At 65.5% G+C, this 54,111-nt stretch carries 62 protein-coding genes, 4 tRNA genes and 2 pseudogenes (2 of these 68 only partly in view); 39 read left to right on the top strand and 29 right to left on the bottom strand.

Features of this window, described 5'->3' with window-relative positions:
- Nucleotides 1–183: the 3' portion of a rhomboid family intramembrane serine protease gene (locus tag BST47_RS15515; RefSeq protein ID WP_083126400.1), read on the top strand. 651 nt of this gene lie to the left of the window's left edge; 183 of the gene's 834 nt are visible here — the last part of the coding sequence; its start codon lies off the left edge, out of view; the stop codon is at nt 181–183.
- Between the two features lie 64 nt (nt 184–247).
- Nucleotides 248–724 carry a GtrA family protein gene (locus BST47_RS15510; protein WP_083126399.1) on the top strand — a complete coding sequence of 159 codons (477 nt, stop codon included), beginning with the start codon at nt 248–250 and terminating at the stop codon, nt 722–724.
- Between the two features lie 19 nt (nt 725–743).
- Here the strand turns inward: BST47_RS15510 and BST47_RS15505 are convergent, their stop codons facing one another.
- The 5 genes from BST47_RS15505 to BST47_RS15485 all read right to left on the bottom strand — a co-directional run bounded on the left by BST47_RS15505 (nt 744) and on the right by BST47_RS15485 (nt 5,529).
- A complete protein-coding gene (locus BST47_RS15505; protein ID WP_083126398.1) occupies nt 744–2,366 on the bottom strand; it encodes an HNH endonuclease signature motif containing protein in 1,623 nt (540 codons plus the stop codon).
- A gap of 113 nt (nt 2,367–2,479) precedes the next feature.
- Nucleotides 2,480–3,310, bottom strand: coding sequence for a galactan export ABC transporter permease subunit Wzm/RfbD (wzm, locus tag BST47_RS15500; protein ID WP_083126397.1), 831 nt, complete (start codon nt 3,308–3,310; stop codon nt 2,480–2,482).
- Entirely contained in the window at nt 3,307–4,209 is a 903-nt protein-coding gene (glfT1, locus tag BST47_RS15495) for a galactofuranosyltransferase GlfT1 (RefSeq protein WP_083126396.1), read from the bottom strand. The genes wzm and glfT1 overlap by 4 nt, the downstream gene beginning before the upstream one ends.
- Complete coding sequence (gene wzt / locus BST47_RS15490) at nt 4,202–5,017, bottom strand: galactan export ABC transporter ATP-binding subunit Wzt/RfbE (protein WP_083126395.1); 816 nt, start codon at nt 5,015–5,017, stop codon at nt 4,202–4,204. Before wzt ends, glfT1 begins: the two co-directional genes overlap by 8 nt.
- A gap of 11 nt (nt 5,018–5,028) precedes the next feature.
- Complete coding sequence (locus BST47_RS15485) at nt 5,029–5,529, bottom strand: bacterial proteasome activator family protein (protein WP_083126394.1); 501 nt, start codon at nt 5,527–5,529, stop codon at nt 5,029–5,031.
- A 318-nt stretch (nt 5,530–5,847) separates the two neighbouring features.
- Here BST47_RS15485 and BST47_RS15480 point away from each other — a divergent pair, with 318 nt between their 5' ends.
- Nucleotides 5,848–7,044 (top strand): cysteine desulfurase-like protein, encoded by a 1,197-nt coding sequence (locus BST47_RS15480; protein ID WP_083126393.1) that lies wholly within the window; start codon nt 5,848–5,850, stop codon nt 7,042–7,044.
- A 12-nt stretch (nt 7,045–7,056) separates the two neighbouring features.
- Here BST47_RS15480 and BST47_RS15475 read toward each other — a convergent pair whose 3' ends face one another.
- The gene (locus tag BST47_RS15475; protein ID WP_083126392.1) at nt 7,057–8,040 is read right to left on the bottom strand and encodes an NAD(P)H-quinone oxidoreductase; all 984 of its coding nucleotides are present in this window, start codon (nt 8,038–8,040) and stop codon (nt 7,057–7,059) included.
- Between the two features lie 79 nt (nt 8,041–8,119).
- On the opposite strand from BST47_RS15475, the gene BST47_RS15470 reads away from it, so the two are divergent.
- The 3 genes from BST47_RS15470 (at nt 8,120) to BST47_RS15460 (ending at nt 9,231) form a co-directional block, all read left to right on the top strand.
- A complete protein-coding gene (locus BST47_RS15470; RefSeq protein WP_083126391.1) occupies nt 8,120–8,632 on the top strand; it encodes a MarR family winged helix-turn-helix transcriptional regulator in 513 nt (170 codons plus the stop codon).
- A 31-nt stretch (nt 8,633–8,663) separates the two neighbouring features.
- Nucleotides 8,664–8,753, top strand: a tRNA-Ser gene (locus BST47_RS15465).
- Nucleotides 8,754–8,898: 145 nt separating this feature from the next.
- Nucleotides 8,899–9,231: a hypothetical protein gene (locus BST47_RS15460; protein WP_083126390.1), complete on the top strand. Its 333-nt coding sequence runs from the start codon at nt 8,899–8,901 to the stop codon at nt 9,229–9,231.
- Here the strand turns inward: BST47_RS15460 and pdxR are convergent.
- On the bottom strand, nt 9,228–10,610 hold the full coding sequence (pdxR, locus tag BST47_RS15455; protein WP_083126389.1) for a MocR-like pyridoxine biosynthesis transcription factor PdxR: 1,383 nt from the start codon (nt 10,608–10,610) through the stop codon (nt 9,228–9,230). The two genes, BST47_RS15460 and pdxR, sit on opposite strands and share 4 nt — an antisense overlap.
- Nucleotides 10,611–10,656: 46 nt before the next feature.
- Between pdxR and BST47_RS15450 the strand changes: the two genes are divergently transcribed.
- Together BST47_RS15450 and BST47_RS15445 are read left to right on the top strand one after the other, a co-directional pair.
- A complete protein-coding gene (locus BST47_RS15450) occupies nt 10,657–11,070 on the top strand; it encodes a hypothetical protein (RefSeq protein ID WP_083126388.1) in 414 nt (137 codons plus the stop codon).
- Entirely contained in the window at nt 11,070–11,978 is a 909-nt protein-coding gene (locus tag BST47_RS15445; RefSeq protein ID WP_083126387.1) for an NAD-dependent epimerase/dehydratase family protein, read from the top strand. The genes BST47_RS15450 and BST47_RS15445 overlap by 1 nt, the downstream gene beginning before the upstream one ends.
- On the opposite strand, the gene BST47_RS15440 is transcribed toward BST47_RS15445, so the two are convergent.
- Together BST47_RS15440 and BST47_RS15435 are read right to left on the bottom strand one after the other, a co-directional pair.
- A complete protein-coding gene (locus BST47_RS15440) occupies nt 11,965–12,789 on the bottom strand; it encodes a crotonase/enoyl-CoA hydratase family protein (RefSeq protein WP_083126386.1) in 825 nt (274 codons plus the stop codon). The genes BST47_RS15445 and BST47_RS15440 overlap by 14 nt on opposite strands.
- A 17-nt stretch (nt 12,790–12,806) precedes the next feature.
- Nucleotides 12,807–13,241: a hypothetical protein gene (locus BST47_RS15435; RefSeq protein WP_083126385.1), complete on the bottom strand. Its 435-nt coding sequence runs from the start codon at nt 13,239–13,241 to the stop codon at nt 12,807–12,809.
- Nucleotides 13,242–13,282: 41 nt separating this feature from the next.
- Here BST47_RS15435 and BST47_RS15430 point away from each other — a divergent pair, with 41 nt between their 5' ends.
- Nucleotides 13,283–13,864 (top strand): TIGR03086 family metal-binding protein, encoded by a 582-nt coding sequence (locus tag BST47_RS15430; RefSeq protein WP_083126384.1) that lies wholly within the window; start codon nt 13,283–13,285, stop codon nt 13,862–13,864.
- Here BST47_RS15430 and BST47_RS15425 read toward each other — a convergent pair.
- The gene (locus tag BST47_RS15425) at nt 13,861–14,322 is read right to left on the bottom strand and encodes a DUF4334 domain-containing protein (protein ID WP_083126383.1); all 462 of its coding nucleotides are present in this window, start codon (nt 14,320–14,322) and stop codon (nt 13,861–13,863) included. The genes BST47_RS15430 and BST47_RS15425 overlap by 4 nt on opposite strands.
- Nucleotides 14,319–15,374, bottom strand: coding sequence for a histidinol-phosphate transaminase (gene hisC, locus BST47_RS15420; protein ID WP_083126382.1), 1,056 nt, complete (start codon nt 15,372–15,374; stop codon nt 14,319–14,321). Before hisC ends, BST47_RS15425 begins: the two co-directional genes overlap by 4 nt.
- Nucleotides 15,375–15,468: 94 nt before the next feature.
- On the opposite strand from hisC, the gene BST47_RS15415 reads away from it, so the two are divergent.
- The 4 genes and pseudogenes from BST47_RS15415 (at nt 15,469) to BST47_RS31165 (ending at nt 17,403) form a co-directional block, all read left to right on the top strand.
- A tRNA-Ser gene (locus tag BST47_RS15415) sits at nt 15,469–15,560 on the top strand.
- Nucleotides 15,561–15,576: 16 nt separating this feature from the next.
- Nucleotides 15,577–15,649: transfer RNA gene (locus tag BST47_RS15410), tRNA-Arg, on the top strand.
- 112 nt (nt 15,650–15,761) lie between these two features.
- Nucleotides 15,762–16,568, top strand: a pseudogene (locus BST47_RS15405) (helix-turn-helix domain-containing protein); the annotation flags it as partial.
- A 340-nt stretch (nt 16,569–16,908) separates the two neighbouring features.
- A complete protein-coding gene (locus tag BST47_RS31165) occupies nt 16,909–17,403 on the top strand; it encodes a hypothetical protein (protein ID WP_083126380.1) in 495 nt (164 codons plus the stop codon).
- Nucleotides 17,404–17,562: 159 nt separating this feature from the next.
- Here the strand turns inward: BST47_RS31165 and BST47_RS15390 are convergent, their stop codons facing one another.
- Nucleotides 17,563–18,162, bottom strand: a complete 600-nt coding sequence (locus BST47_RS15390; protein WP_165799795.1) for a class I SAM-dependent DNA methyltransferase — start codon at nt 18,160–18,162, stop codon at nt 17,563–17,565.
- A gap of 499 nt (nt 18,163–18,661) precedes the next feature.
- On the opposite strand from BST47_RS15390, the gene BST47_RS15385 reads away from it, so the two are divergent.
- The gene (locus BST47_RS15385; protein ID WP_083126378.1) at nt 18,662–19,165 is read left to right on the top strand and encodes a metallophosphoesterase family protein; all 504 of its coding nucleotides are present in this window, start codon (nt 18,662–18,664) and stop codon (nt 19,163–19,165) included.
- Nucleotides 19,158–19,571 carry an MmcQ/YjbR family DNA-binding protein gene (locus BST47_RS15380; RefSeq protein WP_083126377.1) on the top strand — a complete coding sequence of 138 codons (414 nt, stop codon included), beginning with the start codon at nt 19,158–19,160 and terminating at the stop codon, nt 19,569–19,571. The genes BST47_RS15385 and BST47_RS15380 overlap by 8 nt, the downstream gene beginning before the upstream one ends.
- 1 nt (nt 19,572) lies before the next feature.
- On the opposite strand, the gene BST47_RS15375 is transcribed toward BST47_RS15380, so the two are convergent.
- Nucleotides 19,573–19,911, bottom strand: coding sequence for a winged helix-turn-helix transcriptional regulator (locus BST47_RS15375; protein WP_083126376.1), 339 nt, complete (start codon nt 19,909–19,911; stop codon nt 19,573–19,575).
- 89 nt (nt 19,912–20,000) lie between these two features.
- Between BST47_RS15375 and BST47_RS15370 the strand changes: the two genes are divergently transcribed.
- From BST47_RS15370 to BST47_RS15355, 4 genes are read left to right on the top strand one after another with little or no spacing between them, the layout of a single operon-like run.
- Nucleotides 20,001–20,867, top strand: coding sequence for an NAD(P)-dependent oxidoreductase (locus BST47_RS15370; RefSeq protein ID WP_083126537.1), 867 nt, complete (start codon nt 20,001–20,003; stop codon nt 20,865–20,867).
- Nucleotides 20,864–21,721 carry an NAD(P)-dependent oxidoreductase gene (locus tag BST47_RS15365; protein WP_083126375.1) on the top strand — a complete coding sequence of 286 codons (858 nt, stop codon included), beginning with the start codon at nt 20,864–20,866 and terminating at the stop codon, nt 21,719–21,721. The genes BST47_RS15370 and BST47_RS15365 overlap by 4 nt, the downstream gene beginning before the upstream one ends.
- A 37-nt stretch (nt 21,722–21,758) precedes the next feature.
- On the top strand, nt 21,759–22,604 hold the full coding sequence (locus tag BST47_RS15360; RefSeq protein WP_083126374.1) for an SDR family oxidoreductase: 846 nt from the start codon (nt 21,759–21,761) through the stop codon (nt 22,602–22,604).
- A 20-nt stretch (nt 22,605–22,624) separates the two neighbouring features.
- On the top strand, nt 22,625–24,502 hold the full coding sequence (locus BST47_RS15355; protein WP_083126373.1) for an alkyl/aryl-sulfatase: 1,878 nt from the start codon (nt 22,625–22,627) through the stop codon (nt 24,500–24,502).
- Nucleotides 24,503–24,589: 87 nt separating this feature from the next.
- Here BST47_RS15355 and BST47_RS15350 read toward each other — a convergent pair whose 3' ends face one another.
- Nucleotides 24,590–25,363: an SDR family NAD(P)-dependent oxidoreductase gene (locus BST47_RS15350; RefSeq protein ID WP_083126372.1), complete on the bottom strand. Its 774-nt coding sequence runs from the start codon at nt 25,361–25,363 to the stop codon at nt 24,590–24,592.
- Between the two features lie 17 nt (nt 25,364–25,380).
- On the opposite strand from BST47_RS15350, the gene BST47_RS15345 reads away from it, so the two are divergent.
- Complete coding sequence (locus BST47_RS15345; RefSeq protein ID WP_083126371.1) at nt 25,381–25,983, top strand: histidine phosphatase family protein; 603 nt, start codon at nt 25,381–25,383, stop codon at nt 25,981–25,983.
- Nucleotides 25,984–25,992: 9 nt separating this feature from the next.
- Entirely contained in the window at nt 25,993–27,021 is a 1,029-nt protein-coding gene (locus tag BST47_RS15340) for a phosphotransferase family protein (RefSeq protein ID WP_083126370.1), read from the top strand.
- A gap of 1 nt (nt 27,022) precedes the next feature.
- Here the strand turns inward: BST47_RS15340 and BST47_RS15335 are convergent, their stop codons facing one another.
- On the bottom strand, nt 27,023–27,400 hold the full coding sequence (locus BST47_RS15335; RefSeq protein WP_083126369.1) for a LapA family protein: 378 nt from the start codon (nt 27,398–27,400) through the stop codon (nt 27,023–27,025).
- Between the two features lie 127 nt (nt 27,401–27,527).
- On the opposite strand from BST47_RS15335, the gene BST47_RS15330 reads away from it, so the two are divergent.
- Genes BST47_RS15330 through BST47_RS15310 form a run of 5 tightly spaced genes read left to right on the top strand, consistent with a single transcriptional unit; the run spans nt 27,528 to nt 31,675 of the window.
- The gene (locus BST47_RS15330; protein ID WP_083126368.1) at nt 27,528–28,499 is read left to right on the top strand and encodes an ABC transporter substrate-binding protein; all 972 of its coding nucleotides are present in this window, start codon (nt 27,528–27,530) and stop codon (nt 28,497–28,499) included.
- 28 nt (nt 28,500–28,527) lie between these two features.
- A complete protein-coding gene (locus tag BST47_RS15325) occupies nt 28,528–29,634 on the top strand; it encodes an ABC transporter ATP-binding protein (RefSeq protein WP_083126367.1) in 1,107 nt (368 codons plus the stop codon).
- A complete protein-coding gene (locus BST47_RS15320; RefSeq protein WP_083126366.1) occupies nt 29,635–30,300 on the top strand; it encodes an ABC transporter permease in 666 nt (221 codons plus the stop codon).
- Nucleotides 30,301–30,305: 5 nt separating this feature from the next.
- Nucleotides 30,306–31,058, top strand: coding sequence for an ABC transporter permease (locus BST47_RS15315; RefSeq protein ID WP_083126365.1), 753 nt, complete (start codon nt 30,306–30,308; stop codon nt 31,056–31,058).
- Nucleotides 31,059–31,075: 17 nt separating this feature from the next.
- Nucleotides 31,076–31,675, top strand: a complete 600-nt coding sequence (locus BST47_RS15310) for a putative glycolipid-binding domain-containing protein (RefSeq protein WP_083126364.1) — start codon at nt 31,076–31,078, stop codon at nt 31,673–31,675.
- On the opposite strand, the gene BST47_RS15305 is transcribed toward BST47_RS15310, so the two are convergent.
- Nucleotides 31,638–32,597 (bottom strand): prephenate dehydrogenase, encoded by a 960-nt coding sequence (locus BST47_RS15305; RefSeq protein ID WP_083126363.1) that lies wholly within the window; start codon nt 32,595–32,597, stop codon nt 31,638–31,640. The two genes, BST47_RS15310 and BST47_RS15305, sit on opposite strands and share 38 nt — an antisense overlap.
- Before the next feature lie 93 nt (nt 32,598–32,690).
- Between BST47_RS15305 and BST47_RS15300 the strand changes: the two genes are divergently transcribed.
- Nucleotides 32,691–33,212: a tRNA adenosine deaminase-associated protein gene (locus BST47_RS15300; RefSeq protein WP_083126362.1), complete on the top strand. Its 522-nt coding sequence runs from the start codon at nt 32,691–32,693 to the stop codon at nt 33,210–33,212.
- Nucleotides 33,209–33,658 carry a nucleoside deaminase gene (locus tag BST47_RS15295; protein ID WP_083126361.1) on the top strand — a complete coding sequence of 150 codons (450 nt, stop codon included), beginning with the start codon at nt 33,209–33,211 and terminating at the stop codon, nt 33,656–33,658. The genes BST47_RS15300 and BST47_RS15295 overlap by 4 nt, the downstream gene beginning before the upstream one ends.
- Before the next feature lies 1 nt (nt 33,659).
- On the opposite strand, the gene BST47_RS15290 is transcribed toward BST47_RS15295, so the two are convergent.
- Nucleotides 33,660–33,965: a DUF732 domain-containing protein gene (locus BST47_RS15290; protein ID WP_083126536.1), complete on the bottom strand. Its 306-nt coding sequence runs from the start codon at nt 33,963–33,965 to the stop codon at nt 33,660–33,662.
- 154 nt (nt 33,966–34,119) lie between these two features.
- Here BST47_RS15290 and BST47_RS15285 point away from each other — a divergent pair.
- The 6 genes from BST47_RS15285 (at nt 34,120) to BST47_RS15260 (ending at nt 39,888) form a co-directional block, all read left to right on the top strand.
- Nucleotides 34,120–34,210, top strand: a tRNA-Ser gene (locus BST47_RS15285).
- A gap of 380 nt (nt 34,211–34,590) precedes the next feature.
- Nucleotides 34,591–34,971, top strand: coding sequence for a DUF4189 domain-containing protein (locus tag BST47_RS15280; protein ID WP_083126360.1), 381 nt, complete (start codon nt 34,591–34,593; stop codon nt 34,969–34,971).
- Between the two features lie 548 nt (nt 34,972–35,519).
- On the top strand, nt 35,520–36,596 hold the full coding sequence (locus BST47_RS15275; RefSeq protein WP_083126359.1) for an NAD(P)H-dependent amine dehydrogenase family protein: 1,077 nt from the start codon (nt 35,520–35,522) through the stop codon (nt 36,594–36,596).
- A 144-nt stretch (nt 36,597–36,740) separates the two neighbouring features.
- On the top strand, nt 36,741–37,883 hold the full coding sequence (locus tag BST47_RS15270; protein WP_083126535.1) for a PP2C family protein-serine/threonine phosphatase: 1,143 nt from the start codon (nt 36,741–36,743) through the stop codon (nt 37,881–37,883).
- The gene (locus tag BST47_RS15265; RefSeq protein ID WP_083126358.1) at nt 37,880–39,451 is read left to right on the top strand and encodes a sensor histidine kinase; all 1,572 of its coding nucleotides are present in this window, start codon (nt 37,880–37,882) and stop codon (nt 39,449–39,451) included. The genes BST47_RS15270 and BST47_RS15265 overlap by 4 nt, the downstream gene beginning before the upstream one ends.
- On the top strand, nt 39,448–39,888 hold the full coding sequence (locus tag BST47_RS15260) for a response regulator (RefSeq protein WP_083126357.1): 441 nt from the start codon (nt 39,448–39,450) through the stop codon (nt 39,886–39,888). The genes BST47_RS15265 and BST47_RS15260 overlap by 4 nt, the downstream gene beginning before the upstream one ends.
- Here BST47_RS15260 and BST47_RS15255 read toward each other — a convergent pair whose 3' ends face one another.
- Nucleotides 39,889–40,305 (bottom strand): ATP-binding protein, encoded by a 417-nt coding sequence (locus BST47_RS15255; RefSeq protein ID WP_083126356.1) that lies wholly within the window; start codon nt 40,303–40,305, stop codon nt 39,889–39,891.
- Between the two features lie 69 nt (nt 40,306–40,374).
- The gene (locus BST47_RS15250) at nt 40,375–40,746 is read right to left on the bottom strand and encodes a hypothetical protein (protein WP_107528975.1); all 372 of its coding nucleotides are present in this window, start codon (nt 40,744–40,746) and stop codon (nt 40,375–40,377) included.
- Nucleotides 40,747–40,794: 48 nt separating this feature from the next.
- On the opposite strand from BST47_RS15250, the gene BST47_RS15245 reads away from it, so the two are divergent.
- The gene (locus tag BST47_RS15245) at nt 40,795–41,157 is read left to right on the top strand and encodes a DUF732 domain-containing protein (RefSeq protein ID WP_083126355.1); all 363 of its coding nucleotides are present in this window, start codon (nt 40,795–40,797) and stop codon (nt 41,155–41,157) included.
- A 69-nt stretch (nt 41,158–41,226) separates the two neighbouring features.
- Here BST47_RS15245 and BST47_RS15240 read toward each other — a convergent pair whose 3' ends face one another.
- Nucleotides 41,227–41,691, bottom strand: a complete 465-nt coding sequence (locus BST47_RS15240) for a lipoprotein LpqH (RefSeq protein ID WP_083126354.1) — start codon at nt 41,689–41,691, stop codon at nt 41,227–41,229.
- Between the two features lie 133 nt (nt 41,692–41,824).
- Entirely contained in the window at nt 41,825–42,259 is a 435-nt protein-coding gene (locus BST47_RS15235) for a lipoprotein LpqH (RefSeq protein WP_234809724.1), read from the bottom strand.
- Nucleotides 42,260–42,276: 17 nt separating this feature from the next.
- On the opposite strand from BST47_RS15235, the gene tgt reads away from it, so the two are divergent.
- The gene (tgt, locus tag BST47_RS15230) at nt 42,277–43,533 is read left to right on the top strand and encodes a tRNA guanosine(34) transglycosylase Tgt (protein WP_083126353.1); all 1,257 of its coding nucleotides are present in this window, start codon (nt 42,277–42,279) and stop codon (nt 43,531–43,533) included.
- Nucleotides 43,534–43,589: 56 nt separating this feature from the next.
- Here the strand turns inward: tgt and BST47_RS15225 are convergent, their stop codons facing one another.
- Nucleotides 43,590–44,960: a flavin monoamine oxidase family protein gene (locus tag BST47_RS15225; protein WP_083126352.1), complete on the bottom strand. Its 1,371-nt coding sequence runs from the start codon at nt 44,958–44,960 to the stop codon at nt 43,590–43,592.
- Between the two features lie 82 nt (nt 44,961–45,042).
- On the opposite strand from BST47_RS15225, the gene BST47_RS15220 reads away from it, so the two are divergent.
- Nucleotides 45,043–46,266, top strand: coding sequence for a saccharopine dehydrogenase family protein (locus BST47_RS15220; protein ID WP_083126351.1), 1,224 nt, complete (start codon nt 45,043–45,045; stop codon nt 46,264–46,266).
- Here the strand turns inward: BST47_RS15220 and BST47_RS15215 are convergent.
- Both BST47_RS15215 and BST47_RS15210 read right to left on the bottom strand, forming a co-directional pair.
- Nucleotides 46,263–47,018: an amino acid ABC transporter ATP-binding protein gene (locus BST47_RS15215; RefSeq protein WP_083126350.1), complete on the bottom strand. Its 756-nt coding sequence runs from the start codon at nt 47,016–47,018 to the stop codon at nt 46,263–46,265. The genes BST47_RS15220 and BST47_RS15215 overlap by 4 nt on opposite strands.
- Nucleotides 47,015–48,469: an ABC transporter permease subunit gene (locus BST47_RS15210; RefSeq protein WP_083126349.1), complete on the bottom strand. Its 1,455-nt coding sequence runs from the start codon at nt 48,467–48,469 to the stop codon at nt 47,015–47,017. Before BST47_RS15210 ends, BST47_RS15215 begins: the two co-directional genes overlap by 4 nt.
- 76 nt (nt 48,470–48,545) lie before the next feature.
- Between BST47_RS15210 and BST47_RS15205 the strand changes: the two genes are divergently transcribed.
- Nucleotides 48,546–49,868: an acetyl-CoA hydrolase/transferase family protein gene (locus BST47_RS15205; protein WP_083126348.1), complete on the top strand. Its 1,323-nt coding sequence runs from the start codon at nt 48,546–48,548 to the stop codon at nt 49,866–49,868.
- A gap of 68 nt (nt 49,869–49,936) precedes the next feature.
- Here BST47_RS15205 and gluQRS read toward each other — a convergent pair whose 3' ends face one another.
- The 3 genes from gluQRS to BST47_RS15190 are packed head-to-tail and all read right to left on the bottom strand — an operon-like array spanning nt 49,937 to nt 52,355.
- Nucleotides 49,937–50,806 (bottom strand): tRNA glutamyl-Q(34) synthetase GluQRS, encoded by an 870-nt coding sequence (gene gluQRS, locus BST47_RS15200; RefSeq protein WP_083126347.1) that lies wholly within the window; start codon nt 50,804–50,806, stop codon nt 49,937–49,939.
- 13 nt (nt 50,807–50,819) lie between these two features.
- Nucleotides 50,820–51,188: a hypothetical protein gene (locus BST47_RS15195; RefSeq protein WP_083126346.1), complete on the bottom strand. Its 369-nt coding sequence runs from the start codon at nt 51,186–51,188 to the stop codon at nt 50,820–50,822.
- 3 nt (nt 51,189–51,191) lie between these two features.
- On the bottom strand, nt 51,192–52,355 hold the full coding sequence (locus tag BST47_RS15190; RefSeq protein ID WP_083126345.1) for an MFS transporter: 1,164 nt from the start codon (nt 52,353–52,355) through the stop codon (nt 51,192–51,194).
- Nucleotides 52,356–52,435: 80 nt separating this feature from the next.
- Between BST47_RS15190 and BST47_RS15185 the strand changes: the two genes are divergently transcribed.
- The gene (locus tag BST47_RS15185) at nt 52,436–53,161 is read left to right on the top strand and encodes a DUF899 family protein (protein ID WP_083126344.1); all 726 of its coding nucleotides are present in this window, start codon (nt 52,436–52,438) and stop codon (nt 53,159–53,161) included.
- Here BST47_RS15185 and BST47_RS15180 read toward each other — a convergent pair.
- Complete coding sequence (locus tag BST47_RS15180; RefSeq protein ID WP_337360517.1) at nt 53,142–53,600, bottom strand: hypothetical protein; 459 nt, start codon at nt 53,598–53,600, stop codon at nt 53,142–53,144. The two genes, BST47_RS15185 and BST47_RS15180, sit on opposite strands and share 20 nt — an antisense overlap.
- 99 nt (nt 53,601–53,699) lie before the next feature.
- Nucleotides 53,700–54,111: pseudogene (locus tag BST47_RS15175) on the bottom strand (ATP-dependent DNA ligase) (it continues 668 nt past the right edge of the window).

Below are 54,111 nucleotides of genomic sequence, written 5' to 3'. Positions count from 1 at the left end.
AGTTGGCAGGGCCATCTCGGCGGGCTCGTAACGGGTGCGGCGATCGCCGCGGCCTATGCCTATGCACCGCGGAAGCACCGCACCGCGATCCAGATCGCCGCCACCGTGGGACTGCTGCTGATGTTCATCCTGCTGATCTGGTGGCGCACAGCCAATCTCCTCGCCATGGCCGGGCTCGCCTGACACGCGTCCCGAGAATTTGCCCGCTGCTCAATTGCCGGTCACTCATGCATGTCAGCGTGGACATGTGACGGTCGAGTCGTCGACTCCTGCCAGGACGGGAGCGGTCGAACGGTTCCACCGGTTCTGTGACAGGGTGGTCGCCGTCCTGCCGTTCGGGCTGAGTTCCCTTGTTGCGCCGACGTTTCTCGGGTTCTGTCTGATCAACAGCTTCACGTTCGGCGTCGACCTGGTGCTGCTCTACCTGCTGCACGGCGTGTTGGCGCTGCCGGTGCCGATTGCGGTGACAGTGGCTTACGCGTGCGCGTTCGCGTTGAGTTACGTCCTCAACCGGATCTTCAACTTCTCCTCGCACGCTCCCGTCGGGCCGCAGTTCGCCATCTACGTCGTCGTGGTGGTGGTCAACTACCTGGCGTTCATCCTCGGAGTGTCCAGCCTGCTGACAGCGCTGGGTGTGGATTACCGCATCGCACGCCTCGGTGCGGGCGCCTGCGAGGCGGTGTACATGTACACCATGATGCGCTGGGTGGTCTTCCGGAAATAGTTGCGACGAGCGGTTGCCGTTAGAACGGTGCTGGGTCGTGGTCGCTCGGGGGTGGTGGTCGGGTGGGGAAATAGCTGTCGCCACAATCGTTTCCGGCATCCTCTTGCTGTTGATTGCGGGTGCGCTCTTCGGCTTCGGTGTGGATGAGGGTTTGGTTGTATCGGCGTTCGTCGTTGATGGCTTGGGTGCGGTTCTGTGCGCGGGTGGCGGTGCGTCGGGGCATGGCCAGCCCGCGCGCGGCCGGCTCGGTGGTCGTCGCGGGTGTCTTGCGGATGACGGTGGGGGCGGTGGGTCGGCACAGGGTGGGGAACAGCAGTCGGCTGCCGGGATAGGTGGTGTAGGTCTGGCCCTGCGGGCACGTCCAGATGACGGTGCCGTCGGGGTGCTGTTCGTCGTGCCAGCCCCAGAACGTTTTGAGTAAGTGGTGTTGTCGGCATAGACATTTGAGGTTGGATGCCTGGGTCGGGCCGTGCGGGTAGGCGATGGTGTGGTCGATATCGCAGCTGTCGGCGGGGTGGTCGCAACCCGGGAACCGGCACGTCATATCCCGACACCGCACAAACGTCGCGAGGACAGCACTGGGGAGGTAGCGCGGTTCGGGCGGCGCATCACCGGGATGGCGGATCGGGACGATCTTCGCCGAGCCGGCGACCTTGGCGGCCAACAAGGGGGCGGGCAGCATCCCACCACCGAGCAGCACCGCCGGCGGCGTGGCAGCGATCACCTCGGGTTCGGGTGGGCGGGGGGCCAGCAATTCGCGCCAGGTCATCTCCTGCCACGGTTTGCGATCCGGATCCACCGGTTCTTCGCCGTCCAACGACACCGGGGTGTCATCGGTCAGCGACTCCTCGTGGGCAATGACATGCACCACCACCGCGCTGGCTTGGACGGTGGCGGCGTCGCAGTCGGGGTTCCCGCATTGGCAGGCCAGCCGGTCGGCGCGATGAGCCAACGCCCCCAGGGCCGCGGCGCGGCGCTGATCGTGGGTGCGCGGATCGCGGTCGCACACCGTGCGCGCCATGGCGTCCAACCGCTGGTCCAGCGCTTCGCCGTCGGTGATGATCAGCCGGCCCTCGATGAACACCACACCTGATCCGTCGTCGGGGTCGCCGACATCGACATGGCAGTGGCGGGCGGAGTATTCGGTGCGCCGCACCGCCGCGGGGTCATAGCGATCGACCCAGTAGTCGATCTCGGTCTCGGTCTTGTGCGCCGACAGCGATCCCCAGTCTTCGACCCGGGCGGCGATCTCGGTGTCGACTTTGGCCATGGCGTCGGGATCGCTGATCAGCCGGGTGCGGGCCACGATCGCCGACACCAGCCGGTAGTTGATCGCGCCGGCGGCGAACACCTCACCCACCCGCGGGAGCCGTTCGCGCAACCCGATGGCGATCAGCAGTTGATGCGAGGCCACCCCCAGCGACACGTTCTGCGCGGCGGCCACCGACGCCGCGACCGCACCCCAGTTGTCCAGACACCACTGCTCACGCTCATCAGACCCATCGGCGGCCAGCATCCGCTCAAGCTCGTCAGCGGTCGCGAAAAGCCTTCGCGCACAGGCGGCGTTCTCCACCCGCGCCCACGCCCCAACCGCCGCACCACCCCGGCTGCAATGGGCCTCGGCTACCAATCGATCGAACATAAGTTCGACACTACCTGCGGCACCGGCGCGAAACCGCAGCTCAAACCAACCTGTGGATAAAACCGCCATTGGGGATAACTGCCCGAGCACGGCCGCTCGGCTCGCGCTCGAAACTAAACCCAGTACGCGACGCGCGACCGGTATTGCCGCATCGCGAACGCGGCGAGCGTCCATCCGATGACGGTCAGCACAATGACCACGACCCAGTGGTGCACCTCTTGATCCGCGCCGAGCAGAGGCGCCCGCACGATGTCCAGATAGTGCAGCAGCGGATTCAGTTCGACGATCCGCGCGTAGTCACCCGCACCCTGCTGCTGCAGCGTCGACTCGTTCCAGATGATCGGCGTCATGAAGAACAACAACTGAACCAGGCTGACCAGTAGCGGGCTGATGTCGCGGTACCGGGTCGCCAGAATGCCGAAGCACAGCGATACCCACACGCAGTTCAAGACGATGAGGAACAAGGCAGGAATGACCGCCAGGTCGGGCCAAGTCCACGGTTTCGGATAGATGAACGCGATGATCACGAAGATGATCATGTTGTGGCCGAACAGGATGATCTGCCGCCACACCAATCGGTACACGTGAACGGACAGCGGCGTCGGAAGCTGTTTGATGAGGCCCTCATTCGCGATGAAGACCTCCGCGCCCTCGAGAATCGACGCGTTGATGAGGTTCCAGACGATAAGGCCCAGCGTCACATAGGGCAGATGCTCTTCGAGCGGAAGCTTGAACAACTTGGAGTACAACAGACCCATAGCGACCGCCGTGGCGCCGGTTGCAATCGTGATCCAGAACGGCCCGAGCACCGACCTGCGGTAGCGCTGCTTGATGTCCTGCCAGCCCAGGTGAAACCACAGCTCGCGTTTGCCGAAGCCCGCCACCAGGTCGCCCCAGGCGCGGCCAAACGTCTTCGACTGTGCGGCAGCGTCGGTGAACGTCACTGTGCGGGCCTCCCGAACCTTTCCTTACGGCCCATGCGCCGCAACCGAATCCATTCCATCAGACCTGCGGGGTCGCGCCGCGACACCAGGAAGTACCAGCCGAACCGAACCCACTCCTGGAACACCAGCTTCCGAAGGCCCGGCTGCGACTGCAGGTATCCACGGTTGCGATACGTGAAGAACCGCTTGGTTTTGTCGTCGGGGTACTGCGTGTGCATCCGTCCGCCCAGGATCGGCTTGAACTCGTCGCCGCCCTGCGGGTGTAGATAGACCGCGTCCAGGCAGGTGCCGAACGGCAGCCCCGTCCGTACCAGGCGACGGTGCAGTTCTGTCTCGTCGCCGCGCACGAACAGCCGCAGATCCGGTACGCCGGTGGCCTCCAGCGTCGACGCGCGGAACAGTGCGCCGTTGAACAACGACGCGATGCCTGCAAGCAGATCGGTAGACGTCTCGGTGCGCAACTCTGAGGCCCGGCGTCGCCACACCAACCCGCGACGCAATGGAAACGCCAGGCGCCCAGGGTCATTCATATCGCACACCATTGGCGAGACGGCTGCCAGCCGATGTTTCTCCGCGCACGCGAGAAGAGTGCCGAGCACTTCGGAGTCGGCGGGCCGCCCGTCGTCGTCAGCCAGCCACACCCAGTCGCTACCGAGCGTCAGCGCGTGCAGCATCCCCAGCGCGAAACCTCCAGCGCCGCCCAGGTTCCGCCGGGAGCCAATGTAAGTAGTCGGAAGCGGTTGTCCGGCAACGAGTTCGGCGACGCGCGGATCGTTGTCGTTGTCGACGACGACCAAGTGGTCCGGCGTGCGGGTCTGGGCCGCCACCGCTTCCAGCGACTTGGCGAGTTCGTCGGGACGCCGGTGCGTGACCACGACGGCGCACACCGTGTCACTCATCGGGGACCGTAGCCGGCCAATCCGAGCGGTGTTCGTCGAGGACTTCGCGCACATGACGGGCGGCGTCCTCGCCCTCGTACGCGCGCACGACCTCCTCGATGCCGCCGGTCATCTTGATGGTGCCGTGGTCGATCCACATCGCGGTCTTGCACAGGCGGGCCAGGAATTCGTTCGAGTGGCTCGCGAACACCAGGATGCCGGACCGCTCGACAAGGCTCTGCAGCCGCGACTGCGCCTTCTTCAGAAAATCGGCGTCCACCGCTCCGATGCCCTCGTCGAGCAACAGGATCTCGGGGTCGATGCTCGTCACCACACCCATCGCCAGGCGTACCCGCATACCGGTCGAGTACGTACGCAACGGCATGGACAGGTAGTCGCCCAGCTCGGTGAAGTCCGCGATCTCGTCGACCTTGGCCAACATCTGCTTACGCGTCTGCCCGAGGAACAGTCCGCGGATGATGATGTTCTCGAACCCGGTGATCTCGGGATCCATGCCGACCCCGAGATCGAACACCGGCGCCACCCGGCCGGTCACCGTCGCGACGCCGCGGGTGGGTTCATAGATGCCGGACAGCAGCCGCAGCAGCGTCGACTTGCCTGCGCCGTTGTGTCCGACGAGCCCGACGCGATCGCCGAGTTCCAGCGACATCGTGATGTCGCGCAGCGCCTCGATGACGACGACGTTGGACTCGTTGCGGCCGATCGCTCCGCCGGCCTTCCCGAGGAACGCCTTCTTCAACGACCGCGACTTGGCGTCGAAGATCGGGAACTCCACCCAGGCGTTGCGCGTCGAGATGTGTGGGGCCACGTGCAGGGCTCCTAGAGGTACTGGCCGGTCCCGGCGCCGCCGCGCGGTCCAGCCATTCCTGGTGGCAGCGCACCCTGGCCCCGCATCTGCTCCAGCTGCTGGCGCGCCGCCATCTGCTGGGCGAACAATGCCGTCTGGATGCCGTGGAACAGGCCTTCCAGCCAGCCCACCAACTGAGCCTGCGCGATGCGAAGCTCGGCATCGGACGGGACCCCGTCCTCGGTGAACGGCAGCGTCAGGCGCTCCAGCTCTTCGCGCAGCTCGGGCGCCAGGCCTTCCTCGAGCTCGGCGATGCTGGTCCGGTGGATCTCGCGCAGCCTGTTGCGGCTCGCGTCGTCCAGCGGTGCCGCACGCACCTCCTCCAGCAGCTGCTTGATCATCGTGCCGATCCGCATCACCTTCGCGGGCTGCTCGACCAGGTCGGTCAGCGACTTCCCGTCATCGTCCTGAGGCGCTTCGCGCGGCTCCCCGCCGATGATCTCGATGCCGTCGTCGTCGTTGTTGGCTGTCATGTTCCTCTCCGCGCCAGTGGTCGCTGCGGTTTCTCGTCGTCGTCGCAGACCTATCGCCACGGTCTGACGTACGTAGCGACACTAGCCCGTCAGTCTTGGCGAACCCGCAGTCCGGGCCCCGTGAATGGATTCATTCCGTGCTTGCGCGCCCTCAGCCACGAAAGTGCTATGAGCACTCCGGACCCGGATGCCGCTGCACTAGTATGGCTCGCCAGGTGACCCGTTTCGGGCCCGGCTGGGTAGCAACGGGTGGCAAGCCGGGCATCGTGCGAGATCGTGTCCGGTAGTGCAATTCAAGGACGCTTAAGGTGGGCTGGCATGGCATACGACGTCGCCCGGGTGCGTGGACTGCACCCGTCTCTGGGCGACGGTTGGGTGCACTTCGACGCGCAGCACGGCATGCTCCTTCCCGATGCCGTCGCGAGGGCTGTATCCACCGCCTTCCGGGGTTCGATGCCGACCTCGACCGGACCACATCCGTCAGCTCAACGCAGTGCCGCGGTGCTCACAGCGGCCCGCCAGGCGGTGGCCGATCTCGTCGGCGCGAACCCCGAAGGGGTGGTGCTCGGCTCGGACCGTGCCGTGCTGCTCACCAACCTGGCTGACGCCTCCGCCGCTCGCGTCGGTCTCGGCTACGAAATGGTGGTCACCCGGCTGGATGACGAAGCCAACATCGCCCCGTGGCTACGAGCCGCCAATCGCTATGGCGCCAAGGTCAAGTGGGGGGAGGTCGACATCGAGACCGGCGAACTGCCGAGCTGGCAGTGGGAGGGCCTCATCACGGCGCCCACCCGGCTGGTCGCCATCACGTCGGCCTCGTCGACGTTGGGCACCGTCACCGATTTGCGGCCGGTCACCAAGCTGGTGCACGACAACGGCGGCCTGGTGGTGGTCGACCACTCCGCCGCCGCGCCCTACCGCCTGATCGACATCGACGAGATCGATGCGGACGTGGTCGCCGTGAACGCCCTCGCCTGGGGTGGCCCCCCGATCGGTGCCCTGGTGTTCCGCGATCCGTCGATCATCGATTCGTTCGCCTCGGTCTCGCTGAACCCGTTTGCCCGTGGGCCGGCCCGGCTGGAGGTCGGGTCGCATCAGTTCGGCCTGCTCGCCGGCGTCGTCGCCAGCGTCGAATACCTGGCGTCCCTCGACGAGTCGGCGCAGGGTACCCGTCGTGAAAGACTCGCGACGTCAATGCAATCGGCGTCGTCCTACATGAGCCGGCTGTTCGACTACCTGCAAATGTCGTTGCGGTCGCTGCCCGCGGTCATGGTGATCGGGCGGCCCGAAATACGGATCCCTGTCCTCAGTTTCGCGGTCAGCGACGTGCCGGCCGAGCGGGTGGTGCAGCGGCTGGCCGACAACGGCATCCTGGCTATCGCGAACGCGGGCTCGCGGGTGCTCGACGTGATCGGCGTCAACGACATCGGCGGTGCCGTCACCGTCGGCCTGGCCCATTACACGACGACCGCCGAAGTGGACCAGCTCGTTCGCGCACTGGCATCGCTGGGCTAACCGTAGCCAACGTCAATCTGCCACGCGCAGAAGGATTTTCCCCGACACGTCGCCGGACTCCAGCAACTCGTGCGCTTCACCGGCCTGCTCGATTCCGAACTCGGCGCCGATGATCGGACGTACCTCACCGGCGGCGACCATCGGCCACACGTTGGCGACGACCTCGGTGACGATCTCGCCCTTGCTGGCGGGACCGCTCACCGGACGCGACCGTAGCGCGGTCGCGATCACCCCGGCACGCTTGCCGAGGAGTTTTCCGATGTTCAGTTCGCCTTTGACTCCGCCCTGCATACCGATGATCACCAGGCGGCCGTCGGGGGCGAGCGCGTCGACATTGCGGTCGAGATAGGCGGCCCCCATGATGTCGAGAATCACGTCGGCGCCGGCGCCGCCGGTCTCCGCGCGCACGCGTTCGACGAAGTCCTCGTCGCGGTATCCGATGACGATCTCGGCGCCGAGCTCGGCGCACAGATCCTGCTTGTTCTTCGCTCCGGCCGTCACCGCAACCCGGCAACCGAGGGCAACGCCGACCTGGATCGCGTGGGTGCCGATACCGCTGGCGCCGCCATGCACGAGTACTAGCTGACCCGCCGACAGGCCGGCGGTCATCACGAGGTTCGACCACACCGTGCACGCGACCTCGGGCAGGGCAGCGGCGTGCTGCAGTGGCACCGACTCCGGTACGGGCATCACCTGCGGCGCGGGGACCGCGACGTATTCGGCGTAGCCTCCGCCCGCCAGCAGGGCACAAACCGGCTGTCCGACGTCCCAGCCGGTGACCCCTTCGCCCAGCGCGGCGATGGTCCCTGACACCTCCAGCCCGAGGGTCTGGCTGGCTCCCGGAGGCGGCGGATACTTGCCCGCGGCCTGCAACAGGTCGGCTCGGTTGACCCCCGCGGCGCTGATCTTGATCAAGATTTCGTCTTCGCCGGGGGCAATGTCAGTAACTTCTTGCCAGGTCAACTGACCTTTGCTGGCTACCACGATGGAATGCATTCAAATAAGCCTACTAGCCTGCGAAAACGCGTCTTTATGTTCCTGCCCCAGCAACGCATTGGGGATTTACCATTGCCGGATGGAGAGGATCATAGGGGGGCGTACGGCCAGTGACATGCCGGGATTGGACATCGCCGAACAGAGGTCGTGGCAACACTTCCTCGACTCGGCGCTGCGGATGTACGCGACCCTCAACAGGTCGCTTTTGGACGAGCATCAACTGACCCTCAACGATGTGCGGTTGCTCGACATCTTGGACAAGTCGACAACGGGGTCATCGCGGATGGGAGATTTGGCAGACGCTCTCATGTCGTTGCCCAGTCGCGTCACGCGGCAGATCCGCCGCCTGGAATTGCAGGGTCTGGTGCGGCGCGGTGCGAGTCCCGAGGACGGTCGCGGCGTGCTCGCCACCATCACCGACGAGGGCAGGACCGCGGTACGCGAGGCGATGGCGACCTACGGCGAGGGCGTGCGAGTGCACTTCCTCGGCCGATTGTCGCGTCCGCAGATCGCGGCGATGGGGGAGAACTGCAGGCGCATCAGCGTCGCGCTCAAGACTGCGGCGCCGCCGGCGAAGCTCGGCCGCGTCTGAGCCGTAACCACCCACCAGTACGCTTGTCGACGGTGGCGTGGCAGAGCGGCCTAATGCACTCGCCTTGAAAGCGAGAGACGGCTAAAACCGTCCGGGGGTTCAAATCCCTCCGCCACCGCCAGCTGGCCGCGATGACTTTCGGCCCGCCCCAACTTACGCACGCGTCGCAAGTTACGAATTTGCGCTACCGAGTCGAGTCGAGACCTTAACAATCCCATAGCGATTCCACACTGGGCGAGTAACGACCACGGCAGTAATCTTCGTCCATGAGCGCAACGGTGGGGGCCGTGATCGGAATCTCGGTGCTGGCCTTGTTATGTGTGGTGGTGGTGGGTTGGCTGATGTGGGGTAGCCGCATCAGCCAGCGCGGTTCGGCCGAGGAAAGATATCGCCGAAGCTATCTGGAACTGCACAGCCCGCGTAACCGTAAGGCGATGAGAGCCAGGCAGCGCCGCAATATGTGGGCGGCCGGGTCGGCCGGCGCCGCCGGAACCGGCTATGTCGGCACCGGTGGCTCCGACAACGGCGGTTGTGGCGGTGCCGGATGTGGTGGCGGTGGCTGCGGCGGCGGTGGCGGCTGCGGCGGTGGCGGCAGCTAACGAAGCGCCCGAGCCAATTCCCGGACGCCCCGCTCGATTTGCGACTCTGTGAGATTGGCGTAGCCGAGCAGCAATCCTGGTGGCGCCGTGTCGGGTTCGGCGTAACACCGGGCCACCGGCTCGACCCTGACGCGGACCTTCTTGGCGTGCGCGACCAGGTCGTCGAGGGGAAAGGCGTCGGGAAACCGGACGGTGAGATGGACGCCGGCCGCGGCACCCAGCACCGTCGCGTCGGGCAGGTGCCGTGCGAGCGCGTCCAGCAGCGCGGCCCGACGGGTCTGATAACGCCTGCGCATCTGCCGCAGATGCCGGTCGTACTCACCCGATGTCAGAAACTGGGCGAAGGCCACCTGATCCATCACCGAACCTCCGGTGTCGGCAAGCCATTTCGACGAGATGACCGCCTTGGCGAGGTGCGGGGGCAACACCATCCATCCGATGCGCAGGCCGGGAGCCAGCGTCTTGCTCGTCGAACCCACGTAAACCACGCGATCGGGCGCCATGCCCTGTAATGACCCGACAGGCTCACGGTCGTAACGGTATTCGGCGTCGTAGTCATCCTCGATGACCAGATGACCGGCGCGGGCCCACTCCATCAGCGCGGTCCGCCGTGGTGCCGACAGCACGACGCCCGTCGGTGACTGGTGCGCCGGAGTCGTCAGCACCACTTCCGCACCGCTGCTCGTGAGGGCATCGACAACAATTCCCTCGTCATCGATGGGTACTGGAATCGGCTCGACACCGTTGTGCTGCAGTATCGTTCGGTGTTGCCAGAATCCGGGATCCTCCATCGCCAGCGGCGTGGTCCGCAGCGGTTGGCCCAGCAGCGCGATGGCCTGTGTCACGCCGGAGGAGATGACGATGTGTTGCGGATCGGCCAGCACCCCGCGGGTGCGGCGCAGATAGTCCGCGATCGCGACGCGTGTCTCGAGCAGACCCTGGGGTGTGACGTAGCCGAAGGCATCGGACTCGAGACCGGCCAGGCCCTGCCGGAGCGCCCGTAGCCACGAGTGCCGTGGAAAGCTGGACAGGTCAGGCGATCCGGGAAAGAAGTCGACGTCGAAGCGCGGCGGTTCCGCGGTTCTGTCTGCGGGGGTCGTCGCGACGTCGACGGTGGCGACACGGGTGCCCGAACCGTGCCTGCTGAGCAGGAAGCCCTCCGCGACCAGTTGGCTGTAGGCATCCACGACGAGCCGTCGCGACACCCCGAGGTCGGCGGCGAGCACGCGGCTCGACGGCAGCCGGGTGTGCGGTGTCAGGCGGCCGGTGCGGATCGCGTCGCGCAGGCCGCTGGCGAGCTGGTGATGCAGTGACGCCGGTGCTGTCCTGTCGAGTTCGACCAGGAGCTCCGGACCAAAAGTGGTACCCGAATTAGTCATCAAAGTGGCACCCCTCTTGAGGCCAGTCGCGTATTAGCGTGACGGTATGACGACGACTCCCACCCGCACAAGAGGCGGCTTCGTCGAGGTGACGCTGATCGTCTTCGGGATTTATGCCCTGGGTATCGGGCTGTTCATGCTGTTCTTCCCGGGTATGTTCTTCGACACCCTCGGCACCTTCGGCGTGCGCAACGATCACTTCATCTTCGACAACGCGACGTTCGAGATCCCCCAGGGCCTGCTGCTGCTCGCCGCGGTGCGACGGGTGTCGTGGCGGGTACCGGCCCTTGCCTTCGCGACGCTGCACTGGGCGCTGCACTCGCTGAGCCACATCATCGACCCCCACCACGGCGCCGGCGACCTGATCGGCTGGATGGAGGCGGGGGGCCTGGTGTTCACGACGGTGATACTCGCCATCGCGTTGCGCGCCGCCATCGCCACGGAGAAGGGCGTGCGCTGATGCGGGTACTGGTTGCCGGTGCGACGAGCGTGCCCGGTCTTCCGTTGTTGCGGGAGTTGAACTCTCGCGGACACGAGGTGATCGGTGTGACCCGGACGTCGTCGAAGACGTCGCAGATCGCAGCGACGGGCGGCAAGCCTGTGGTGGCCGACGTGCTCGACGCCGACGAGATCGACAAGGTCGTCGCAGACATCGGACCCGAGGTGGTGATCTCGCTGCTGACCACCCTGCCGAAGTGGGGTCCCAAGCGCGCCAAGGACTTCGAACCCGCACGGGAACTCTGGGGTGTCGGCGCCCCGAACCTCGTGCGAGCCGCGCAGCGGGCAGGCGTACGTCGCGTCGTCGCCGAGTCGGTGGTGTTCGCCTACGGCTATCCGCGGTCCGGACCTCCGGTGGTGGACGAAGCCGACCTCTATCCGGGTCCGCCACCGCCGGGTGGTGACGCCATGCTGGCCGCGCTGCGCGGTATGGAGCAGACGGTGCTGACCTCCGGCGAACACAGCGACACCGAGGGAATTGTGTTGCGCTACGGCATCTTCTACGGGCCAGATGTGCCCCACGACGAACTCTTCGTCAAGCTGGCCAAGTGGTGGGCGATGCCGGCGATGACGGGCGACGGCGTCGTCTCGTGGATACACATCGACGACGTCGCGAAGACCACCGCAGACGCCGTCACGAAGGGCCGTGGCGGTCAGGTCTACAACATCGTCGACGACCGGCCGCAGTCGTTCGGTGATTACGTGCGGGAGTTGTCGGCGAAACTGGGCCGGCCGCGGCCGCTGCCGATCTCGCACAAACTGGTGGGTCTCGTCGCGTCGTATCCGGCGACGGCATTCGGCACGACGTGGCTGCCGCTGTCGAATGCAAAGGCGAAGGCGGAGTTCGGCTGGACCCCTATTCCCCGGTGAAGTTGGGCGGCCGCTTCTCGAACGTGGCCGTGATCCTTTCGCCTAGATCCTTCGACGGCAGAAACGCCGAGTTCCACACCGCGACATAGCGCAGGCTCTCCGAAACCCTGGCAATGCGCTGCTGATCGAGCACGTCCTTGACACCACTGACGACAAGCGGCGGATTCGCGGCGATCTCGGCGGCGGTCGCATGCGCGGCGGCCAGCGAGGCCTCGGCGTCCTCAAAGACGTCGTTGACGAGGCCGATCTTCTCGGCACGTGCGGCATCGATGTCCTTGCCCGTGAGCGCCAGCTCGCGCAGGTGGCCGTCGGACAGGATCAGCGGTAGGCGAGCCAGGCTGCCGACGTCGGCGACGATCGCGATCTTGACCTCACGCACCGAGAACTTGGCGTCGGCGCTCGCATAGCGCATGTCGACGGCCGAGATCAGGTCGACGCCGCCGCCGATGCACCAGCCGTGCACCGACGCGATGGTCGGGGTGCGGCAGTCGGCGACGGCGTTGATGGCGCCCTGCATGCGCAGGATCGTGGCGTGCAGTTCCGCGCGCGGACGAGCCGTCGCCCCGTCGGACATGACGCCGGACAGCGTGCCGCCCATCGCCATCAGATCGAGCCCGTAGCTGAAGTTCTTGCCTGAACCCGTCAGCACGATCACGCGCACATCGCGGTCGGCGTCGAGCTTGGCGAACACCTCGGGCATCTCGGCCCAGAAGGCCGGGCCCATGGCGTTGCCCTTGCCGGGACCGACCAGCGTCACCTGTGCGACGTGGTCCTTGATGTCGACGGTGACGGATTCGTAGGTGTCGCCCATGGGTGCAGACTAGCCACTCACGGCGGGCCCGACACCACCTCACTGACCGTGAGGTCCGGCATGAACTGGCACATCGCGCCGGCCATGAGCATCGCCGTCAGCTCCGCCGCTTCGTCGGTCACGCCGTCCTCGTTGAGGATGGCTTTGACGACGGCCTTCTGGGTGGCCTCGTCGAGGCCGGTGTACTCCTCGCACGTCATCGTCTGCGCGTTCGCCGGTGCCGGGACGTCGGGCACATCGTTACCCGGGAATCCGGGCAGGCCCGGTATGTCGGGTAGCTCGAAGTCCGGCAGGCCCGGAATCGTTGGCTGGCCCGTCTCGGTGTCTCCTGACGAGATCGGGGGCCCAGGCTCGGTCGTCATGGCGACGGAGCCCTCGGTGGTGCGTGAGCACCCGGCGGCCAGGCCCACCACGATCAGGGCCGATGCCCCCACCCGCACATACGTCTTCATCTGGGCAACGATAGGCGCAAGCGCGACGTAGCGTGGGACCCATGACGGACGACCTGCGTGCCGGACCGGATTCCCCGCCGGCGGACGAACTGGAGAGTGCAGAGGCGACGTTCGCCGTGTTGCAGCACGTGCTGCACGGCATCGCCGACGACGACCTCGAAAAGCAGACGCCGTGCCGCGAGTTCGACGTGGCCGGCCTCACGGATCACCTGATGAACTCGATCACGGTGCTCGGCGGTGCGGCGGGTGCTCAGTTCCCCGAGCGGGACCGGACGGACTCGGTGGAGCGGCAGGTGGTCCTCGCCGGACGGCCCGCGCTAGACGCGTGGAAACGGCGCGGCCTCGACGGCACGGTGCCCTTCGGGGACGGCGAGGCGCCCGCGACGATGATGGCAGGCATTCTGTCGCTCGAATTTCTGGTCCACGCTTGGGATTACGCTGCGGCGGTCGGCCGCGAGGTGAATGCGCCCGATTCGCTGACCGACTACGTCATGGGGCTGGCGACCTACGTCATCACCCCGCAGGGTCGCACCCGCGCGGGCTTCGACGATCCGGTCGACATTCCCGCCGACGCGGGGTCGTTGGACAGGCTGCTGGCGTTCACCGGCCGCCGGCCGGGCTAGACACGCTCCAGGTAGAAGTACAAATACTTGTCTCCGTCAAGGGCGACCTTGCCGTTCATGATCCCCATGACGGCGTTGTCGTCGACGACCTTGAAGTGGTCGTGCACCGGCCTGCCGTCGTAAACCATCGAGGCGACGATTTCGCCGCGGAACTCCTCCATCCAGAGGCTGGCCTCGCCGTTCATCGCCTCGGTGTTGGAGAACTTGTTTCCGTCGGCGTCCAGGCACACCAGCGGCTTGGCGTCGGTCGCCGACACGAACGTCTTGCCGAACCAGTTCAGGCGCTTCATGAACCCGTTGGCGCGGTGACCGGTGTCGAACTCTCCGCCCGCCCACTCGCCGATCATGAAGTCGATGGTCGCCGGTGCCAGCGTGGCCCAAAACTCGTCGAGTTCGGCATCGGAGATCCGATCCGTGCGTTCGGTGAACTCGGTGAACTTCTTACGTGCCGCGCTCATGCTTCTCCGATCCAGCTGCGGGCGAACTCCAGGAACATGTCGTTCTCGTGCTGTGCGGCGACGGTGACACGCACGCCGTCGTCACCGTAGGGCCGCACGATGATCCGGCTGTCGGCGGCGGCGCGGGCGTACTCCTGTGCGCGGCCGGGCAGCGGCAGCCAGACGAAGTTGGCCTGCGACGGCGGCACGGTGTAGCCGGCGTCGCACAGCGCTGCCGTCACGCGGATGCGTTCGGCGACGACGGTATCGGTGCGGGCCAGCAGCTCGTCGGCGGCGTCCAGACATGCGATGGCCGCGGCCTGCGAGACGCTGGTCGCGGTGAACGGGACGTAGACCTTGCCGAGCGCGGTGATGACGTCGGGGTCGGCGACGGCATAGCCGATGCGCAACCCGGCCAGCCCGTAGGCCTTCGAGAACGTCCGCAGCACAACGACATTGCGGTGGGCGCGCACCAGCCCCAAGCTGTCCGGCAGCAGACCGTCGCGGATGTATTCGACGTAGGCCTCGTCGATGGCGATGAGAATGTCCGACGGCACGGCTTCGACAAACCTGGCCAGTTTCTCGGGGTCGACGACGGTGCTGGTGGGGTTGTTCGGGTTGCACACGAAGATCAGCCGGGTGCGGTCGGTGATCGCGGCCAGCATCGCGTCGAGGTCGTAGGTGTGGTCGGTCAGCGGCACCTGCACGGCGGTGGCGCCGGCCGTGCGGACCTGCAGCGGGTAGATCTCGAAGCTGCGCCAGCCGAACAGCACTTCGTCGCCCACGGTGGAGGTGATCTGGATCAGCTGCTGGCACAGGCTCACAGACCCGCAGCCGACGGAGATGTGTTCCGGCGAGAAGTTGACGTGCTTGGCCAGGTGCTCGCGGAGCTCGACGTAGCCGTTGTCGGGGTACCGGTTGATGTTGTCGGTCGCCTTCTCGATCGCGGCCCGCACGCTGGGCAGGGGGCCGTGCGCCGTCTCGTTGCTCGCGATCTTGATCGCGCCCGGGACGGTCTTACCAGGGGTATAGGCCGGTAGATCGGCAAGCTCGGGTCGCAGACGGGCGGTCACGCGATCAGTTTATGGGGACGCCCAGTGCGCCCTTGATCTGCTTTGCTTGGTGCCGTCGGGCCTGTGTACTCTGTCGGATCGGCGGTAAACGTCGGGAGGCGTGCCAGAGCGGCCGAATGGGACTCACTGCTAATGAGTTGCCCGGCTTAAACCGGGCCGGAGGTTCAAATCCTCTCGCCTCCGCCAACAACTGAATATGCATGCGCCCGTAGCTCAACGGATAGAGCATCTGACTACGGATCAGAAGGTTGGGAGTTCGAATCTCTTCGGGCGCACTTCAGAGGGTATGACGTCGGGTGATGCTTGACGTTATGGCTTCGGCTGATGGGCGACAGTGTTTCGGCTGATGGTTTACATCTACTTCGGCTGATCCTTGACACTCCCTGGCTGAGGGAGTTGAGCGTGGCTGAGCAGCGGTATCAGGCCGTGTTGGCGGTTCAGTGATGGGTTGTCGATTTCGCAGGTCGCTTCGAAGGTAGGGGTGTCGCGTCAGACGCTGCACTCGTGGTTGGCCCGCTATGAGGCCGAGGGTCTTGAGGGGCTGTTGGATCGGTCGCATCGGCTGGTGAGTTGTCCGCATCGAATGCCAGCCCAGGTGGAAGCCGGCCTGCTGGAGTTGCGGCGCTCGCGCCCGTATTGGGGCCCACGTCGGTTGGTGTTCAAACTGGCTAGACGCGGAGTGTGCCCGGAGCCCTCGGATTCGGCGGCCTATCGTGCGTTGGTGCGTGCGCAGTTGATTGATCCGCATCGGCGGGATCGGCGCTCGCGCAAGTGGAAACGGTGGGAACGCGCCGCGCCGATGGAGCTGTGGCAGATGGATGTGGTGGGCGGGTTCGCGCTGGCCGATGGCACCAGTGCCAGGGCCTTGACCGGGATCGATGACCACTCCCGGATGTGTGTGTGCGCCCGGCTGATGAGCCGGGAACGTACCCGGGCGGTCTGCGAGGGGCTGCGCGCCGCGATAGCCCGCTACGGTGCCCCTGAGCAGACCTTGACCGAAACGGCAAGGTGTTCACCGGCCGGTTTTTCGATCCCCCGGTGGAGGTGTTGTTCGACGCGATCCGCCGAGAGCACGGCATCGAGCACCTGCTGACCGTGCCCAGAAGTCCGACCACGACGGGCAAGATCGAGCCGTTTCACCGCAGCTTGCGTGCGGAGTTCCTCGCCGGCGCAGCACCTTTCGTGTCGTTGAAACCCCACGTCGCCGAAAATCTCCGGCTAGTTTCACCGTGACTGCAACTGCGATGTCCGCGATATCAGTCAGTTAGGGAGCAGTCGCCATGTGGGATACGTTTTGGCATTTTCTGTGGTCTGCGATCATCATTTTCGCTTTCATCGCGTACCTTGGGGGTGGCCGATTTATTCACGCATTCGTCATTTTTGTGACGGTGCCGCGGAACGTCCTTGAATTCCAGCAGTGTTGGGTTAGAGTCCTGGCCATCGTGTGCCAAGCTCGCCTGTCGCGTGCCCGCGGTGAGGTAGCTCTCACTCGAGCGCACTTGGTGTGGTGCCATCACCATGGATCGGAGGCGCCGTGAAGATAGTGAACTCCCTCTCCGAAGACGAGTATGTCCTGGTGCGCGAGACCAGAAAGTCAGAGACGGCGGACCTCGACGAGGACCAACTGATCGCACTGCACACCCGGATTCGACGCGCCCGCAACAAGTATGTGAAGTTGTACCGCCGGGCCGGCGCAGTGAAGGTCGGGCAGAAGCGAGGCCGCGGATCTGGCAAAGCGGCGAACACTCGAAACGCAGCCAAGGCCGAACTGTTCGAGGACGCTCTCAGTAGAGTGAGCCGTCAGTTAGCGTCAGCGGCGCGCCAAAGTGCACGCGAGCTCAAACAACAACGATTGGCCCTCGCTCGCACCGTTGCACCCTCCTTGAGTGAGAGCGCTCATAGTAGTAGTGAGCTGGGCTCCAATGGGCGCCGCGTCGATACCACCCGGAGGAATCCCGGCAGGAAAAAGCGCGAAGCGTCCACCCTTGCAGCAGGCGCGCGGCGCCAAGCCAAGAGGGACCGACGGTAGCCGGCCACGCCTCGGTACGAAGCTGCATCGGTATGAGATTACGACGTGAAAATCATTGGACTGACCTAGCGCAAGAACCGGTAGCTCAATTTGATCGGCTGCTGGCCAAGCTCGACCGCGGGTGCATTTCGGCTGGCTGCCGACGGTAGTCAAGGGACTTTAGCGCTTTCGCAGCAGAAAGTTCCAATAGAGCACCTTTTCACCGGCATCCTCGAAACCCAACGTCTTTCGGCAGCGCTCGATTTTGAAGCCTGACTTTAACAACACCGGCGCGATTTCTCGCTTGAAATATGATTTGAGCCCTGCTGCCGTACAAGCCTTATTCTTGTTGGGTACCGTCACGCCCATCAACCCACCTTGGACAAGTTTTCTGTGTGCCTGACGAAAGACTCTGTCAGGGCGGGTAAGGTATTCCATTACGCCGATCATGACGATCGCGTCAAACGAGTTATCCGCAACCCGCCAGGATGACTCTAAATCCTGCTGAATAATTGTCGTAAAAGGCAATCTTCGCGCCTTGCGAGCCATTTCTCCGGTGCCTTCAATGCCGGTGACGCGCCAACCCTTGTCCAAAAAGAGCCTCGAACTGAGGCCGGTACCGCAGCCCAGATCTAGAACGTTGCCTTGTCTAGGCCCGACCGCGTCGATGACCATTTGTGGGACTTCTAAATAGGCCGTGTATTTCATGTCATCGCGCAGTTCGCGGTCATAGACTTTCGCATAGCGCAAATATATTTCTTGCACGGCTTTCAGCTTCATCACCTCGGATAGTATCTTATTAAGATCCGTGTCGTTCGCATAGCGTGAGATGCGAAACGAAGCGTTTCCGACGACACGTCGCACAATATGCGAAAGGTCGCAAATGCGGGTGCGCACAGAGCGCCCCAGCATTACGACTTTTCGCTGCGCAGATCGTTACAAAGCGTCGGAAATGGGGCGCGCGGGGCGAGCTGGGCCAGACCATATGCGATTAAAGGCAAGTTGTTCCACCTTGCTTGGTCGCTGGAGGCGGTACGTCCGCTGGATGGCTACTACGCTGGTCCGGATGGTCGTTCGTGCGGGCCTCTATCGACGAGATTAAGGTTGATCACTGCGCGGCGTCTTCAATCGAGGTCAAGTCCAGGGACGTGGTTTACGAAGTCGTCGTGTGATTCTTCGAGGTGATGGCTCAGGCGGTCGGTGGCGCCGGCACGTCCTCCTGTTCGGTTGGCCGATGCCGCCCGGATGGCAGCCGCGGTCGGGCCGCTAGATTGGGGCGGTGCGGCTTCTGCTCATCGCCGATACCCACGTTCCCAAGCGCGCCCGCGACCTACCCGTGCGGGTGTGGGACGAAGTCGCGCAAGCCGACGTGGTGATGCACGCCGGTGACTGGGTGGAGCCGTCCCTGCTCGACACACTCGAAGCTCGCTCCCAGCGGTTGATCGCCTGTTGGGGCAACAACGACGGCGCCGAGTTGCGGATCCGGCTTCCCGAACGTGCGGATGTCACGCTCGAAGGTGTGCGCTTCACCGTCACACATGAGACCGGGGCGGCCAGCGGCCGCGAGGCGCGGATGGCCAAGCTGTATCCCGACACCGATGTGCTGGTCTTCGGGCACAGCCACATCCCGTGGGACGCGACTGCGAAAACCGGCCTGCGACTGCTCAATCCGGGCTCGCCGACCGATCGCAGGCGCCAGGAATTCTGCACGTACATGACCGCGACCGCGCGCGACGGCACCCTCTCCGATGTCGTGCTGCACCGGCTGGAGCGCCATGCGTGACCGCCCCGCACGCGTCGCCGACGTGCACGAGATCGCCGCCTCGATGCCGCACACAAATCGCCTCGAAGGCCCCAAAGGCAACCCGATCTACCAGGTGGGCGGCAAGTCGTTCGTGTTCTTCCGCACGCCTCAGCCCGACGCCGAAGATCCCGACACCGGTGAGCGGTATACCGACGTCGTGATGATCTGGGTCGAGTCGGAAGCCGACAAGCTGGCGCTCATCCAGGACCCGGACTCACCGTTCTTCACCACGGACCGTTTCGACGGCCATCTTTCGGTTCTGGTGCGCGCCAGCAGGTTATCGTCGATCGGCAGGGCTGAACTCACCGAGCTGATCCAGGATGCCTGGCTGTCGCGGGCATCGAAACGGCGCCGCGAACGGTGGCTGGCCGAACAGGACAGCTGACTCAGCCCGCTTCGGCGGCGCAGATCAGCTTGATGTGCTTGGTGGCCCAATCGCCAAGCGGTCCAAGTGCTTCCAGCAATTCCTCGCCGGCCGGGGTCATCGAGTACTCCACTCGGGGCGGCACTTCGTGATAGCTCTCGCGGTGCACGACGCCGTGGCGCTGCAACTCCTTGAGGTGTTGGGTCAGCATCTTCTGGGAGATGCCGGGCAGGCTTCGATGCAGCGCATTGAACCGTTTGGGCCCCTCCTGGAGTTCCCACAGGATCAGCGGCTTCCACTTTCCGTCGACCACCGCCATCGCGGCGTCCAGCCCGCAGGTGAACTTGCCTAGCGAAGCCACAGGTCACCCCCAATGGTTTCAAAATGGTAAGTATCCCACTTTTTAGTGGGTACTTGTCGGAAAGTGTGCGTCACGGCAACGATGATGCCATGACAACCGTGAGCTTTCTGGGTCTAGGGGAGATGGGCTCGGCACTGGCCGGCGCCGTCCTCCGCACGGGCCATCCGACGATCGTGTGGAATCGCACCGCCACCAGGACCGCGCCACTGGTCGACGCCGGCGCCGTCGCCGCGGACACACCAGCTGCCGCCACCGACGCCGACCTGATCGTGGTGTGCCTTTTCGACCACGCGTCGGTGCACGAGGTGCTCGATCCGCTTGCCGATCGACTCACCGGAAAAGCCATCCTCAACCTGACCACCACGTCCCCCGACGGCGCCCGCGAACTCGCCCGATGGTCCGCCGCGATCGGCGCCGACTACCTCGACGGCGGCGTCATGGCCACCCCCGAGATGATCGGCACGCCCGTGGCCGGAGTTCTCTACAGCGGCTCGCGACGGCTTTACCAGGAATACCGCGCGATCTTCGAATCCTGGGGTACCGCCGAATATTTCGGCGACGACGCGGGGACGGCGTCGCTGTACGACCTGGCTCTGCTGTCGTCGATGTACGCCATGTTCGCGGGGTTCTTTCACGGCGCGGCGATGGTCGGCGCAGCGGGTGTGCCGGCCAAGGAGTTCGCGGCCAGGGCCGTGGACTGGCTGCACGCGGTGGTGCCTGCGATCGCCGAGTACGCCGACGTCATCGATGGCGGGGACTATTCGGTGCCCGGCCAGCAGAGCCTCGAGTTCTCTGACATCAGCGACATCGTGGCAGCCAGCCGTGCACAGGGCATCAGCACCGAACTGGTCGATGTGGTGCAGCGCCTCATTCATCGGCAGATCGATGCGGGTCACGGCAGCGACGGCTTCGCGCGTGTCGTCGAGAGCATCAAGGATCCGGAGGTGGCGGCATGACATCGGTCACCGTGTTGGGGCTCGGCCCGATGGGACAGGCGCTTTCGGGTGCCCTGCTTGACGCGAACCACCGCACCACGGTCTGGAATCGCACCGAGTCCAAGGCCGACGCTGTGCGTGCCCGTGGTGCGGTCTGGGCGACGACGCCGGGCGAGGCCGTGGCCGCCGGCGCGGTTACGTTGATCAACGTCGTCGACCATGACGTGGTCGACGACCTGGTGGCGCAGGCGGGCGGCGCGGTCAATGGACGCGTGATCGTCGGCCTGAGCTCGGACACTCCGGACCGGGCGCGCCACACCGCCAAACTCGTCGCCGACCTCGGCGGCCGCTACCTCGACGGCGCCATCATGACGCCAACCCCGACGATCGGAACGCCCAGCGGCAGCATACTTTTGGCCGGACCGGAGCAGATATTCGCCGAGTGTCGGGAGGTTCTCGACGCGCTTGGCACGCCGACGTGGCTGGGGGAGGACTACGGCCGCGCGGCGGCGTTCGACATGTCGCTGCTGGATGTGTTCTGGACGTCGGTCGGCGGGTTCCTCCACGCGTTGACGGTGGCGAGGGCCAACGGCATCGCGCCCGGCGAGTTTCTTCCGCACGCACAAGGCATCGTCGAGATCCTCGGCCCCATCTTCGACGAGCTCGCCGAACGCGTCGCCGGCGATCGTCACGGCGACAGCAGCGCACCGGTGTCATCGGTGGCGGCGTCGCTGCGCCATCTCGTCGGAGCTTCGCACGACGCCGGTGTCGATGCCGGTGTGCTCGAGGTGTTTCAGCGCTGCGTGGACGCCGCCGTCGCCGACGGCCACGGCGCGGATGAGGTCAGCAGAGTGGCCTCGGCGATGACGCGGTGAGGGTTAGTCTGCGCTTCTCGGTCGGAGAGGGACAGCCATGGCGAAAGCATCCGCAACCAACGGCAAAGTCAAGGGGAAAGTCGTCGTCGTCACCGGCGGAGCGCGCGGTATCGGTCTGGCCACCGCGACGATGCTGCATCGGCTCGGCGCCAAAGTGGCCATCGGTGACGTCGACGAGGCGGCGGTCAAGGAGAGCGGAGCCGACGTCGACCTCGGGTTCTACGCACGACTCGATGTCACCGATCGGCAGTCGTTCACCACGTTCCTCGACGACGTCGAGCGCGAACTCGGTCCTGTCGACGTCCTGGTGAACAACGCGGGAATCTGTCCGGCGGGCGGCTTCCTCGACGAACCCGATCAAGTCACGCAGCGCACCATCGACATCAACATCTTCGGCGTCATCCTCGGCACCAAGCTGGCCGCCGAGCGAATGGTGAGGCGGGGCAACGGGCACATCATCAACATCGCTTCCGTCGGCGCGGTGAATCCGGTGCCCGGCATCGCGACCTACTGCGCCACCAAATTCGCGGTACTCGGCTATACCGACACGGCGCGACTGGAACTGCGCGGAACCGGGGTGACCGCTTCCGTGGTGATGCCGACGCTGACCAACACGGCGATGATCGACGGCGTCGCCAGCGCGACGGGACTCAAGAACGCCGAACCCGAGGACATCGCGGAAGGCATCGTGTCGCTGATCGCCAAACCGAAGCCTCACTTGACGGTGACCCGCGCGGCGGCGGTGTTGATCGGTCTGACACGGCGGTTGCCGCTACGCGTCTACGAAGCCATGAACCGCGCGATGAACGCCGATCAAATTTTCGCCCAAGCTGCGGGCACCGCGGCGCGGCGCGACTATGAAGATCGCGCCCGCCACTCCTGACGGATGCATATCGTGGCGGCATGGAGCAGAAGCCACCCACCGCCGTCATCGAGTCCGCGCATCGCAAGCACCTGAACGACCTGCCGTTCGACGACACCGCCGACTTCGAAGCCGCCGACCGCGGATTCATCGGCGCCCTCGAACCCTGTGTCATCAAGGCCGCCGACGGAAGAACGGTGTGGGACAACGACGTCTACGCGTTCCTGAACGGTGACGCGCCGGCCACGGTGCACCCCAGTCTCTGGCGGCAGAGCCAGCTGGTCGCCAAACAGGGCCTCTACGAGGTGGTCGAGGGCATCTATCAGGTTCGCGGGCTGGACCTGTCGAACATCAGCTTCATCGAGGGCGACACCGGAATCATCGTCATCGACCCACTGGTGTCCACCGAGACCGCAGCGGCGGCGCTGGCGTTGTATCGCCGGCATCGCGGGGACCGGCAAGTGGTCGCGGTGATCTACACCCACAGCCACGTCGACCACTTCGGCGGTGTGCTGGGTGTGACGTCGCAGGCCGACGTGGATGCCGGCAAGGTTGCGGTGCTGGCGCCGGAGGGGTTCACCGAACACGCCGTGCAGGAGAACGTGTACGCGGGCACCGCGATGGCACGCCGCGCCGGGTACATGTACGGGGCGGCACTCGACCGCGGCCCGCAGGGGCAGGTGGGCTGCGGTCTGGGGCAGACGCCCTCGACCGGTGAGGTCGCGATCATCGTGCCCACCGTCGATATCACCACCACCGGCGAAACCCACACGATCGACGGCGTCGAGATCGAGTTCCAGATGGCGCCGGGGACCGAGGCGCCTGCCGAAATGCACTTCTATTTCCCGAAATTCCGCGCGCTGTGCATGGCCGAGAATGCCACCCACAACCTGCACAACCTGCTGACGCTGCGCGGCGCGCTGGTGCGTGACCCGCACGGATGGGCGGGATACCTGACCGAAGCCATCGATACGTTCGCCGACCGCACCGACGTCGTGTTCGCCTCGCACCACTGGCCGACATGGGGTCGCGAAGCGATTGTCGAATTCCTTGCGTTGCAACGGGACATGTATGCCTACCTGCATGACCAGACGTTGCGGCAACTGAACCAGGGCTACACCGGCATCGAGATCGCCGAAACCTTCGAGATGCCTCCCGCACTGCAAAAGGCCTGGCATACCCACGGCTACTACGGGTCGGTCAGCCATAACGTCAAGGCCGTCTACCAGCGCTACATGGGTTGGTTCGACGGCAACCCCGGTCGGCTGTGGGCACATCCGCCGGAGGCCATCGGTCCGCGCTACGTCGAAGCCATGGGCGGCACGGACAACGTGGTGAAGATCGCGCAGCAGGCATTCGATGAGGGCGACTTCCGCTGGGCGGCAACCCTATTGGATCACGCGATGTTCACCGACGAGAAACACGCGGACGCGCGCCAGCTGTACGTCGAGACGCTGCAGCAGCTGGCCTACGGCTCCGAGAACGGTCCGTGGCGCAACTTCTTCCTGGCCGGTGCCACCGAGTTGGCCGACGGCAACTTCGGTACTCCGACCCAGGTCGCGCCGGCGACATTGATGGCGCAGCTGTCGCCGGAGCAGATCTTCGATGCTTTGGCGATCAGCGTCAACGGACCGAGAGCTTGGGACCTCGACCTCGCACTGGATGTGACGTTCCTGGATTCGGACACCAACTACCGGCTGACGCTGCGCAACGGAGTTCTGGTGTACCGCAAGGTGAATGCCGAGCAGGCCACTGCGGGTGCCATGGTGAAGGTGGCGAACAAGATCCGGTTGCTCGCACTGGCTGCAGGTGACCTGACCTCACCAGGTTTCGAGCTCGTCGGCGACGCTACGGTGCTGCAGAAGCTCACCGAATCCCTGGACCGACCCGATCCGGGGTTCAACATCGTCACGCCGTAACTCCTCTCCCGCCGAGTGTGGAGTTAATGCACACTTTTCGCTAGATAGTGTGCGGGTAACCCACGTTCGGCGCACTGAAACGAGGCTCTACGGCATCCCGCCATCGGCGCGGATGATCGACCCGCTCGTATAGCTCGACGCGTCGGACGCCAGAAACAGTGCAGCGCCGATGATCTCGGCGGGCTGACCGAGGCGCTTGAGGGCGAAATGCTGCGCACCCTTCTCCGTCGCCGGAATGTCCCAGGCCTTGCTGACATCGGTGAGGAACGGTCCGGGCATCAACGTGTTGACGCGCACGGTCGGCCCGAACGCCAGCGCCAACCCCTCGGTCAGCGCGTTGAGTCCCGCCTTGGCCGCGGAGTAGGGCAACTGTTCGGGCCGCGGCCTGCGCGACCCGCTGGAGCTGACGTTGATGATCGAGCCACCACCGGCGGCGACCATGCGCTCGCCGACGAGCGTCGACAAGCGGAACGGGCCCTTGAGGTTGAGGTTGACGACCGAGTCGAACAGCTTCTCGGTCACCGAACCCAGCGACTCGTACAGCGGCGACATACCGGCGTTGTTGATCAGCACGTCGACCTTGCCGAAGCGGTCGTACGCCGCGTCGACCAGCCCGTCGAGCTCATCCCAGCGCCCGACGTGCACTTGATAAGCCAGTGCGGCGCGACCCGTGGCGGCGGTGATCTCCTCCGCCGTGGCTGCGCACGCGTCGAACTTGCGGCTCGCGATCACGACGTCGGCCCCGCACCGGGCGGCGGCGAACGCCATCTCCCGGCCCAGCCCGCGGCTGCCGCCGGTGACCAATACCACCCGGTCAGTGAGGTCGAATAGTTCGGCTACATAGTTGCTGTCGGAGCCCATGCACTTATGGTGACACGGTGCAGTTGCTACTCATCCGGCACGCGTTGCCGCACCGCAGCGAGCCGGGACAAGGCTCCGACCCTGAACTGTCCGAAGAGGGCATCGAGCAGGCCAAGCGGCTGCCCGATGCGCTCGGCCGCTTCCCGATCAGCCGCATCGTCAGCAGCCCGCAGATCCGGGCCAGGCAGACCGCACAGCCCGTCGCCGACGCGCTGGGATTGACCATCGATCTCGACGACCGGCTCGCCGAATACGACCGCGACCTTTCGCACTACACCCCTGTCGAGCAGATCTCCGAAGCCGACATGAAGCGCCTGGCCAGCGGAAACCTGCCCAGCGGGGTGGATCAGCCTGCGTTCATCGAGCGGGTACAAGCCGGCGTCGGCGACATCGTCGCGGCCGCCGATCACGAGGACACGGTTGCGGTCTTCACCCACGGCGGCGTCATCAACGCACTGGCCCATACCGTGATGAAGACCGATCGGCTGCTGTGCGTCCAAGTCGACTACGCGGGCGTCACGCGGCTGCTGTGGTCGTCGCGGCAGCAGGCGTTCTTCGTGGCCGGGCTCAACTCGACCGAGCATGTATGGGACCTGCTGCCCCGAAACCAGCAGTGGTAGACAAGTCCGGTGACCATATCGCTGGAGGGGCTTGATCTCGACGCCCTGGACCGTCACCTGCGCTCGGAGAACATCCCCCGCGAAGGCGACCTGCGCGGCGAGTTCATCTCGGGCGGACGGTCCAACCTGACCTTCCTGGTATACGACGACGCGTCGAAGTGGGTGCTGCGACGACCGCCGCTGCACGGGCTCACGCCGTCAGCGCACGACATGGCCCGCGAATACCGGGTGGTGGCCGCGTTGGCCGACACCCCGGTCCCGGTGGCCCGCGCCGTCACGATGCGCAACGACGACTCGGTGCTGGGTGCCCCGTTCCAGATGGTCGAGTACGTGGACGGCCGCGTCGTTCGGCACACCAAACAACTTGAGGCGCTCGGCGACGAGAACACCATCAACGGTTGTGTCGACGCACTGATCAAGGTGCTCGCCGATCTACATTCGGTCGACCCTGAGGCCGTTGGCCTCGGCGACTTCGGCAAGGCAAGCGGCTATCTCGAACGTCAGGTGCGACGCTGGGGCGGGCAGTGGGATCTTGTGCGGACCGAAGACGATCCGTGCGATGCCGACGTCCAACGCTTGCATTCTGCTCTGGCAGAAGCGATTCCGTCACAGAGCCGCAGCGCGATCGTGCACGGCGACTACCGCATCGACAACACGATGCTCGACGCGCACGACGCCACCAAAGTGCTCGCCGTGCTCGACTGGGAGATGTCGACGCTCGGCGATCCGATCAGCGATGCCGCGCTCATGTGTGTGTACCGCCACCCGATGTTCAACCTGGTGCATGCGGACGCGGCATGGTCATCGCCGCTGATCCCGTCGGCCGATGAACTCGCGCAGCGCTACTCCGTGGCGGCCGGGGTCGCGTTGGACCACTGGGAGTTCTACATGGCGCTGGCCTACTTCAAGCTGGCGATCATCTCCGCGGGTATCGCCTATCGCGGCCGGGAAGGCGGCGGCGTCGCCGACGATACCGATCAAGTGGCAGAGGCCGTCGGCCCGCTGATCAGCGCGGGTCTGGAGACGCTGGCGCGCTGACTCAGAAGGGTTGCGACTTGAGGTTCTTTTTGGCCGCACGGCGCAGCTGAACGATTCTGGCGGTGCCGACCGCGACCGTCAGCAGGCCACCGCACACCGCGGCCAACAGAATCGCCACGCCCACAGGCAGATTCCATTCCCAGCCGAAGAAGTTGATGGTCGTCGAGTTCGTGTTCTGCATGATGAACACCAGCAGCACGATCAGAATCACGAACCCGGTGATCAACGCCGACCACAACGCGGCGGCGCGGGTGAATTTCACCGCGGATTCGGGTTTCACCAGGTATTCGCCGGGCGTGCCCACCGGATCCGGAGGCATTCCCTTTCCAGACGCCGGCGGCGGCGGCAGGTCGGGCGGAACGGACGGGTCGGTCGTCATCTGTCCATCTTGCCCTTTCCCGCGTCGAATGAAACCAGTATGGGTACTCACGCTGAGCTAAAGCGCGGCGTTGCCGTGTGCATGCCGATAGTGTCCGAAGATGCCTAATGGCCGAAAGGGCTGTGAAATGTCGGTGCCTGGGTCGCGCCCACGCAGATGGAATCTGGCAATTCTGGCGGCACTACTTGCGCTGATCGCAGCCATGTCCTCGGCGTGTGGCAGCTCCAATCCGCTGGGCGGCGGGGAGGTATCCGGAGATCTGAAGTCCATCGCCGTCGGGTCGGCTGACTTCACCGAGAGCAAAATCATCGCGGAGATCTACGCCCAGGCGTTGGAGGCCAACGGCTTCAACATCCGCCGCCAGTTCGGCATCGGCAGCCGTGAAACCTATATCCCTGCGGTGCAAGACCATTCCATCGATCTGATTCCGGAGTACACCGGCAATCTCCTCCAATATTTCGATGCGGAGGCGACGGCGACGACACCCGATGCGGTGCTGCTGGCTCTTCTGAAGGCGTTACCCGGCGAGCTGTCGATCCTGTATCCGTCACCCGCCGAGGACAAAGACACCCTCGCGGTCACCGAGGCGACCGCGCAAGAGTGGAATCTCAAGACCATCGCCGACCTCGCGAAGCGCTCACCCGAGGTGAAAGTCGGCGCACCGTCGGAATTTCAGACCCGCGTCACCGGGCTGGTGGGTTTGAAGGACAAATACGGTTTGGACATCGCGCCGGCCAACTTCGTGTCGATCAGCGACGGCGGCGGTCCGGCGACGGTGAAGGCCTTGACCGGCGGCACGATCACCGCGGCCAACATCTTCAGCACCTCGCCGTCGATCGAGCAGAACAAGCTGGTGGTGCTCGAAGATCCCGAAAACGTGTTCCTGGCGGCGAACGTCGTGCCGCTGGTCGCGTCGCAGAAGATGTCGAACGAACTCAAGACCGTGCTGGATGCGGTGAGCGCCAAACTGACCACCGAAGCACTGATCGAGCTCAACACCTCGGTGGAGGGCAACCAGGGCGTCGACCCCGACGAGGCGGCGGAGAAGTGGATCAAGGACAACGGCTTCGACCAGCCAGTGCCGGAAGCCGGGCGATGAGCGCTCGCGCGAAGAGAAGAAGGCGCGGATGATCACCTTCACCAACGTCACCAAGAAGTATCCCGACGGCACCGTCGCGGTCGACGACCTGACGCTCGAGGTGCCCGAAGGGACGCTCACGGTTTTCGTCGGACCCTCCGGCTGCGGCAAGACGACCTCGATGCGGATGATCAACCGGATGATCGACCCGACCTCGGGCACGCTGACCGTCGACGGTAAGGACGTCGCCACGGTCGATCCGGTCCAGCTGAGGCTCGGCATCGGCTACGTCATCCAGAGCGCCGGTCTGATGCCGCATCTTCGCGTCGTCGACAACGTCGCCACGGTACCCGTGCTGAGAGGTGAATCCCGCCGCAGCGCACGGAAATCCGCGTTGGAAGTAATGGAACGCGTCGGACTCGATCCCAAGCTCGCCGACCGGTATCCCGCGCAGCTGTCGGGTGGTCAGCAGCAGCGCGTCGGGGTGGCACGGGCGCTGGCCGCCGATCCACCGATCCTGTTGATGGACGAGCCGTTCAGCGCCGTCGACCCGGTGGTTCGCGACGATCTACAGACCGAAATCCTGCGGCTGCAAAGCGAATTGCACAAGACGATCGTGTTCGTCACCCACGACATCGACGAGGCGGTCAAGCTCGGGGACAAGGTCGCGGTGTTCGGACGCGGTGGCGTGCTGCTGCAGTACGCCGACCCCGCGTTCGTCTTGTCCAACCCCGCCAATGAAGATGTCTCGGCATTCGTCGGAGCCGATCGCGGATACCGGGCGCTGCAGTTCTTCCACGCCACAGGGCTGCCGCTGCACGAGATCACGCATGTGGCCGAAACCGACATCGACAGCACGTCGTTGGGGCAGGGCGAGTGGGCCCTGGTGATCAAGGGCGGCAAGCCCTACGCGTGGATCAACGCAGAGGGTGTTGAGTTGCACCGCAACGGCAAAGAGCTCTACGACAGCACCGTCGGCGGCGGCTCGTTCTTTCGGCCGGACCACACTTTGCGACAGGCGCTCGACGCCGCGCTGTCGTCGCCGAGCGGGCTGGGTGTCGCGGTCGACGAGGAGGGCAAGCTGATCGGTGGTGTACGCGCCGACGACGTGCTCGAGGCGCTCTCCGAGCAGCGCCGCGTTCCGGAGTTGGGCTAGATGCGCTATCTGCTCACCCACCTCGACGACCTGTGGACGTTGACGCTGATCCACCTGCGGTTGTCCTTGGTCCCGATCCTGCTGGGGTTGATCATCGCCGTGCCGCTCGGCGCATTCGTGCAACGGACCACCGCGTTACGACGGATCACCACGCTGACCGCCAGCATCATCTTCACCATCCCGTCGCTGGCGTTGTTCGTCGTGCTGCCCTTGATCATCCCGACGCGCATCCTCGACGAGGCGAACGTCATCGTCGCGCTGACGCTCTACACCGTCGCGCTGTTGGTGCGTGCAGTACCGGAGGCGTTGGACGCGGTGTCACCGGCGGTGCTCGACGCCGCCACCGCCGTCGGCTACAAGCCGCTGGTGCGGATGCTGAAAGTCGAGCTGCCACTGGCTGTTCCAGTGCTCATCGCCAGCCTGCGCGTCGTCGCCGTCACCAATATCTCGATGGTGTCGGTCGGTTCGGTGATCGGCATCGGCGGCCTCGGCACCTGGTTCACGGAGGGGTATCAGGCGAACAAGAGCGACCAGATCGTCGCGGGCATCATCGCGATCTTCGTGCTGGCGGTTGTCGTCGACACGCTGATCATGCTGGCCGGAAAGGCGTTGACGCCCTGGACACGTGCTGGGCGCCCGAGCCGGGTCAAGGCGGTGACCGGATGAGCCCGATGACGTTCCTGCAGGAGGCGTTGGCCTTCATCTTCACCGCGGCCAACTGGGGCGGGCCGGCCGGGCTGACCGCGCGCATCCTCGAGCATCTGCAGTACACGTTCGTCGCGGTCTTCTTCTCGGCGCTCATCGCCGTCCCGCTCGGCATGCTCATCGGGCACACCGGGCGCGGCACCTTCCTCGTCGTCACGGGGGTCAATGCGCTGCGCGCACTGCCGACGCTCGGCGTGCTCCTGTTGGGAGTTCTGCTCTGGGGTCTCGGTCTGATTCCGCCGACCGTCGCGCTCATGCTGCTGGGAATCCCGCCCCTGCTCGCCGGGACCTACTCGGGCATTGCCAACGTCGACCCGCAGGTGGTCGACGCCGCGCGGTCGATGGGCATGACCGAGAAACGAATCCTGCTGCGCGTCGAAACACCCAATGCGTTGCCGCTCATCCTCGGCGGTCTGCGGACGGCGACGTTGCAGATCGTCGCGACCGCGACGGTGGCGGCCTACGCCAGCCTGGGCGGTCTCGGACGGTATCTGATCGACGGGATCAAGGTGCGCGAGTTCTACCTGGCGCTGGTAGGCGCATTGCTGGTGACGGCGCTCGCGCTGATTCTCGATGCCCTGCTGGCGTTCTCGGTGTGGGTTTCGGTGCCGGGCGCGGGCCGACTGCGCCGCATGCCACAGCCGTTGCTCGGCGACGAGGTGGCGCTGGAGCTACGGTCCCCGGCCAAACACTCAACCGCTGTTCGTGCCGAACGGTAGTCGATTACGGTAGATGAGTGAGTGATGCAGTCCGCTCGGAGCAGCACGGGGCTTGGCCGACAATTCTGACCTGGCGAGCGCACGACGTTCCGCGGATGGAGTCGGTCCGTGTGCAGCTCACCGGCAACCGCATCAAGGCGTACGGTCGCATCGTCGCCGCCGCCACCGGCTCGCACCCGGCGTTCTCCGCCTCCTACGACTTGGTGACCGACGAAATGGGCGCCACGAAGCGACTCTCGCTGACCGTCACCCTCGCCGAGCGAGAGCGGCAGCTGTCCATCGCGCGGGACGAGGAGAACATGTGGCTCGTCCAGCATCACACCGGTGAGACGAATCGCTCCGCGTACGACGGTGCGCTGGACGTCGACCTGATCTTCAGCCCGTTCTTCAACGCGCTGCCCATCCGGCGTACGGGGCTGTACGAACGCAGCGAGTCCGTCGCATTGCCGGTGGTGTACGTGCGGCTGCCGGAATTGTCGGTCGAGGCCGCGACCATCAGCTACAGCAGCGCGGCAGGAGACGGCATAAAGCTGCACTCGCCGGTCGCCGAGACCACGGTCACCGTCGACTCAACCGGTTTCATCCTCGACTATCCGGGCCTGGCAGAGCGGATCTGATCACCCCGCCGGCGCGACCCTCGGCGGCGAGTTCCTCGCGCCAGCGGTCCTCGCCGATGACGACGGTGACGATCTCGGGCCGGCCGAAGCTGTCGTAGCGCACGCGCGCGGCGTGACCCGCCTCGACGAGTTCGGTCAGGGGCTTCTTCGCGGCGAGCGTGCCGCGGGCCCGGTTGAGCAGGTCGAGAGTCCGGTCGAGCGCAGGCAGCAGCTCGTCGGCGTTGGCCTCGCACATGGCCCGGACGAGATCGGGTGCGGTCGCCGCCACCCGCGTCCCGTCGCGGAAGGAGCCTGCGGCCAGCGCGAAGGCCAGCGGCACTTCGCCCGCCGTCGTCGCGAGCGCCTCGGCAAGCAGGTGCGGCAGGTGCGAGATCGTCGCGGCGGCGGCGTCGTGCTCGTCGGATCGGGCAGGCACGACGACAGCGCCGCAATCCAGGGCCAGGTTCATCACCATGGCCCAGATGGTGGGGTCGACGTGATCGTCGACGCCGACAACCCACGGCGCCCCGGCGAACAGCTTGGCGTCGCCCGCGGCCCAACCGGACTGCGCGGTGCCCGTCATCGGATGTCCGCCGACGAAACGGTCGAGCAGACCGACGTTGCGGACCTCATCGAGGACGCACGACTTGACGCTGGTGACGTCGGTGAGGGGGCAGCCCGGCGCCAGATCGCGGATGCGGCTCAGCATCTGTGACAGTGCCGGCACGGGCACGGCGAGCACGACGAGGGCGTTGCGGTCGGCGGCGCGGGTCAGCGCTTCGTCGAGGTTCTCGGTGGCGTCAAAGCCGTCGGCGGTAGCGGCCGAGACGGCTTCGATCGATCGGTTGTAGCCGAAAACCTCGCGCCCGGCGGCCGCGGCGGCACGCATCACGGATCCGCCGATCAGGCCGAGACCAACCACGCAGACGGGCGTTTTCGTCACCCCATCAGCCTAGGCATCCTCCGATGGCCACAGGCGTCGGCCTGGCTGCCGGTTCCTGGTCAAGTCCCTGGTCGGGGACTAGCGTATGGCCCCATGGGAGCACAGCGCGCCGCGTCGCCGAAGCAGGCCGCCGATCGACCGGACGGCTTCGGTGTGGCTGTGGTCCGCGAGGACGGTAAGTGGCGCTGCGCCGCGATGCGTTCGGCCGCGTTGAACAGCTTGTCCGCGGCCGAAACCGAGCTTCGTGAAATCCGCAGCGCAGGGGCTGTTTTCGGGTTGATCGACGTCGACGATGAGTTCTTCGTGATCGTGCGGCCGGCGCCGGCGGGGACGCGGTTGCTGCTGTCGGATGCGACGGCCGCGCTGGACTACGACATCGCTGCAGAGGTCCTCGAGAAGTTGGACAACGACATCAGCGAGGACGATCTGGACCCCGAGGAGCCGTTCGAGGAGGGCGATTTGGGGCTGCTCGCCGACGTCGGTCTGCCCGAGGCCGTTCTTGGTGTGATTCTCGACGAGTCCGACCTGTACGCCGACGAGCAGCTGGGGCGGATCGCGCGGGAGATGGGCTTCGCGGACGAGCTTTCGGCGGTGCTCGAGCGTTTAGGCCGGTGACGGACGAGGACCTCGTCCGGGCGGCGTTGGAGGCGGCGGCTGCGGCCGGGCCCCGCGATGTTCCGATCGGCGCGGTCGTTTTCGCGGCCGACGGCACCGAACTGGCCCGGTCGGCGAATGCTCGCGAGGAGACCGGTGATCCGACCGCGCACGCGGAAATCCTGGCGTTACGCGCTGCGGCGGCGGTGGTGGGCGACGGCTGGCGGCTGGAGGGGACGACGCTGGCGGTGACCGTCGAGCCGTGCACGATGTGCGCGGGGGCGCTGGTGATGGCGCGGGTCGCGCGGCTGGTGTTCGGGGCGTGGGAGCCGAAGACGGGGGCGGTCGGCTCACTGTGGGACGTGGTGCGCGATCGTCGGCTGACGCATCGGCCCGACGTTCGCGGTGGCGTGCTGGCCGCCGAGTGTGCGGCGCCGCTGGAGGCGTTCTTCGCCCGGCAGCGGTGACTCAGCTATTGCCGGCGTACTTCGGGCAGAAGTACAGCGGAGCCCCGGCCATGATGTAGTTCGACAAACCTTCGTTCTTGGTCGTGACGTCCAGGCGCTGCACGATGGTGTCCAAATCAAGGCCGCGATCGTATTGAGCGCAGACATCCTTCGCGAGGCTGGTCAAGGTCGCGCAATCGCCCGGATATCCCGCACGGGCGAGGCTTTGGCAGTAGTCGGACTCAGGGCCGGCGATCGCGCTCGGCGCGTGGACGAGCGACACGATTGCCCCGGAAATCGCCACGGCTGCGAGTGCAATGGTTTTCATCGCCACCTTTCTAGCTCCTGCATACCCGGTTGGGCGCCGACCACGCGTAGCCGCCGCGCGTCGATTCGGTCTCGAAAGCTCGACTTCTCCGATTCGATGCCGTGTTCGGGCAGCGATTTCGGTGACGCGGCGGGCTCCCGGTAAGCTGCCACACGGTGGCGTGTCCGAGCGGCCTAAGGAGCACGCCTCGAAAGCGTGTGACGGGTAACCCCCGTCCGAGGGTTCAAATCCCTCCGCCACCGCCATAAGTTCTCCCGCCCATTTACGCTGGTGAATGGCTTTTCTTTGTGTCCGTCGCGCTGCCGTCACCCCGTTGGCCACACTCACGATCCTCGGCGCGATGCGGACTGCACAGAGGTTTGTGGCGGCGGCGGCCGAGCGCTGATCAGGTGGAGTTCGTCGCGGTCGGCTGGCGGTGGGCGAGGAATCGTCTCCCGCAAGGGATGATGGCTGCTGCTGATCAGTCGCTCGTTGGGCCACCGCAGCCGTTCGAGGGAGCGGCGGTGGCGAGCCGGTCGGAATTCCCCCGGTCCTCGGTCGGGGCTAGCAACCTCCTTGGGCGAGCCTACGAACCTCGGCGTGTCTCTCTGCTCAGCAAAGCTCGGGGAAAATAGGATCCGGACTTATGCGAGTGGCTCTCTGGCGTCTGCTTGCGGTCGTGCTGGCGGCCGCCGGCTTGTTCGGAGCTACGGGAGTTACTGCACCGACTGCCGGAGCCTTAGGGTGGGGAGCGATCGCGATCTCACCGGCTACCGGCAGGGTGGGCTACTCGAAGGGCCAAAACTCCGCTGTCGAGGCCGAACTGGCGGCCGTCGGTCTGTGCAAAGCAAGCGATTGCCGGGCAGTCGTGAACTTCACCAAAGCGTGCGGCGCGGTCGCCCAAGCACCAAACGCGTCTTGGGCGTGGGGCTGGGACCACAGCGACACCGGCGCCCAGAAGAGGGCGCTAGTCTCATGCAGTCAATACGGCGCCGGCTGCCGGGTCGTCGGCTGGATATGTAGCTGAACGCATACGGCGCCGGGACACATGACCCACTTGACACGGCGACCGCGACGGATTTTTCATCAGTTGGTCGCAGCGCTCGTGGTTAACGTGGCGGCTGCCGCAGAGCACCGAACCAGCAGCTAATGCGGTCGGCTGACGGATCACGCCACCGCTAAGTCATGGACCTGTATTCCCTTGCCATAGAAGCACACTGATCTCGGAGGGCGCTTTGACAACCCGGGAATCACGAGAAGCGGGGCCTTCTGGCTGCTGCGTCTGTGCACACAGCGAATGCGACGGCGGCCAGTCTGATGCTGACTGCTTAACACCACAGTTGCACCAACGGCCATCTAACGGCGGAACAACGAACGCAACCGGCTCTGCACTCCATCGTTGCCCTTCAACGTACCCGTCCCGTCAAGGACCAAACAGCCAAACGGCCGGGCATCGCCGTCGGTCGCTACATCCTTGTGTCGCCGAGTCCACCTCGGACGGCCGCTTGTTCGTGCTCCGGGCAGCACTACCGGCGGCTGCCCGCGCGGCCGACCCTAGGCTGCTACGGTCCGACCGTGCATCGGGTCATTCAGTGGGGGACCGGCACGGTGGGCAGCGAGATGATCACCGCGATCCTCGACCACCGAGACGATCTCTGCCTCGTCGGCGCGCTGGTCTACTCCGATGAGAAGAACGGCGTCGACATCGGCACTCTCGTCGGCCGTGAACCGATCGGCGTGACCGCGACGACCGACGTCGAACAGATCCTCACGCTGGATGCCGACTGCGTGCTCTACACGCCGCGCACCGCGCACCTCGACGACGTCTGCCGGCTCCTGGAAACCGGGAAAAACGTTGTGACCACGGCATTTCTGTTTCACCCCGCGCGGATTGACGCCGCCGATCGCGACCGCGTCCGTGCTGCCTGCGAGAAGGGCGGCACGTCCGTGCACGGCAGCGGCATCAACCCGGGCAACCTCTCCGGTGTCCTGCCGCTGGCGCTTTCGGGTATGAGCCGAACGATCGACAGGATCACCCTGCAGGAGCGCGCCGACTGGTCGGTGTACGAAAGCACCGGAATCACGTTCGACAACATGGCATTTGGTCAGCCGGTCGAGTCGATAAGCCCGACTGCGACCGACTTCCTGGCCTTCAACAGCTCGATCTTCACCGAGCAGGTCTGGTTTCTGGCCGACGCGCTGAACGCCGACATCGACGATGTCTCGGCCACCGTGGAGGCCATTCCCGCCGCACAGGATCACCAGATCTTCGACCACCTGCTGGCCGCGGGGACGACGGCCGGGCAGCGCTGGAATTGGTCCGGTCACCGCGACGGCGAAACGCTCATCGAGATCGAAACACTGTGGACAGTGGGCGGCGAGTACCCCTCGCACTGGCCCAAACCCCAGCACGGCTGGACGCTGACCATCGAGGGCGACCCGTCGATGCGCACCCACTTCATGTCGCTGGCGAGTTTCACCCGCAACGCCACCATCGAAGAGCATGTACGGTCGGCCAGCGTCGCCACCGGCATGCAGGTCCTCAATGCGGTCACCGCCGTCTGCCAGGCGCCGCCCGGATTCGCCACCTCCGCCACGCTGCCGTTGATTCGCAGCCAAACGGGGTTCAGGCGGGGACCCCGGACTGGGTAGCGTCTATTCTTTCCGATGTCACTAAAGAAGCGGTCACAGCGGCCACGGTGACACGTGTGGGAAACGTGGTTGCCAGTGAGTTCGATATATAACCCTGTGAGGGGCACGTCCGCTGATCAGGCCGCCGATGAGCGGCCGTTCTCGGTGCTGCTCGTCGAGGACGACCGGGGTGACGCCATTCTGGTCGAGGAGCTCATCGCCGATGCGGGCGCCGATATCCAGGTGGTGTGGGCCCCCTCGATCGAGGAAGCCGAGCGTCAACTGGCCGCATCCCGCCCGGACTGCATACTGCTGGACCTCAACCTCCCCGATGCGAACGGAATCAAGGCGCTGGATCAGGTCGCCAAACAAGACGCCACGATGCCCATCGTCGTGCTCACCGGCCTGAACGACGAACACTTCGGCGTCTCCGCCGTTGCCGCGGGAGCGCAGGACTACCTGGTCAAGGGCCGGGTTGAACCCGACACGCTGCACCGCGCGCTGTTGTACGCGGTCGAACGTAAGCGCGCCGAGCTGACCGCGCACGAATTGCACGCCAGCGAGCTGCGCGCGACGGAGAACGCGCGCCTCGAACGCGGGCTGCTGCCGTCACCGCTGTTACTCGACGATCCGGGTGTGGACATCGTCGCGCGATACCGGCCGAGTAGGCAGTTCGCGCTTCTCGGTGGCGACTTCTACGACTTCGTCCAAACCCCCGACCGCACCGTGCACGTCATGGTCGGCGATGTGGCCGGGCACGGTCCGAACGAGGCCGCGCTCGGGGTCGCGCTGCGCATCGGCTGGCGCGCACTGACATTCGCGGGACTGCGCGGCAACGAACGGATGCGTCAGCTGGAGCGGATCCTGAGCACCGAGCGCCCCGGCGCCAGCATTTTCGCGACGGTTCTTTCGGTGGCGATATCCCCCGACGATCTGAGCTTCAACGCGGTGTCCGCCGGCCACCCCGCCATGCTGTTGCACGGCCCGGATTCGGTGGAGTGGCTGGAGCCTTCGGTGGGTCCCGCACTGGGCCTCAACGGATACGAGTGGCCGCTGAACATCATGGAACTGCCGCAGGGACACGGCCTCGTACTCCTCACCGACGGCTTGATCGAGGGCCGATCCGGACGGGGTACCGAACGCCTCATGGAGTCGGGTCTCTTGGACGTGGCGCGGTCGTATGCACATCTGCCCGGCGCCCAATTCGTCGAAGCGCTGATCGACGATGTCGAGCGTCGCGCGCAGTCCGTCGGCGGTATCAGCGACGACATCGCCGTCGTGCGGGTCGAGCGGACGGCGACCGGATGAAGTGGCAGCCCACGGTCCAGGGCTGGCAGAACCTCGTGCTGGCCGTCATGGGCGCGGTCGTACTCGCCGGCGCCGTCGCGGGTGCGCTGCTGGTGAATCGGACGGACGCCGTGTCGCAGGAGATCACCGGAGACATCGGACCGATGCGGCTCGGCGCCTACAAGCTGCAGGCCGCTATACGTGACCAGGAGACGTCGTTGCGCGGGTATGCGATCTCCGCCAACCCTCAGTTCCTCGAGCCCTACGTTGCCGGGCAGAAGGCCGAAACTGCTGCGGCGCAACAGATCCGGGCTGAAGCCGGGGATCGCAAGAAGGTGCTCGACGACCTGGACGCCATCGAGAGCACAGCGGCGGCGTGGCGTACCTCCTATGCCGAACCGCTCATCGCCGACGTCAAGCCCGGTGTGCCGTCGGTGATGGACGGCCCGACGGTCGCCCGCGGCAAGACCTCGTTCGACGCCCTGCGCCAGCTCTTCGACACCCAGCTGCAACGGCTCCAACAAGAGCGTGACGCCGCCGACGCCGAGCTCGCGAACGTGAAAGCGTGGCGCAACGCCGTGCTGATCTCGGTCGTCGGGGCGATCGTCGTCGCCGCCATCCTGTCCGCGCTGGTGATCAGGACGGCGGTCACCCGGCCGCTTGAAGCTTTGGCCGCTGCCTGCCGAAGGATCACCCAGGGCGACTTCAGCAGTCACATCGTGCCGGAAGGCCCCAGGGACATTCGCGCCATCGCCGCCGACGTCGAGGACATGCGCCAGCGAATCGTCGACGAGCTGGAAGATGCCACCGAGGCACGAACCATGCTGGCCGAGCAGGCGGTCGAGCTGCAGCGGTCCAACGCCGAACTCGAGCAGTTCGCCTATGTCGCCTCGCACGACCTCCAGGAGCCGCTGCGCAAGGTGGCTTCGTTCTGCCAGCTCATCGAGAAGCGCTACGGCGACAAGCTCGACGAACGCGGTACCGAATACATCGCGTTCGCCGTCGACGGCGCCAAGCGGATGCAGATCCTGATCAATGACCTGCTCACGTTCTCCCGGGTGGGCCGGCTCAACGCGACGAGCGACGACGTCGACCTCGGTGCCACGCTCGATGACGCGATCGCCAACCTCGACACCGCGATCTCCGAGTCCGGGGCGCAGGTCGCCCGCGAGGGGCAGCCGCTGCCCCGGATCATGGGCGATCCGACGCTGCTGACGATGGTGTGGCAGAACCTGATTGGCAATGCGGTGAAGTTCCGGCGGGATGGCGTCGCGCCACGCATCGTCATCAACTGTGAGCGCAGCGCCGACGATCCCGACGCCCCGTGGATGCTGACCGTGACCGACAACGGCATCGGCATCCCCGAAGAATTCTCCGACAAGGTCTTCGTGATCTTCCAGCGCCTACACGGACGCGACGTCTACACCGGCACCGGTATCGGCCTCGCGCTGTGCAAGAAGATCATCGAACATCACGGCGGCACCATCTGGATCGACAACTCCTTCGCCGGGGGAACCAGATTCCGCTTCACCATTCCCGTCACCGCTGACAACCAGGTGGCAGCCGATCTGGAAGGATCACCCTCATGACACCGGCCGAGCGCGCTATCGATGTCCTCCTCATCGAGGACGATCCCGGAGACGAGCTGATCACTCGGGAAGCCTTTGAACACAACAAGATCAAAAACAATCTTCACGTCGCGCACGACGGCGAGGAGGGGCTGGACTTCTTGTATCGGCGTGGTGCCTACCAAGACGCACCCCGACCCGACCTGGTGCTGCTCGACCTGAACCTGCCCAAGTACGACGGCCGCCAATTGCTCGAGCAGATCAAGAACGATCCCGAACTCAGCCACATCCCGGTGGTGGTATTGACGACGTCCTCGGCGGAGGAGGACATCCTGCGCAGCTACAAGTTGCACGCCAATGCCTACGTCACCAAGCCGGTCGACCTCGACGCGTTCATGACCGCGGTGCGCCAGATCGACGAGTTCTTCGTTCAGGTGGTCCGGCTGCCGCAGTTCTAGCTAGTTCTGCGCGGCGGGATCGAACGTCAGACGTACCGTTGTGCCCTCTGACGATGATTTGACGTCCATGCCTGCGCTCATCGCGCGCATGATCGGCAGCCCGTGCCCGCGGGTGCTCGGCTGGTTGGGTGGATTCTTCCAGGCTCCGTGATCGATGACGTCGATGATGATCTGGTCGTACTCGTGACTCGCATCGACGAGGATCGCCCCGGCATCGACGTCGCGGTAAGCGTGTTCGATGCAGTTCGTACAGGCCTCGTTGACCACGAGCACGATGTCCGCGACGCCGGCAGCGGAGATCCCGATCGGCTCCAGCCAGTCGGTCAGCCGACGACGGATCTCGGCCAGTTGCTCCGCGACTGCCGGCACTTCGATGCGGAGCGAACCAACCGGTCGCGAACACGCATCGATTGCCACGCGAGTCGTTGTACCCCGAAAAGGCTCAGATCTCACGCACGCAACCGGGGCGTTATCGGGAAGTGACCTTTACTTGTAGAAGGTCCAGCTGTAGTCGGCGCTCCAGGCACCGCCCATACAGCTCAGCGGAACCCCGTCGGGTGACTGCGCGACGCCCGTCTGGTCCCCGCAGGGCAGCCGCAATGTGCGGACTCCAACCAGTGGCGGCGCCTCGATCCAGACGCGGCGCGAACTGCAGGCCAACGTATTGCCCGAGGCGTCGAGGCCCCAGTTGTAGCGAGTGTTCTGGTTGCAGTGCTCGCCGGCGACCACGCTACGGGTGAGGTACGGCACGCAGTCCGCGCCATCGCAGTATCCGGGGGAGGCCGACGTGATGGGCGCCATCACCATGGGAGCCGCCGCGAACCCGCACGCCAGTGCAACTGCAGCCACGATCTTCATGAGCTTCAGCGTAGGTTTTCCTGCGCGCCGCGCGTAGGGTTTCCGTTCATGAAGCTGGTCTCGAAGCGTGTGGCTGCCACTATGGCCGTGTCATTCGCCACTGCGGCAGCCACCGTCGCGTTGGCGCCGCCGGCCGGCGCAGACACTGTCGCGTACCTCGTCAACGTGCATGTGCGGCCCGGCTACAACTTCCCCAACGCCGACGCCGCCATCGGCTACGGAAACACCATCTGCGACCGGGTCGCGGGAAAGATGAGCTACGCACAGCTCGTCGACCAGGTGAAGGCCGACTTCCGCACGACCGACTACTACCAGGGCGCCTACCTGATCAACCAGGCGGTCAACGAGCTCTGCCCCGCGCAGATCTGGCAGCTGCGCCAGTCTGCCGGCGGCTATACCCTTCCGGCCTAGTCGTCGCGACATGACAACGGCGGCGCCCCTTCCAGGACGCCGCCGCTGAACGCTCTTGGTATGCCTCGACTACGGGCAGCTGACCTCGATCTCGAATGGCTTGTTCACCGGCTGCAACGGGTTGGCCATGTCGACACCGGTGGCGGTGCCGGAAATCTTGTAGGTGCTGCCGTCCTTCTCGGCCTTGGCCTCTCCCTGGCCCGATCCACTCTGGTAGCCCAGGGTCACGCCGTTGACGTTGCCGAGGCCGACCGACTGCACCGTGGGCTCATCGCCCTCGCTGACGACCGCGGCAATTCCGGTGGCGGCATCACCGATCGCGATGTTCATGTTGCCGCCCATGCTGGTGCAAACGACCGTGCCCTGGACAGCCTGGTCCGTTCCATCGATCGTGACGGTGGACTTACCCTCCGCTGAAGCGGCAGACGAGGTCTCGCCGGACGTCTCGGACTTCTTGTCTTCCGATGAACACCCGGACAGACCGGCGACGAGGATGGCCATGCTGCCTACGGCGACCACGAACCCACGCTTCACCACTGTTCTCCTTCTTGTCGGCGCGACCCGTCAAGATCGGCGGATCATCTCGGCCAGTATGGTGCGCGGCACCCCTGCGGTCACCGGATTGAACGAAAACGTGGCCTGTTCGGAATGTGCAGCGTGGGGGCAGCTAACAAGACACTTTGAGCGAAAAAGTGCCCGGCTTGCGGAAGCTGGGGTTGTCGGTCTCGAAGCCGTCGGCGGTCCCGGAGATGTCGTAGGTACGGCCGGTCATCGTGACCTCCGCGGTGTCGCCGAGCCCGGCGTTGTAGCTGCCGGTGAAGCCGCCGAGGTCGCGGATGGCCACCGATTCGGCGGTGAGCTGGTCTTTGTTGGAGATCATCGCGGTGACGCCGCTGGCGTCGTCGCCGGTCGTGATGGTGGTGAGTGTCCCGGTCGAGTTGCACTGCACCGCGTCTGTGGTGCCCGCGTCCTCGCCGTTGACGGTTACCTGGGCCGTGCCCGCGACGAGCATGCCTGGCCCCGGTTGGAACTCCGGAGGGTCTGACGAGCAACCCGCTAGGGCCAGTGCGGTAGCGGCGGTAGCCAGCACGTGAGTCCTCACAGTGCAGAATCTACGGCGTGACCGCGCCGAATACTCCTCGTCCGAGAGACTCGTCGGTGCCGTTTTTCAGCGTGGACGCCGAACTGCCCGGCCGAGCCGGTCGCGCGGGGGTGATCCGAACTCCACACGGAGACATTCACACTCCGGCCTTCATCCCCGTCGGAACCCAGGCGACTGTCAAGGCGGTGCTGCCCGAGACCATGAGAAGTCTTGGTGCACAAGCGATTCTGGCCAACGCCTACCACCTTTACCTGCAACCGGGGTCCGATATCGTCGCGGAGGCCGGCGGTCTTGGCGAATTCATGAACTGGCCGGGCCCCACATTCACCGACAGCGGTGGATTCCAGGTGCTCTCGCTGGGGGCGGGTTTCCGCAAGGTGCTGGCGATGGACACCGAGCGCGTCCAAGCCGACGACATCATTGCCGAAGGCAAGGAACGGCTGGCCAACGTCGACGACGACGGGGTGACGTTCCGATCACATCTGGATGGGTCCACCCACCGCTTCACTCCCGAGGTGTCGATCCAGATCCAGCACCAGCTCGGGGCGGACATCATCTTCGCGTTCGACGAGCTGACAACTCTGGTGAACACCCGCGGTTATCAGGAGCGGTCGGTGCAGCGCACCCACGAGTGGGCGATCCGGTGCGTGGTCGAGCATCGTCGGCGCAGTGCCGCGAACCCGGACAAACCGCCGCAGGCGTTGTTCGGCGTTGTGCAGGGCGCTCAATATGAGGACCTGCGACGTCAGGCGACGCGCGGGCTGACTCAGATCGTCGGCGACGACGGCATCGGTTTCGACGGCTACGGCATCGGCGGGGCGCTGGAGAAGCAGAACCTGGCCACCATCGTCGGCTGGGTGACCAGCGAGCTGCCCGACGACAAACCGCGACACCTGCTGGGCATCAGCGAGCCCGACGACTTGTTCGACGCCGTCGCCGCGGGCGCGGACACCTTCGACTGCGTGTCGCCGTCGCGGGTGGCGCGCAACGCCGCGGTGTATTCGAGTGGCGGGCGTTTCAACGTCACCAATGCGCGCTACCGTCGCGACTTCACGCCGATCGACGCCGAATGCGACTGCTATACCTGCGCAAACTACACCCGGGCCTACCTGCATCATCTGTTCAAGGCCAAGGAGATCCTGTCCGCGACGCTGTGCACGATCCACAACGAGCGGTTTGTCGTCCGGATGGTCGACCAGATTCGCGCGGCGATCAGGACGGGTGAGTTCGACGAGTTGCGCGCCGACGTGCTTGGCCGGTATTACTCGTCGTAACCTTGCGAATTCGGCGCGCAAACCGACCGCCAGGGTACGTCAGCGCGCCGAATTCGCTAGGAGAGTTCGGCGATGACGGCCGCCGCCGCGCGTTCGCCGGCGTCGACCGCGCCCTCCATGTAGGCGCTCCAATATGTTGCGGTATCGGTTGACGCCCAATGGATGACGCCGATCGGCGTCGTGAGTGCCGGGCCGTAGGTGGTCCACACGTGTGGCCCGTGGTTGGCGTTGTAACAACCGCGCGTCCACTGTCGCTCCGACCATTCACCGTCGACGTAGAACTCGGGCTTGGCTGCCCTGTCGCCATAGTGGCGCACGAGTTCGGCGGTCAGCGCTTCGCGGCGTTCATTCTCTGGCAGCCGACCGCACGTGCGGGCCTGGTCGCCCTCGAGGAACAGCAGGATCACCCCGTGATCGTCACCGGGCAGGCACGTGTCGTTGGACATGCGGGCCGGACCGATATCGGAGATGAGCTGACCGTTGAATCCGTCCTTGCGCCAGAACGGTTCGTCGTAGATGAAGAACGCCTTCATCGCCGAGCCGTTGGGTAGCCGCTGCGTGAGCTGATCCCGAATGCCGGGCAGCGGCGGGTCGTACATGATGCGTCCGGCCAACGTCGGCGAGATCGCGACGATCACGCGTCGGCCGCGGGCGATCACCCCGCCGCGGCAGTGCACGGTGACGCTGTCGGCGGTGTGCTCGATCAGCTGGACGGGCACGTCGAGCACGATGTGATCAGAGATCAGCGCCGCCAGCCGATTCGGGATCTCACTGGTGCCGCCGATGAAACGAGTCGTCTGCGCGCCGCCCTCGGATTCGGCGAACAACTCCGACGTCACACCACAGGTCTTGATCGTGAACAGCAGATGCAGGAAGGACACCTCGGCGGTGGGGACCGCAAGGATGCCGACGGTACAGATCTCCAGCAGATTGCGAGCCACCGGTGAAAGACCCTGCGCGTCATACCAAGCGCCGGCGGTGAAGGCGTCCCACTCCAGCGCTCGCGGCGCCGTCCAGGGCGCTTCGACGGGAACATCCGCGGCCAGCACGTCGAGTCGTTTCAGTACCAGGGCCAGCTCCTGCAGCTCCGACTCGAAGCGGGAGTGAAACTCGTTCTCGCGCAACACCCCGGAGTTGACGAGTTCGTAGGACGTCTCGCCCTGGTCGTATTGCGGGTAGGTCTCGACTCCGAGTTCGGCGGCCAGCCGGAACATCCGTTCGTGCGTGTCGCCGATCCATTGGGCGCCGAGTTCGACCGGCACCCCGGGCATCACCTCTTGAGTGAGGATCCGCCCACCGACCCGTTCGTCGGCCTCAAGGACAAGCGGCACGAGTCCCGCCCCGAGCAGCTTTCGTGCCGCGATCATGCCGGAGAGTCCCGCTCCGACGACGATGACGTCCGCTTCCATGGTCGATGGCTGCACCATCGGCCAACCTTCTCACAGTGCTTCGCTTTGAGTTGAGATAGACAAGATCTGCTGCGGAATCCTCGCCTGTACGGTCTAGCGCATGCGGATTCTCCTGGTGGGTGCCGGTGGTGTCGGGGCAGCGTTCTGCGCGATCGCGGTGCGCCGGGACTTCTTCGAACTGCTCGTTGTCAGCGACTACGACGAAGCGCGGGCACAGCATGCGGCCCAGGCTGCGGGGGACGCCCGTTTCACCGCGGCACAGGTTGATGCGTCGTCGGCCGACGCCGTCGCCGAACTGGTGCGCCGCCACCAGATCACCCACGTGATGAACGCCGTCGACCCGCGGTTCGTGATGCCGATCTTCAACGGCGCGCTCGCCGGTGGCGCCGACTATCTCGACATGGCGATGAGCCTGTCGCAGCGCCATTCGGGAGATCCGTACCGCAAGACCGGTGTGAAACTCGGCGACGAGCAGTTCGCCGCCGAGCAGCAGTGGACGGATGCGGGACGTCTGGCGCTGGTCGGTATCGGTGTCGAGCCCGGGCTGTCCGATGTGTTCGCGCGTTACGCGGCCGATCATCTGTTCTCCGAGATCGACGAGCTGGGCACCCGCGACGGCTCGAATCTGACGGTCGACGGCTACGAGTTCGCGCCGTCGTTCTCGATCTGGACCACCATCGAGGAGTGCCTCAATCCGCCCGTCGTCTGGGAGGCCGACCGCGGCTGGTTCACCACCGAACCCTTCAGCGAGCCAGAGATTTTCGACTTCCCAGACGGTATCGGCCCGGTCGAGTGTGTCAACGTCGAGCATGAAGAGGTGCTGTTGATGCCGCGCTGGGTGAAGTGCAAACGCGCGACGTTCAAGTACGGCCTCGGTGAGGAGTTCATCGACGTGCTCAAGACCCTGCACAAACTGGGACTCGACCGCACCGACAGGGTGTCCGTCGGGTCCGCCAATGGCCCAGTACAGGTGAGTCCGCGGGACGTGGTGGCGGCCTGTCTGCCCGATCCGGCGACGCTCGGGCCGGTGATGCGGGGAAAGACGTGCGCGGGCCTATGGGTGACCGGCACCGGCAAGGACGGCAACCCGCGGTCGACCTACCTGTATCACGTCGTCGACAACGAGTGGTCGATGGCGGAGTACGGGCACCAATGTGTGGTATGGCAGACCGCTGTCAATCCCGTTGTGGCGCTGGAGCTTCTGTCCACCGGCACCTGGTCGGGCAGCGGCGTGCGCGGTCCCGAAGCGTTCGATGCGGCGCCGTTTCTGGAGCTGTTGACGGCCTACGGCTCACCCTGGGGCGTGCAGGAACTGGAGAACTAGAGCGGGTTCAGGATCCGGTCCAGGAACTGGCGGGTGCGATCTTCCTTCGGATTGCCGATCACCTCTGACGGCGGCCCCTTTTCGAGGATGACGCCGCGGTCGGTGAACAGCACTTGATCGGAAACCTGCCTGGCGAACTGGATTTCGTGGGTGACGATCACCAGCGTCCAGCCTTCGACGGCCAGATCCTTGATCACCGACAGCACCTCGCCGACCAGTTCGGGGTCGAGCGCCGACGTCGGCTCGTCGAACAGCACGACCTTCGGCTTGAGCGCCAGGGCGCGTGCGATCCCGACCCGCTGCTGCTGGCCGCCGGACAACTGAAACGGGTACTGGTCCTTCTTCTCGGCGAGGCCCACCTGATCGAGCAGCGCGGCGGCCTCGGCCTCGGCCTGGTCCTTCGGCCGCTTCTGCACGACGATCGGGCCCTCGGTGACGTTCTGCAGCACCGTCTTGTGGGGAAAAAGGTTGTGGGACTGGAATACAAAGCCGCTCTGTGCCCGGTAGCGGCGTAGTTGATCCTTGGCCACCGGCTTGGCGAAGTCGATCTCGATCTCGCCGACACGGATCAGACCGGCATCGGGGACGTCCAGCGCGTTGAGCGCTCGTAGCAGGGTCGTCTTCCCTGAGCCGGACGGGCCGATGATGGCCGTGACCGAGCCTTGGGCCACATCGAAAGACACATCGGTGAGAACCTTGTTGTCTCCGAAGGCTTTCTGTACGCCTTCCGCCTTCACGCGGTATTCGGTCATCGTGCGACATACCTTTCCAGCCGGCGCTCATATCGGTTCTGGGCGAAGGACAGCACCAGGCAGATGATCCAGTAGTACAACGCCGCGGTGCCGTACAGCGCGAAGAACTCGAAGGTTGGTGCGGCGACGTTCTGCGCGGTCCTGAACAGTTCGGTCACCAGGATCGTCGATGCCAACGACGTGTCCTTGACCAGTGAGATCAGGGTGTTCGACAGCGGCGGCACCGCAACCCGGGTGGCCTGCGGCAGGATGATCCGCCGAAGCGCGCCAACGTAATCGAGACCGATGGTCTCGGCGGCCTCCCACTGTCCCTTCGGAATACTCAGGATCGCCGAACGGATGATCTCGGCGGCATACCCACCGACGTTCAGCGAGAACGCGATGACCGCCGCGAGGAACGGGTCGATCTTCACCCCGATCTGCGGCAGCGCATAGAACACGATGAACAACTGCACGAGCAGAGGCGTGCCGCGGATGATCGAGATGTAGAACCGCGCCAGTCCCGAGACGGCGACGTTCGACGACAGTCGCGCCAGCGCTACGACGAGTGCGATCGCCAGGCCGACCACAAAGCTGATGATTGTCAGCGGAATCGTCTTCTCGATCGCGGCCCGCGCCAGCGGCCAGAGGTTGTCTCCGATGAGCTGCCAGGTGCTCGTCGGCCCCGCCTTGGACAGATCGACGTCGAGGTAGCGCTCCGAGATCTTGGTCAAGGTGCCGTCGGCGCGCAGCTCGCCGAGTGCGGTGTTCAGCTCTGGCAGCAGCCCACTGTCCTTGCGGGCCGCGAACGCCTGCTCGCCGCGTTCGTCGGGAATGGTGGTCACCTTGAGCGGCGCGTCGGGATGTTCGGCCTGATAGGCGAGCACCGTGATGCTGTCGTTGACCACGGCGTCTACCCGACCGTCGTTGAGTACGGTGATGGCCTCGGAGAACCCGTTGACGGACACGACCTCCGCACCGGCGTTGCGCGCGATTTCGGCCCAGTTGCTGGTGGGGTTCTGGGCGGACCGCTTGCCCTTCAGGTCTGCCACTGAGTTGATCGAGTTGTCGTCCTTGCGGGTGACAATCACGCCCTGAGAGATCGAGTACGGCTCGGAGAGGTCGTACTTCTGTTTTCGTTCCTCGCTGATCGTCACCTCGTTGGCGACGATGTCGAAGCGGTCGGCCTCCAGGGCCGCGAACATGGCGTCCCACGGCGTTTCGACGAATTCGACCTCTACGCCCAACTTTTCGGCGACCGCCCGCGCGACGTCGACGTCATAGCCCGCGAGCTGTCCGCCCTGTTTCGGGTCGTGGAACGAGTACGGGGGATAGACACCTTCGGTGCCCACGCGCAGTACGCCTGCCGAGTTGATGGGGTCGCTGCTATCGCTACCCGACGAGCCGCATGCCGTCAGCAGCAGCGCCGTCAGTACGAGTACCGCGAGGAACGATCTTGATAGACGGTGCACTTCCGGACGTTAGCAACCGCGCGCCGGTCGACCAATAGTTCGGCTCAGGCTGAGGCCGGTGTGGTTGGCTAGCGCCATGCCCGAGGAGCTCAGCGCCGAGCAGGCCGCCGCGCGTATCCAGACCGCCGACACGTTGGGGATCCCACTGGGGCCCGGCCAGCCGCCCGCGTTCCTGCGCGCTCTCGGTGTACGTGACGACTGGACCGACCTGCGCGTCTACGGGGCATTGATCGGGGTACTCACCGAACTGTTCTCGCGCAAGGGCGTTCGCTATCTGTCGGGATTCTTCGGCCCGCTCGAGCGGGCGCTGCGCGACGGCGGCGCCGACATCGCCTTCACCCCCGCGGACTTTCGGCGGTTCGGGCCACTGCTCGAACGCCAGTGCCCGCGCGTGATGACCACGGTCGCGGCGCCACCCGATGCCGACGGCTGGTGCTCGCTGTCACTGCACGCCGGCGGCACGGTCGACGAATTGCACCGCGCCGGAGCCGATTCCGACCGGCTACTCGTCGTCGAGGTGTCGGATGCCTACCCGCGCACGTTCGGGCTGGGTGACGAGCATCGGCACGCGCTGCGCGTCGACGAGATCGACATCCTTGTGCACTCGACCGACGCGCCGCTCGCGCTGCCCGGCGGTGACGTGCCGCCCACCGAGGCGGACAAGGCGATCGCCCGGCACGCCGTCGAGTTCGTCCCGTCCGGTGCGACGCTGCAGACGGGCATCGGTTCGATTCCCAATCAGATCGCCACGCTGCTGGCCGAGGGTGACGGCGGCGACTACGGGCTGCACAGCGAGATGTTCACCGACGGCTGCATGCATTTGCACCAGGCGGGAAAGATCTCCAACGCGCGCAAAGGCCTTTACAAGGGGGTGAGCGTGACGACGTTCGCGTTCGGCTCTGCAGAGCTCTACACCTGGCTGGACGGCAACTCCGACGTCGCGTTCCTCCCCGTCGAGATCGTCAACTCGCCGGAGGTGATCGCGGCCAACACCCACATGATCTCGGTCAATGGGGGGCTGGCCGTCGACATTCAGGGTCAGGTCGTCGCGGACACGATCAACGGCGACCAGTTCAGCGGGATAGGCGGCGCCGAGGACTTCGTCGCGGGTACGGGGCTCGAGCTGTCGGACCGGTCGCTGATCTGCCTGCCGTCGACGTACGAGAAGGACGGGAACCTGCAGTCGCGGATCGTTCCCTGGTTCGGTCCAGGAGCGGTGATCACCACGCCGCGCCATCATGTCGACGTGATCATCACCGAGTACGGGGCGGCTGAGTTGGAGGGCAGGACGGTCGCGGAGCGCGGCGAGGCACTGGCCGCGATCGCACATCCGCAGTTCCGCGACGAGTTGATCGCCGCCGCGAAGCGGGCGTCGAACGGCCGCTCACCCGTCGAGTGACTAGCGCGAACGTGGGTTACCCGCACACTTGAGGCACTCAAAGCGTGCGGGTAACCCACGTTCGGCAGCTAGGGGCGGTAGATCCAGGGCCGGCGGGGCAGCTTCGACGGGTCGAACTGCGGCAGCATCTCCTCGACGGTGCTCGCTTGGTAGCCAAGGGAATCGGCGATCTGCTTGATTGCCCGTTCGACGCCGATCTCGGCGAGCGTGATGGCGCCGTCGCGCTTGGCCAGCCGCGCGCCGTCGGAGTTCAGGACCAAGGCCACGTGCGCGTACGTCGGCTCCGGATACCCGAGCAGTGCGGCAAGATACGCCTGACGGGGTGACGACGGCAGCAGGTCGTCACCGCGCACCACCTGGTCGATGCCCTGCGCCGCATCGTCGACCACGACGGCCAGGTTGTATGCCGCGACACCGTCGCCGCGGCGCACCACGAAGTCGTCGACGATCCCGGTGTAGTCACCGTGCAGCAGGTCGTGCACGGTGTGTGAGATGGCGTCGGTGCGCAGCCGTAACGCGGGCGGCCGTCCCAGTCGCCCGCGTCTCTCGGAGCGTTCGGCATCGGTGAGGTCCCGGCACGTTCCCGGATATGCGCCCTGCGGTGCGTGCGGCGCGCGCGGTGCCTGAGCGATATCCTTTCGGCTGCAATAGCATTCGTAGAGCAATCCGCGGTCGAAGAGCACAGCTATGGCGCCGTCGTAGCGAGCGGAGTGCTGGGTCTGCCACTCCGCAGGCTCATCCCAGGTGAGGCCGATGGCGGTCAGGTCGTCGAGTTGGCGGTTGGCGACATCGGTGAACGTGCGGTCGTCGAGATCATCGACGCGCATGAGGAATCGGCGCCCCGTCGAGCGGGCGAACAGCCACGCGAGCACCGCGGTGCGCAGGTTGCCGATGTGCAGATCGGCAGATGGGCTCGGGGCGAACCTGCCTGCGCTCACCCACGCAATCTAGCTAGCCGCGCTCCCATGGCGGGTCTTCGCCCATCTTCTTGTAGTACTTGGCGAGGTGACTCTTGACGCGGTCGACGTCGTCCTTGGGCAGGTCGACGCCGCCGCGGGCACCGTTCATGATGCCGCCGGCGGCCATCACACCGCGCGGCACGGCCACCAGCTTGCCGCCCACCACGTCGGCGATCAGCAGCTTGTAGGCGGTGAAGTTGTCCTTGTTGTCGCTGTCGTACCAGACATGCGCATCGCGATACTTCCCGTTCGGCCCGTCCTCCGCGTCCGCCCACTTGCGCACCCGCTTCTCGGCGGCCGAACCATCCCACTCACGATCGCGGTCGGCCAGCGGGAGATCCTGAAAACTCGTTACAGACATGCGTTATGCGTGCCCTGGTCGCGTCGGTTCAAACCGTCCGAGCCGCAACCAGAAGACAATTGCCAGGTACGGAAGCATCAGCAGCGCGAAAGCGCCGGGGTGGCCGCTGAGATCGACCAACGCGGCGTAGCTGCCATAGACGGCGAGCGTCGCGACGTCGGTCGACATGCCCGCCAGCGAGGTGACGGTCGCCCTGGCCGGTCCAGTGATGCTGTTCTGTAGGCGGGTATCGGCGACGATGGTGGCGCATTGGAACACTCCGAACGCGGCCGCGAGGGCGAGCACGCCAGCGGGATGTCTCGACAGCGCACCCGCCGCCATCAGCACCGCGCCCCCAGCAACAAGCGCCGCGAACGCCGTCGATCCCCAGCGCGCCACCCGTCCCGCGGCCAGACCGCCCGCCGATGCACCCGCCCAAACGACGACCATCAGCAGCGAGACGTCGGCCGCCGTGACGCCGCCGCTTTCGATCAGCAACGGGGTGTACTCATCGAGCGCACCCCACACCGATCCGACGACCGCGACGAGGATCACCGCGGCGCGGACGGATGCTGACCGCCTGGCTTCTCGCGTCCCAGCCGCCAACGTGTCCGCCCAGCCGAGCTCGGGCTCGTCGGCTCCGCGAATCCGGTGCTCCGGGAACAACATTGCAACGCCAGACGCCAGCACGGACGCGGCGACGCTGGCCGCGCCGACCGCCGCGAAGCCGCCGGCCGAGATGATAGGTGCCGCGACTGCACCAGAACACGTCGCGGCCAGGACACCGGCGACCTGTCCGCGTCCCATCAAGGTGGCGTATTTGTCCGTCGCCTGCAGTCGCTGCAATTCCTCGTAGACGAGTGCCTCCAACGCGCCGGACGTCAGCGCCGACTTCAGGCCCCAGAGCACAAAACCGAGCGCGAACACCCAGTAGCCGGGAGCCGCCACCCACAACGTGAACGCGACCGCCGTCAGCAGTGGACCCGCGATCACCAGCCTGCGGCGTGAGGTCGCGTCCGCCCACGCGCCCGAAGGCACTTCGAGCACCAGGCTGGACACCGACCACATGACGAACAGCGACGAAATCTGCCATACCGACAGTCCGGTGTCGCTGAACAGCAGCGTGTACACCGGGTACAGCAGCACGAAATCGTCGAGAAACAGGTACGCGTACAAAACGCCGGCCAAGCGGCGATGACTTCCGTGGCCCGCGAACGGTCTAAATCAACATCGCCAATTCATAGAAGAAGACTAAGGGAGTGATTGGGATGGCAACACCGAATATCGTCGACCGCGACGTCTGGCAGGCCGAACTCGACGAGCTGCTCGTGCGGGAGAAGGCACACACCCGTGAGGGCGACGCGATCGCGGCCGCGCGGCGGCGGCTGTCGATGGTCGAGGTGGATGCGGAGGCGCCGCTCGTAGGAGCGACGGGCACCGTGCCGCTGATCGACGCGTTCGAGGGACGCACACAGTTGCTGACCTATTTCCACATGTGGCACGACGGCAAGCCCGCGCCGGAGCAGTGCGAGGGGTGCACATTCTTCACCGGACATGCGCTGGAGCTGTCGTATCTGCACAGCCGCGACGTCACGTACGCCACGTTCTGTCAGGGCACGTACGACGAGAGCGTGCGGTACCGGGACTTCATGGGGTGGGAGATGCCGTGGTACTCGGCACGTGACTCTGATGCGCTACTGCAAGGCCGCCACTTCGGCATGTACGTCTGCTACCTGCGCGACGGCGACCGGGTCTTCGAGACGTACTGGAACACCGGCCGCGGCACTGAGGCCGGCGCCAACAGTTACCACCTGATGGATCTCACGGTGTTCGGACGCCAAGAGCAGTGGGAGGACTCGCCGAAAGGTTGGCCGCAGCCTTACGACCCCTCGGCAGGGGCACAGTTCCGCACAGGCGAACGGCCGACGTCACAATGGTCGCGGATCGACGCGGGCCGGTCGGACGACCTGTCGACTACACCTTCACAAGGCTGATCGGGTTCTGGCCGCTGGTCCAGTCCGGGTCGCCGCACACACCGGGCTCGGAGCGGAAGCTGATGGCGCCCACAAGGGTCGCAGGATCGAACGAATACATCAGATCCGCCGGACCGGTGCTGCCGTTGGGGCAGATCCGGCCGTTCGGGACGTCAGTGCGCTCGATCGTCCACGGACCGCCGGCCACCCGGGTGATCTGCTCGAGCAGTCCGGTGGACGTCGAGATCGTCCCGCCGCAGGTCACCTCGGCATTGCATTGCGTGGTGATGCTCCACGTGTTCGACGTCGGACCGTTGATGAAGGTGTACTCACCGTCGAGCCGATCGTCGGCCGACGCGGGGCTGGCCATCCCGACCGCCGCCGCGACCATGGCGGTCGCCGCCGCCGTCATGCGGATCATCACCGTGCGAGCATCACACGAATCGGGCTTCTGGGTCACCGTTTCTCGGCCACAGGCAGCGGGGGTCCGGCGATGCCGGCGCCGGAGATGACCGCGTGCGGAGTCATGAGGAAACTATCCGCCCGGCTGCGGACACGCCTAGACGCCGGGGCCCACTCCCAGCCCGGGGACGATATCGCCGAGGCTGAAGGTGACCGGCTGTTCGAGTTGTTCGTAGGTGCACGATCGCGGGTCGCGGTCGGGCCGCCAGCGGTTGAACTGCGCGGTGTGTCGGAACCGCTCGCCCTCCATGTGGTCGTAGCGCACCTCGACGACCCGCTCGGGTCGCAGCGGTACGAACGAAAGGTCCTTGCCCGCGTTCCACCGCGATCCCTCGTTGCGGCGCGGGGTGCGTTCCCCGGACATGTGGGCGGCCCAATTCCACGGATGCTCGTCGAATGTTGTGACCAGCGACTGCAATTCGGTGAACAGTTCGCGTCGCCTGGCCATCGGGAATGCACCGATCACGCCCACCGAGGCCAGCGTGTCGTCGTCCTTGTACAGGCCGAGC

The sequence above is a fragment of the Mycolicibacterium tusciae genome, from assembly GCF_002086795.1.
Lineage (GTDB): Bacteria > Actinomycetota > Actinomycetes > Mycobacteriales > Mycobacteriaceae > Mycobacterium > Mycobacterium tusciae.
This window is presented reverse-complemented; position numbering and strand designations above follow the sequence as displayed.

What these genes read in the sequence shown, in the direction of transcription:
- BST47_RS15505 (WP_083126398.1), bottom strand. Translation starts at nt 2,366, where the DNA reads ATGTTCGATCGATTGGTAGCCGAGGCCCATTGCAGCCGGGGTGGTGCG.
- glfT1 (WP_083126396.1), bottom strand. Translation starts at nt 4,209, where the DNA reads ATGAGTGACACGGTGTGCGCCGTCGTGGTCACGCACCGGCGTCCCGAC.
- BST47_RS15485 (WP_083126394.1), bottom strand. Translation starts at nt 5,529, where the DNA reads ATGACAGCCAACAACGACGACGACGGCATCGAGATCATCGGCGGGGAG.
- BST47_RS15480 (WP_083126393.1), top strand. Translation starts at nt 5,848, where the DNA reads ATGGCATACGACGTCGCCCGGGTGCGTGGACTGCACCCGTCTCTGGGC.
- BST47_RS15475 (WP_083126392.1), bottom strand. Translation starts at nt 8,040, where the DNA reads ATGCATTCCATCGTGGTAGCCAGCAAAGGTCAGTTGACCTGGCAAGAA.
- BST47_RS15470 (WP_083126391.1), top strand. Translation starts at nt 8,120, where the DNA reads ATGGAGAGGATCATAGGGGGGCGTACGGCCAGTGACATGCCGGGATTG.
- BST47_RS15460 (WP_083126390.1), top strand. Translation starts at nt 8,899, where the DNA reads ATGAGCGCAACGGTGGGGGCCGTGATCGGAATCTCGGTGCTGGCCTTG.
- pdxR (WP_083126389.1), bottom strand. Translation starts at nt 10,610, where the DNA reads ATGACTAATTCGGGTACCACTTTTGGTCCGGAGCTCCTGGTCGAACTC.
- BST47_RS15450 (WP_083126388.1), top strand. Translation starts at nt 10,657, where the DNA reads ATGACGACGACTCCCACCCGCACAAGAGGCGGCTTCGTCGAGGTGACG.
- BST47_RS15445 (WP_083126387.1), top strand. Translation starts at nt 11,070, where the DNA reads ATGCGGGTACTGGTTGCCGGTGCGACGAGCGTGCCCGGTCTTCCGTTG.
- BST47_RS15440 (WP_083126386.1), bottom strand. Translation starts at nt 12,789, where the DNA reads ATGGGCGACACCTACGAATCCGTCACCGTCGACATCAAGGACCACGTC.
- BST47_RS15435 (WP_083126385.1), bottom strand. Translation starts at nt 13,241, where the DNA reads ATGAAGACGTATGTGCGGGTGGGGGCATCGGCCCTGATCGTGGTGGGC.
- BST47_RS15430 (WP_083126384.1), top strand. Translation starts at nt 13,283, where the DNA reads ATGACGGACGACCTGCGTGCCGGACCGGATTCCCCGCCGGCGGACGAA.
- BST47_RS15425 (WP_083126383.1), bottom strand. Translation starts at nt 14,322, where the DNA reads ATGAGCGCGGCACGTAAGAAGTTCACCGAGTTCACCGAACGCACGGAT.
- BST47_RS15390 (WP_165799795.1), bottom strand. Translation starts at nt 18,162, where the DNA reads ATGAAGCTGAAAGCCGTGCAAGAAATATATTTGCGCTATGCGAAAGTC.
- BST47_RS15380 (WP_083126377.1), top strand. Translation starts at nt 19,158, where the DNA reads ATGCGTGACCGCCCCGCACGCGTCGCCGACGTGCACGAGATCGCCGCC.
- BST47_RS15370 (WP_083126537.1), top strand. Translation starts at nt 20,001, where the DNA reads ATGACAACCGTGAGCTTTCTGGGTCTAGGGGAGATGGGCTCGGCACTG.
- BST47_RS15365 (WP_083126375.1), top strand. Translation starts at nt 20,864, where the DNA reads ATGACATCGGTCACCGTGTTGGGGCTCGGCCCGATGGGACAGGCGCTT.
- BST47_RS15360 (WP_083126374.1), top strand. Translation starts at nt 21,759, where the DNA reads ATGGCGAAAGCATCCGCAACCAACGGCAAAGTCAAGGGGAAAGTCGTC.
- BST47_RS15355 (WP_083126373.1), top strand. Translation starts at nt 22,625, where the DNA reads ATGGAGCAGAAGCCACCCACCGCCGTCATCGAGTCCGCGCATCGCAAG.
- BST47_RS15350 (WP_083126372.1), bottom strand. Translation starts at nt 25,363, where the DNA reads ATGGGCTCCGACAGCAACTATGTAGCCGAACTATTCGACCTCACTGAC.
- BST47_RS15335 (WP_083126369.1), bottom strand. Translation starts at nt 27,400, where the DNA reads ATGACGACCGACCCGTCCGTTCCGCCCGACCTGCCGCCGCCGCCGGCG.
- BST47_RS15330 (WP_083126368.1), top strand. Translation starts at nt 27,528, where the DNA reads ATGTCGGTGCCTGGGTCGCGCCCACGCAGATGGAATCTGGCAATTCTG.
- BST47_RS15325 (WP_083126367.1), top strand. Translation starts at nt 28,528, where the DNA reads ATGATCACCTTCACCAACGTCACCAAGAAGTATCCCGACGGCACCGTC.
- BST47_RS15320 (WP_083126366.1), top strand. Translation starts at nt 29,635, where the DNA reads ATGCGCTATCTGCTCACCCACCTCGACGACCTGTGGACGTTGACGCTG.
- BST47_RS15315 (WP_083126365.1), top strand. Translation starts at nt 30,306, where the DNA reads ATGACGTTCCTGCAGGAGGCGTTGGCCTTCATCTTCACCGCGGCCAAC.
- BST47_RS15300 (WP_083126362.1), top strand. Translation starts at nt 32,691, where the DNA reads ATGGGAGCACAGCGCGCCGCGTCGCCGAAGCAGGCCGCCGATCGACCG.
- BST47_RS15290 (WP_083126536.1), bottom strand. Translation starts at nt 33,965, where the DNA reads ATGAAAACCATTGCACTCGCAGCCGTGGCGATTTCCGGGGCAATCGTG.
- BST47_RS15280 (WP_083126360.1), top strand. Translation starts at nt 34,591, where the DNA reads ATGCGAGTGGCTCTCTGGCGTCTGCTTGCGGTCGTGCTGGCGGCCGCC.
- BST47_RS15265 (WP_083126358.1), top strand. Translation starts at nt 37,880, where the DNA reads ATGAAGTGGCAGCCCACGGTCCAGGGCTGGCAGAACCTCGTGCTGGCC.
- BST47_RS15260 (WP_083126357.1), top strand. Translation starts at nt 39,448, where the DNA reads ATGACACCGGCCGAGCGCGCTATCGATGTCCTCCTCATCGAGGACGAT.
- BST47_RS15250 (WP_107528975.1), bottom strand. Translation starts at nt 40,746, where the DNA reads ATGAAGATCGTGGCTGCAGTTGCACTGGCGTGCGGGTTCGCGGCGGCT.
- BST47_RS15245 (WP_083126355.1), top strand. Translation starts at nt 40,795, where the DNA reads ATGAAGCTGGTCTCGAAGCGTGTGGCTGCCACTATGGCCGTGTCATTC.
- BST47_RS15225 (WP_083126352.1), bottom strand. Translation starts at nt 44,960, where the DNA reads ATGGTGCAGCCATCGACCATGGAAGCGGACGTCATCGTCGTCGGAGCG.
- BST47_RS15220 (WP_083126351.1), top strand. Translation starts at nt 45,043, where the DNA reads ATGCGGATTCTCCTGGTGGGTGCCGGTGGTGTCGGGGCAGCGTTCTGC.
- BST47_RS15215 (WP_083126350.1), bottom strand. Translation starts at nt 47,018, where the DNA reads ATGACCGAATACCGCGTGAAGGCGGAAGGCGTACAGAAAGCCTTCGGA.
- BST47_RS15205 (WP_083126348.1), top strand. Translation starts at nt 48,546, where the DNA reads ATGCCCGAGGAGCTCAGCGCCGAGCAGGCCGCCGCGCGTATCCAGACC.
- BST47_RS15195 (WP_083126346.1), bottom strand. Translation starts at nt 51,188, where the DNA reads ATGTCTGTAACGAGTTTTCAGGATCTCCCGCTGGCCGACCGCGATCGT.
- BST47_RS15185 (WP_083126344.1), top strand. Translation starts at nt 52,436, where the DNA reads ATGGCAACACCGAATATCGTCGACCGCGACGTCTGGCAGGCCGAACTC.